The following is a 43,880-nucleotide window of genomic DNA, read 5'->3' on the forward strand; positions in this document are numbered from 1 at the left end:
GATCTCTCCTCCGGGGCGCGCGCCGGGCTCACCGCCTTCATGGCCGGCGTCGCCCGCACGGTCGCGGCCGACGGGGTGACCATCAATGCGCTCCTGCCCGGCATTTTCGAGACCGACCGGCTGAAGGCGATGATCGCGGCGACGGCCGAGCGGCGCGGCGTCGCCCCCGATTCGGTCGCGGCCGAGCGGCTCGCCACCGTGCCGGCGCGCCGGCTCGGCACGCCCGAAGAGTTCGGCGCGGCCTGCGCGTTCCTGTGCTCCACGCACGCCGGCTACATCACCGGCCAGAGCCTGCTGATCGACGGCGGCGCGTTTCCCGGCGCGTTCTGAATTCGACGCGCACAGCCCGCGCTCCGCCTCGTCCTGAGGAGCCCGCGCAGCGGGCGTCTCGAAGGACGCGACCTCGACTTCGGCGACGATCCCAGCTCGTCCGCTGACGCTGGCGGGCTCGTGGCCTCATGGTTCGAGACGCCCTCCTTCGGAGCGCTTCTCACCATGAGGATCCGCGGTGTCGGCCTGAGCGACCAAAAAAACGGGCGCCCGCAGGCGCCCGCTCTTTCTGGACGGTGTTTTTTGTCCGGAAGTGGCTTCCGGCACGCGGCCGGAGGGTCCTGCCGGCGGCGCGCCCGCCGGCGTTCCGGGAGACGGCGGCTCTCAGGCCGCCTTGCCGAGGACGCGCTTCGCGAGATCGCGGAACTCGCCCTTGGAGAGCAGCTTCTTGTTCTTGAGCGAATAGGCCTTCACGGCCTGCAGCACCGTCATGGCGTCGTCGTCCGACACCTGCATGCCGAGATCCTGCAGCCAGATGTTGACCGAATCGATGCCCGAGCCCTTGCCCATCACGATGTCGGCCGGCGGCTGGCCGACCGCGTCCCAGCGGATCGGGAACAGCTCGGTCGCCATCTGCTCGCCGCAGTTCTTGAACCAGCTCGTGATGATGCCGGACTCGATCTGATAGAGGCCGGAGCCGACGATCGCCTTGTTGCTCGGCACCTGCACGCCGGCCAGCCGCTGCACCAGGTTGGCGAGCGGGGTGAGCTTGGTCGTGTCGATTCCGATGTCCTGGCCGTACATGGTCTTGAGCGCCATCACGACCTCTTCCATCGGCGTGTTGCCGGAGCGCTCGCCGATGCCCAGCACGGTCGTGTGCATCACCTCGACGCCCTCGGCGAGCGCCATGATGGTGTTCGCGACGCCCATGCCGAAGTCCTGGTGGAAATGCGCCTCGAGCCGCACGTTCAGGCGCTTCTTCACCTCGCGGGCGAAGTAGCGGGCGGCGTGCGGCGACAGCACCCCGAAGGTGTCGACCAGCGCCACCGCGTCCATGTGGCCTTCCTTGCCGACGCGCTCGATCAGGTCGATCGCCCATTTCAGCTCGGCGCGCGAGAAGTCGATCGGGAAGAACACGACCTCGAGCCCGTTGTCGTGGGCGTAGCGGGTCGACTCGATCGAGGTCTCGATCGCCTTCTCCATCTTCCAGCGATAGGCGTTCTCGACCAGGTGCATGCTGGAGGGGATCTCCATCACGACGCCCTTGACGCCGGTGTCGATCGCCCGCTTCACGTCGTCGACCATGCAGCGCGCGAAGGCGAAGATCTCGGGGCCGAGATTGCGCTTCACGATCTCCTTGATCGCCTCGTTGTCGGACGCCGAGACCACCGGCATGCCGGCCTCGATGCGGTGCACGCCGGCCTCCGCCAGCGCCTCGGCGATCCTGATCTTCTCGTCCTTGGAGAAGATCACGCCGGTCTGCTGCTCGCCGTCGCGCAGCGTGACGTCGTGAACCTTGATCTGCTTGGCGAAGTTCAGGTCCTTGACGGCCTCGTCGGCATAGTTCCACGGGCTCACGAACCAGTCCTTGGCCTTCCACGGCTCAGTCGCCATCTGGCTGCTCCTCTCGCGCTGCATCTTGTTGGTCGGCGCCGTTGCTCGGCGCCTGTCGTCCGCCGCGACCACGCCTCGCGGCGCGGCCGTCGTTTCGCTCCTCGGGCCGGTACTCTACAGAGTTTGATTCCGCGCGCGCCGGAAAAGTCGGGCGATCTCGTTGCTCAATCCTCCGATCAGTCATGCAAAAGACGCCGGACATGGGGCCTCTGCAAAAGCCGCAGAGCGGCCGGAAAGCCGCGCCGCGCAGGCCGAAAAGGGCGCGCCGCGGCGCGGCGTCGCAGCACCGCTGCCGCAGTGCAGCAGACCCGCGCCCTCGCCGCTCCGGGCGATGACGATCGGGCGAGATCAGGCGATCGGATTGGTGAGGGATCCGACGCCCTCGATCGACACCGTGACGACGTCGCCCGGCACCAGATAGCGAGGCGGCCGGAACCCGATTCCCACACCGGCCGGCGTGCCGGTGGCGATCAGGTCGCCCGGCTCGAGGGTTACGTAGGCCGAAACGGTGGCGATGATGGTCGCGGTGTCGAAGATCATGTCGCGCAGCGGCGCCGATTGCCGCTGCTCCCCGTTCACCACGGTCGTGAGCATCTGGCCGTCGAGCGGCCCCATCTCGTCGGCCGTCACCAGCCACGGGCCGACCGGGCAGAAGCCGTCCAGGCTCTTGCCGAGGAACCACTGCTTGTGGCGCTGCTGCAGGGCGCGGGCCGTCACGTCGTTGACCACCGTGTAGCCGAACACGTAGTCGAGCGCCTCGGCCGCCGTCACCTTGCTGCAGCGGTGCCCGATCACCACGCCGAGCTCGCCCTCGTAGTCGACCGTGCCGGTCGGATCGGCCGAGGCCGGCACCGGCTGCAGCGGATCGGCGAGCGACGAGGTCGCCTTGGTGAAGACCACCGGAAACTCCGGGCTCTCCTGCCTGTCGCCCGACTGGTCGACGCCGCTCTGCGCGAACTCCTTGGCGTGCTCATGATAGTTCTTGCCGACGCAGATCACGTTCTTGGTCAGCGGCCCGACCGGGGCGGCGAGCGTCAGGCTCGCCAGCACCGTGGCGGGACCGTGCCGGAGCGCATCGGGCGCGCGATCGAGGAGCGTGATCACGTCGCGCAGGTCGACGGCGGGCGCGCCGTCGATCAGGATCGGGCGAAACTCGTCGTGCGTGACGGTGCCGAAGATCTTCCCCTCGGCGGCGTGAACGGCGGCGATACGCATGGTGTCCGGGCTGGGCCTTTCCTGCCGGCCGGGAGCGGCCGAGCGCGGCCGGATGGTATGACAAGTGATCCGGCCGGGAAAGGTGCGGGTGCGCGACAGCGATGGGCGGCGCGCCGGCCACGCTGCGGTGCAGCAGACTCAGGCCCCCCGCGCCTCCAGCACGGCGCGGATCGAGACGCGGGACCAGCCGGCGACGCGGTCGCGGAACGCCGTGTAGGAGTCGTGGACTTTTTTGGCGAGCGGGTTGCGAGCCGCGACCTCGGCGAGGATCTCGGCAGCGTGGCCGCGAGCGGCCGCGACGATCTCGTCCGGGAACGTCTCCAGCTTCACCTTGTGACGCTCGATCAGCGCGGCGAGCGCCTCGGCGTTGAGGCGCTCCATCTCGGAGAGCGCGAAGGTCGCCTCGGTGGCGCAGGCATGCGCGACGATCGCCTTGAGGTCGGGCGCGAGGCCGGTCCAGGCGGAAAGCGAGACGAGGCACTCGCCGGTGCCGTTCGGCTTGTTGAAGCCGGGACCATAGTAGTGCGGCGCCACCCGGTAGAGACCGAGCGCGATGTCGGTGCCGGGGCCGACGAACTCGGCGCCGTCGAGCACGCCGGACTGCAGGCTCGTCAGGATCTCGCCCGGCGCCGTCGTCTGCGGCGTCGCGCCGAGCCGGCGATAGACTTCGCCGCCGAGCCCGAGCGAGCGGATCTTGAGGCCTCTCAGATCGGCGAGCCCCGTCAGCGTGGAGCGGAACCAGCCGCCCATGCAGACGCCGGTGTTGCCGCCCATGAACGGCTTCACGCCGAACGGCGCATAGAGCTCGTCCCACAGCGCCTGGCCGCCGCCGGCCTCGACCCAGGCGACGTGCTCGGCCGGCGTCAGACCGAACGGCACCGTGGTGTAGAACGCCGCGGCGGGCTGCTTGCCCTGCCAGTAGAACGCCGCCGTGTGGCCCATCTCGACGACGCCGCCGCCGACCGCGTCCAGCACCTCGAAGGCCGGCACCACCTCGCCGGCGGCGTGGACCGTGATCTGCAGCCGACCGCCGGACATCGCGGAAATGCGCTCGGCGATGCGCTCGGCCGACATGCCGGGACCGGGCAGCCGCTTCGGCCACGACGTCACCATGCGCCAGCGTTTCGTCTGCGCGCGCGCGACCGCCGGCGCGGCGACGGCCGCAGCGGCGCCGAGCGCCCCGCCGGCGAGATGGCGTCGGGTGAAGCTTTTCATGTCAGGCTCCTGAACTCGTGACGGTACGCCGGCCGCACGCGCAGGGTCACGTTGAACATCGTCGCGCGGGTGAAGCGTCATGTACTTGCTCTGGTCGTCCCGGGGCGGCGCGAAGCGCCGAGCCCGGGACCCATAACCCCTGTCTATCGTGAACCACTGCCACAGGGCGTATGGATCCCGGGCTCGCGGACCTGCGGTCCGCGCCCCGGGATGACCAGCTCGGAGACCGTCGCCCCACCTCACCACCACCGGTGAAAATGATGCACCGGGCCGAAGCCGGTGCCGATGGTCAGGCGGTCGGCGGCCGCGATCGCGGCGGCGACGTAGTCCTTCGCGGCGCCGACCGCGGCGACGAGATCCCGTCCCTTGGCGAGGCCGGCCGCGACCGCCGAGGAGAGCGTGCAGCCGGTGCCGTGGGTGTTCTTCGTCGCGACACGCGGCGCCGCGAAGCGCGCCACGCCCTCGCGCGTCACCAGGAGGTCGGCGCTCTCGGCGCCCTCGGCGTGGCCGCCCTTGATCAGCACGGCGCGGGCGCCGCGCGCGAGCAGCGCCTCGCCCTGCCCGCGCATCTCGGCCTCGGTCGTCGCGACCGAGGTCTCGAGCAGCGCCGCCGCCTCCGGGAGATTCGGCGTGATCAGATCGGCGCGCGGCAGCAAGAGGCGGATCAACGTCTCGACCGCCTCGGGCGCCAAGAGCCGCGCCCCGCTGGTCGAGATCATCACCGGATCGAGAACGATGTTGCGGGCCCGGTGCTGATCGAGGCCGGCCGCCACCGCGACGATCGCGGCCGGCACCGACAGCATGCCGATCTTCACGGCTGTGACGGCGAGATCGGAGAACACCGCGTCGATCTGCGCCGCGATGAACTCGGGCGGCACGTCGTGGATCGCCGTCACGCCGCGAGTGTTCTGCGCGGTCAACGCGGCGATCACCGAGGCGCCGTAGACGCCGAGCGCCGAGAAGGTCTTCAGATCCGCCTGGATGCCGGCGCCGCCGCTCGAATCCGAGCCCGCCACGGTCACGGCGATGGGGGTCACGGCGAGCGGGGGCATCAGGCGGCGCGCTCCGCCAGGGCGCCGTCGACGATCGCCCGCAGCGTGCGGGCCGCGACCTCCGGATCGGGGGCGAGCGACAGCGCCGAGATGACGGCGACGCCGTCGGCGCCGGCCGCGACCACCGGCGCGGCGTTGCCGATCTCGATGCCGGCGATGCCGACCACAGGCATCAGCGGCGCCCGCCGGCGCAGCACGGCGCGGATCTTCGCGAGCCCCTCCGGCCCCATCGGCGGCGCCGGATTGTCCTTCGACAGCGTCGCATAGACGCCGCCGACGCCGGCGTAGTCGAGCAGATCGAGCGGCACGCGCTCGGCCTGGTCGAGCGTCTTGATCGAGTGACCGACGATGGCGCCCGGTCCAAGGATCGCGCGCGCGTCCTCGACCGCCATGTCGTCGGGGCCGACATGGACGCCGGCGGCGCCGGCCGCGAGCGCGACGTCGACGCGATCGTTGATCACCAGCGGCACGCCGAGCGGCGCCAGCACCTCGATCAGCGCCCGCGCCTCCTCGATCATGCGCCGGGTGCTGCCGTGCTTGTCGCGCAGCTGCAGGAGCGTCGCGCCCCCCGCCACCACGGCGCGGGCGAGATCGACGAGCGGGCGCCCGCCGGCGCGCTCCGGATCCAGGATGGCATTGAGACGCACGTCGACGGTCATTCAGCTCACCTTCGCCTGCTCCAGCAGGTCCTTGCGGTCGAGATCGAACAGCGTGTCGAGGAGCCGCACGGCGAGCGTACCGGGGCCGCTCGACACGACGGCGGCCCGCTCCGCCGCGACACCGAGCGCGACCAGCGCCGCGATCGTCGCGTGCCAGGGGTCGTCGTCGACGGCTGCGAAGGCGGCGACCAGCGCCGCCCCGGCGCAGCCCATGGCGGTGATGCGCGCCATCCAGCGATGGCCGTTGCCGATCGCCGCGCGCCGGGCCGCATCGGCGACCAGGTCGGTCTCCCCGGTGAGCGCCACGACCGCCTGATTTTCGCGCGCGAAGCCCGGGAGATGGTCGGCCTCCGCCGGCAGGCCGGACAGCACGGCGAACTCGGCCGGGTTCAGCCGCAGCACGGTCGGACGCATCGCCAGGAGGGCCTTGCCGAAGGTGGCGCGGCCGGGCGAGCGGTCGACGAAGACCGGATCGAGCACCCAGGGGATGCCGGCCTCCGTGGCGGCGTCGATGGCGATGCCGATGGCAGTGCGGCGGGTCTCGTCGAGCGTGCCGATGTTGACGACGAGCGCGTCGGCGCCGGCCACGAAGGCGGCGATCTCGTCCGGCGCGATGGTCATCGACGGGACCGCGCCGGCGGCGAGCAGCAGGTTCGCCGTGTAGGTCTGGGCGACCGTGTTGGTGATGCAATGGACCCGCGGCCGCTTCGCCCGCAGCGCGTCGAGCGCGTCGGCGGCGCGCGCGACGGTCTCACGAGAGATGGTCTCGCGAGAGATGGCCTCGCCTGCATCGGCGCGGCCGTGGATCGGGGCGTCGTCGCCCACTCGCGTCATCTCGAGGTCCCTCCGCCGGCATGACCCGGATCAGGTTCGACGGGTTGGCACACCGGCCGAAGGAGCCGGCTCCGCCTCTCAGCCCGGACGCGGATTCGGCCGGACACCCCGCTGAGATCAAAGGCGAAACTAGTCCCTCCCCCGGCCCTGCGCAAGGCTGCCGGGGCGCCCGTCTCGCTTGTCAAACCGGTCCGGTTTTGCTCGATTGCGGCGACCGCGCGACGGCGCGGCGCGAATGGCGGCGCAGTGCCGCGAGGCCCGAGGGAAAGCCGATGATTCCGTTCTTCGTGCAGATCAAGTGCAACCTCGGCAAGTCGTACCAGGTCGCCAACCAGCTCGCCGACGCCGAGATCGCCTCGGAGATCTACTCCACGGCCGGCGACTACGACCTGCTGGTGAAGTTCTATGTCGATCAGGGCACCGACATCGGCCATTTCGTCAACGAGAAGGTGCAGACGATCTCGGGCATCGTCGACACCAAGACGATCATCACGTTCAAGGCGTTCTGAGCCGCGCCGGGCTCACGCCGGGTCGGGCTTCGTCGGCTCGTCGGGCTTCGTCGCCTTGCGGCGCCGGGCGGCGAGGCGGCGCTCGCGCCAGATCACGAACAGGCCCGACAGCACCACGATGCCGGCGCCCGCATAGGCCCAGCCGGTCGGGATCTCGCCGAACACCACCCAGCCGATCAGGAAGGCGAAGAGCAGCGCCAGATAGTCGAACGGCGCCATCACCGAGGCGGGCGCGTAGCGGTAGCTCTCGGTGAGCAGGAGATGCGAGGCGCCGCCCAGAAGCCCGACGCCGATCAGCGCGACGAGCTGTGGCAGCGTCGGCGTGATCCAGACGAAGGGCAGCACGATGGCGCCCGCGATCGTGCAGATCAGCGAGAAGTAGAAGACGATCGACGAGGTCGTCTCGCTGTCGGTCAGGCGTCGCGTCTGGATCACGGCGAAGGCGTTGGAGAAGGCCGAGGCGAGCGCGCACATCGCCCCGACCGTCGCCGCCGTCGACGCCGCCGTGACGAGCCGCCCGAGCCCGAGATACGGCCACAGCATCACCATGACGCCGACGAAGCCCACACCGACCGCGGTCCAGCGATAGGCCCGCACCCGCTCGGAGAGCACGACCGCGGCGAGCGCCACCGTGATCAGCGGCGCCGCGAACGTGATCGCGGTCGCGTCGACCAGCGGCAGGCGCGCCAGCGCGGCGAAGTTGAGGAACATGCCGGCCACGCCGATGCTGCCGCGGCCGACATGGCCGAGCAGCCGGCTGGTGCGCACCGCCGCGGACAGCTCGTGCCGGGCCGCGTAGATGACGACGATCAGGAGGAGGGCGAACAGGCTGCGGAAGAACACCACCTGGCCGAGCGGAATCCCGGCCTCGCCGAGATAGCGGGCCAGCGCCGACATCACCGCGAACAGCAGGACCGAGACGATCTTGACCAGGATGGCGGCGTGCAGGCTCATGACGGGCGGGGGCAGGATGGCGACGCGACGCGGGCGCCCCTTGTCGCACGGTCCTCGGGTTCCGAAAACCACTCTTGGCGGGATGCGGCCGTGCGGGGCCGACGCGCGTCATTCCGGGGCGCGCCGAAGGCGCGAACCCGGAATCCAGCAGCGAACTCGACATTCTTGGCTGGATTCCGGGTTCGGCGCTGCGCGCCGCCCCGGAATGACTATCGCGTCGCGCGAAACCTACTTCCGCTCCGGCCGCGGCGGGCCGTCGACGGGCGGCAGCGACTTCAGGTACTCGGCCATGGCGGCGCGGTCCGCGGCCGAGAGCTTCGCGGTGTTGCGCACCACCGCGGCCATCGTTCCGCCGACCGAATCGCCGTCCGGCAGGTCGCCGGTCTCCAGCATGTAGGCGATGTCGCCGGCCGACCAGCTCGCCAGCCCCTTGCCAGTGATGTTGGGAACCCACCCCCGCCCTTCCGGGTCGGGGCCGCCGGCGAAGCGCTGCGCCGCGACGATGCCGCCGAGCGCATCGCGGGGCGAGTGGCACTCGGCGCAGTGGCCGGGGCCGTTCACCAGATAGGCGCCGCGGTTCCACGCCGCCGACCGCGACGCATCGGGCCGGAACGGCCGGCCGTCGAGATAGAGCATCTTCCAAAGGCCGACGGCGCGCCGGACCGAGAACGGAAACGGCAGCTCGTGCGCGGGCGCCTTTCCCTGCACGGCCGGCAGCGTCTTCAGATAGGCGAAGAGATCGCGCAGATCGCCCGTCTCCATGCGCTGATACGACGTGTAGGGGAACGCCGGATAGTAGTGGCGCTCGTCGGGAGAGGTGCCGTCCTGCATGGCGGAGACGAAGGCCACCTCGCTCCAGCGGCCGATGCCGTCGACCGGATCGGGCGAGATGTTGGGCGCGTAGAAGGTACCGAACGGCGAATGCAGCGGCGCGCCGCCGCCGAGCCGCGTCGGATCGTCCTTCGACGACGCATGGCACGAGGCGCAGCCGCCGGCGAAGAACATCGTGCGGCCGTTGTCGAGATTCGGCGTGTGCGGCCCGAGCGAGGCGGCGGCGACCCGGGTCGGCTCGGTGAGGACGAAGAACACCGCGACGCCGGTCCCCAGGACCAGCGCCGCGGCGATCAAGAGGATGCGCAGGCGGCGCACCGGTCAGCTCTTCTTGATGCGGTAGCTCTCGTGGCAGCCGCCGCAGTTCTTCTGCACCTCCGAGAAGGTCGCCTTGAAGCTCGCCTCGTCCTTCACCTTGTCCTTGGCGGCGGCGGCGTCCTGTCCGAACTTGGCGAGCTTCGCCTGGAAGTCGCTCATGCTCTGCCAGATCTTCGGGTCGGCCGCGGTGTCGCCGCCGGTCTTGGCCGATTCGGGATAGAGATCCTTGCTCTTGGTCGCGCTCTCCGCATAGGTCGCGAAGATCGCCTGCGCCTTGGCGAGATCGAACGGCATCTCGCCGCGCGCCATCAGGGCGCCGGTCCGCGCCTGGTCGCCGTTGGCCTTCATGATGGCCTTGCGCTGCGCGATCACGTCCTGCGCGGCGACGACGGTCATGCCGGCGGCGGTCAAACCCGAGACGAGCATGGCGGCGGCGAGCATCGTACGGATCGTCATGAGGTCTCCTGCTTTGGTGAGATCGAGGTCTCAGGGGCGCCGGCGGGGAGCCGGCCCAGGCGCTGCGACGTCGGTATGGCCGCGGCCCGACCAGAGGTCTACAGACAAATACGTACCGTGACACGACGGGTCGTTGCAGCCCAGATCACGACTTCGCGACGGTGTCTTGATGACGCAGGGTCCGGGCCGTGGCGGCGCGGTTGCAGGCCGCATCGGCGCGATCGGCCCGACCGTCACAGCGCCCGACAGTCACAGCGTGTGCATGCGCGCGTGCTCGCGCAACGCCGCCCAGATCGCCTGCGGGCTAACCGGCATGTCGATCTCGCGGATGCGATGAGCGCGCCACAGGGCGTCGACCACGGCGTTGATCACGGCCGGCGCCGCCCCGATTGTGCCGGCCTCGCCGGCCCCCTTCACGCCGAGCGGATTGGCGGTGCAGCGCACGTTGCGGGTCTCGAACGTGAAGGCGGGGAGGTCGCCGGCGCGCGGCAGCGCGTAGTCCTGCAATGTCGCGGTGACGAGCTGGCCGGAGTCGGGGTCGTAGACCGTGTTCTCGAGCAGCGCCTGGCCGATGCCCTGCGCCGCACCGCCGTGAATCTGCCCCTCCAGCAGCAGCGGATTGAGGGTCATGCCGACGTCGTCGACGATCACGTAGCGGACGATCTCGACCGCGCCGGTCTCCGGATCGATCTCGACCTCGGCGACGTGAGTGCCGTTCGGAAAGGTCGCCGCGGTCGGCCGGAACGTGTCGGCGACGATGAGGCGCGCCGGCGTCGCGGCGGGCGCCGTCGCGACCCCGGCGAAGCTGATCGTGCGGTCGGTGCCGGCGATGCGCACCACGCCATCGGCGAGCTCGATGTCGGCCGGCGCGGCCTCCAGCGTGTCGGCCGCGATCGCCTTCACGACCTCGGCGAGCTTTTTGGCCGCGCCCTCGACGGCGACGCCGCCGCACGGGATCGAGCTCGATCCGCCCGTGCCGGCGCCGGTCGCGATCACGTCGGTGTCGCCCTGGACGACCCGCACCCGCGACGGCGGCAGGCCGAGATGCTCGGCGACGATCTGGGCATAGGCGGTCGCGTGGCCCTGCCCGGTCGACTGCGAGCCGATCAGCACCGTGACGACGCCGTCGCGGTCGAGCCGCAGCGTCGCGGTCTCGGGACCCACGGTGCCGCAGGCCTCCACATAGGTGGCGAGCGCGATGCCGCGCAGCTTGCCGTGCCGGCGCGCCGTCGCGGCGCGATGCGCGAAGCCATTCCAGTCGGCGATCTCCTGGGCGCGCGCCATGTGGGCGGCGAAGTCGCCGGAGTCGTAGACCTTGCCGGTCGCGGTCGTGTAAGGCATCGCGCCCGGCGCGATGAAGTTCTTCCGCCGCAGCGCATCGGGGGCGACGCCGAGGTCGCGCGCCGCGGTGTCGACCAGCCGCTCGATCACGTAGGCCGCCTCCGGCCGCCCCGCTCCCCGATAGGCGTCGACCGGCACCGTGTTGGTGTGGACGCCGCGGATCCGCACATGGCACGCCGGCAGCGCGTAGACGCCCGGCAGCAGGCCGGCGCCGGCGAACGGGATGTAGGGCGCGAAGCACGAGAGATACGCCCCCATGTCGCAGATCATGTCGACGTCGAGCGCCAGGAACCGGTGCTCGCGATCGAGCGCGAGGCGCGCCGTCGTCACGTTGGCGCGGCCGTGGCTGTCGCCGACGAAATGATCGGCGCGGTCGGCCACCCAGCTCACCGTGCGGCCGAGCCGCTCCGCCGCGACGGCGGCGAGCGCGTATTCGCGATACGGAAACAGCTTCGTGCCGAAGCCGCCGCCGACATCCGGCGTGATCACCCGCAGCCGCTCGGGCGGGATGCGCAGCACCTGGCCGGCCAGGATGTCGCGCACCGTGTGCGAGCCCTGGCTGCCGAGCGTCAGCGTGATGCGGCCGTCGGCGCGGTCGATCGACGCCGTGACGGCGCGGGTGTCCATGTAGTTGGCGACGAGTCGCTGGTTGACGACCTTCAGCTCGACCACGTGTGCGGCCTTCGCGAAGGCCTTCTTGGTCGCCTTGGCGTCGCCGAGCGTCTGGGTGTAGGCGAGGTTGCCGGCGCGGCCCGGCCAGACCGGGGGCGCGTCCGCGGCGACGGCCGCGGCGGGATCGACGACATGCGGCAGCGGATCGTAATCGACGACGATCGCCTCGGCGGCGTCGCGGGCACGATCGAGCGTGTCGGCGACCACGAAGGCGACGGCGTCGCCGACGTGACGGACGACATCGCCGACCAGCACCGGGCACAGCGACGGCGCGACCGAAACGCCGCGCGGAATCCCCAGACACGGCAGCGGGCCGAGATCCGCGATGTCGGCCGCCGTCAGGATCAGCCGCACGCCCCGCATCGGCTTGGCCGCGGTCGTGTCGATCGCCCGGATGCGAGCGTGAGCATGCGGGGCGCGCAGCACGACGGCGCGCAGCGCGTCACCGGGCACGAGGTCGGCGACGTAACGGCCGGCACCGCGCAGAAACGCCGCGTCCTCGCTTCGGGTGACGGCCTGCGACAGTCCGAACTTCATGATGGGCTCCCCCTCCGGATCTGCGACGCCGGATTGTATCCGATACGGGCCGAGTCAGGGGGTGGATCAATGCCGGACGCCAGCTACCCTTCGACGCGGACACGCTTTATCGGAGTATTCCAGGCGGGGAAGCGGTCGGATCGCGCGCGGCAGCGCGAACTCCGGGCGAGGGTGCCGCGCTCGCCGACTGGCGCCCTGACCCGTCACCGGACGCGCGAGTGCGCGTCGCCCCTCTCCCTCTGGGAGAGGGTCACGGCGCCGAAGCCGGACCCCGGCGGATCACTCCGCCGGCTGGCCGGTGGGCGTGCTGTCCGGCGCGGCTTCACGGCGGCCGCCGGTGAGGCCGGACAGCCAGCTTCCCACCACGTAGAAGGCCGGCGTGAAGATCAGGCCGAACATGGTGACGCCGATCATGCCCGAGAACACCGCGGTGCCGAGCGCCTGGCGCAGCTCGGAGCCGGCGCCGGTCGCCCACACCAGCGGCACCACGCCGAGGATGAAGGCGAGCGACGTCATCAGGATCGGCCGCAGTCGCAGCCGCGCCGCCTCGACGGCGGCGGCCCGACGGTCGCGCCCCTCGTCCTCGAGCTGGCGCGCGAACTCGACGATCAGGATAGCGTTCTTGGCCGCCAGTCCTATCAGCACGACGAAGCCGACCTGGGTGAGGATGTTGTTGTCCATCCCGCGCAGGATCACGCCCGTGATCGCGGCGACCAGGCACATCGGCACGATCATGATCACGGCGAGCGGCAGCGTCAGGCTCTCGTACTGGGCGGCCAGCACCAGGAACACGAAGACGACGCCGAGCCCGAAGGCGAACAGCGCGGTGTCGCCGGCCCTGAGCTGCTGATAGGCGAGGCCCGTCCACTCGTAGCCGATGCCGGGCGGCAGCGTCTCGGCGGCGAGCTTCTCCATGATGGCGATCGCCTGCCCCTGCGAGTAGCCGGGCGCCGAATCGCCGTCGAGCTCGGCGGCCGGATAGAGGTTGTAGCGCGGCACCCGGTAGGGTCCGGAGATGTCGCGCACCGTGGTGAACGAGCCGATCGGCACGGTCTCGCCGCGCGAGTTCTTCACCCGCAGGGCCAGCACGTCCTTGGCCTCCAGGCGATGCTCGGCATCGGCCTGCGCCTGCACCCGGAAGGTGCGGCCGAACAGGTTGAAGTCGTTGACGTAGGACGACCCGATATAGACCTGCAGGGTGCTGAACACGTCGGCCATGTTGATGCCGAGGAGCTGCGCCTTGGTGCGGTCGATGTCGAGATAGAGCTGCGGCGTCGAGGTCTCGAACAGCGAGTAGACCTGCTTGAGGCCGGGTGTCTGGGCGGCGCGGCCCATCATGGCGTAGACGGAGCCGAGCAACGCCTGCGAGCCGAGGCCGTTGCGGTCCTGCACCATCATGCGGTAGCCGCCGGCATTGCCGATGCCCTGCACGGGCGGCGGCAGCACCACGACCATGAAGGCGTCCTGGATCGCGGCGAGCTTGCGGAACAGCGCCGTCTGGATGCCGGCGGCCGTCTTGGCCGGATCGCCGACCCGCTTCTCGAACGGCTCGAGGATCAGGAACATGGCGCCGGCATTGGGGGCGTTGGTGAAGGTCGCGCCCGAGAAGCCGACGATGTTGATGGCGTGACCGACGCCGGGCGTCTCCAGCGCCATGTCGGCGGCGCGCTTCATCACCGCGTCGGTCCGCTGCAGCGAGGCGCCCGGCGGCAGCTGCGCGGCGACGATCAGGTAGCCACGGTCCTGCTGCGGGATGAAGCCCTGCGGCGTTTGACGGAACTCGTTGAGGCCGAAGGCGAGCACGCCGACATAGGCGAGCAGCATCAGCACCACGAGGCGCACGACCCGGCCGGCGATCCAGGCATAGCCGCTCGCCACCGCGTCGAAGCCGCGGTTGAACAGGCGGAAGAAGCCGTGCACGGGCTTCTCGAACCAGCGCTCGCGGTGATGCGGATCGTGCGCCTTGAGGAGCAGCGCGCACAGGGCCGGCGACAGCGTCAGCGAGACGAGCAGCGAGATCAGCGTCGAGCCCGCGATGGTGAGCGCGAACTGCTGGTAGAACTGCCCCGAGATGCCGGTGATGAAGGCGGTCGGCACGAACACGGCGGACAGCACGAGCGAGATGGCGACGAGCGCCCCGCCGACCTCGTCCATGGTCTTGTGGGCGGCGTCGCGCGGGCTCATCCCGGCCGAGATGTTGCGCTCGACGTTCTCCACCACGACGATCGCGTCGTCGACCACGATGCCGATGGCGAGCACCAGGCCGAACAGCGACAGGTTGTTGAGCGAGAACCCGAACAGGCTCATCACGAAGAACGTGCCGACGAGCGAGATCGGAATCGCCAGGATCGGGATGACGGCGGCTCGCCAGGTCTGGAGGAACAGGATGACCACGAGCACGACCAGGATGGCCGCCTCGAAGATCGTCTCGACCACGGCGCGCACCGACTCGGCGATGAACGTGGTCGGATTGTAGATGATCGCGTGCTTGACGCCCTGCGGGAACCCCGGGGCGAGGCGCTCCATGGTCGCGACGACACCCTGGCCCGTCGTCAGCGCGTTCGAGCCCGGACGCTGGAACACGCCGAGCGCCACCGAGGGCTGGCGGTCGAGATAGGAGGTCGAGGAGTAGTCCTGCGCGGTCAGCTCGACGCGGCCGATGTCCTTGATGCGCACCACCGCCGTCTCGGTCTGCTTGACGACGACATTGGCGAACTCCGCCGGGTCGGACAGGCGCCCGAGCGTGCGCACCGCGACCTGGAAGGCGAGCTGCTCGGGCACCGGCGGCTGGTTGAGCACGCCGGAGGCGACCTGGATGTTCTGCCCCTGCAGGGCCGCCGTCACGTCCTGGGCGGTGAGGTTGAGCGACTGCAGCCGGTCTGGATCGAGCCAGATCTGCATCGCGTAGTCGCGACTGCCGAACACCGTGATGGAGCCGACGCCGTCGACGCGCGACAGCACGTCCTTGACCTGGATGTTGGCGAAGTTGGAGATGAACAGCGTGTCGCGCGAGCTGTCCGGCGAGTAGAGGTTCACCACCATCAGGATGTCGGGCGAGGCCTTGTTGACCGTCACGCCGATCTGCTGGACCTGGATGGGCAGGCGCGGCTGCGCCACCGCGACGCGGTTCTGCACCTGCACCTGGGCGATGTCGAGATTGACGCCGAGGTTGAACGTCACGGCGATCGAGAAGCGCCCGTCCGCGGTGGAGTTGGAGGAGATGTACATCATCCCCTCGACGCCGTTGATCTGCTGCTCGATCGGCGCCACGACGGTCTCGGCGACCGTCTCGGCGCTGGCGCCCGGATACTGGCCCGTCACGTTGATGACGGGCGGCGCGATCTCCGGATACTGGGCGACCGGCAGCCGCAGATAGGCGACCGCGCCCAGGATCACGATGACGATCGAGACGACCGACGCGAAGATCGGCCGCTCGATGAAGAAGTGGGAGAGCTTCATCGCGCGCTGCTCACTCGGCCTTCGTGGCCGGCCGGCTGGAGGGCTCGGCCGCGGCCTGTGGACCGGCCGGAGCCGCGCGGGTGATCGGCTCCTCCTTCGGCGTCACCTTGATGCCGGGGCGGGTGCGCGCCATGCCGTTGACGATCACCAGGTCGTTCGGGCCGAGCCCGTCCTTGATCACCCGCAGCTTGCCGTCGAGCTGGCCCAGCGTGACGAACTTCTGGCGCGCCGTGCTCTCGGCGTCGACCACGAACACGTACTTGCGCACCTGCTCGGAGCCGATCGCGACGTCCGGCACCATCAGGGCGGTCTGCGGCTGCGAGGCCGGCACACGCACCCGGGCGAACATGCCGGGCGTGAACAGCCCGTCCGGATTGGGCAGCACGGCGCGGCCGCGGATCGTGCCGGTGGTGCGCTCGATCACGTTGTCGACGAAGTCCATGCGGCCCTTGTGGCCGAACTCCTTCTCGTCGATCAGCTTCAGCGCGACCTCGAGGCCGCCGGCGCGGTTCGCCGGGCCGTCGGTCGTCATCCGCTGGTAGCGCAGATAGGCGGCCTCGTCGTAGGTGAACTCGAAGCGGATCGGATCGTAGGTCACGATGGTGGCGAGCAACGTGGTGGTGCCGCCGGTGCCGCCGGTGACGAGATTGCCGACCGACACGCGACGGTCGCCGATGCGACCGGCGATCGGCGCCTTCAGCTCGGTGAACTCGAGATCGAGCGTCGCCTGGCGGACCGCCGCCTCCTGGGCCGCGACCGAGGCCTCGGCGACGCGCTTCGCCTGGGTGCGCTGGTCGAAGGTCTGCTCCGTGATGGTGCGGTCGCGCACCAGCTGCTGGGCGCGCGACAGATCCGCCTCGGTGAAGGCGAGGTTCGCCTTGGCCTGGGCGAGGTTCGCCTTGGCCTGGTCGAGCGCGGTCTGGAACGGCCGCTTGTCGATGGTGAACAGCAGATCGCCCTGCTTCACCATCTGGCCGTCCTTGAAATGGATCTGGTCCAGATAGCCCGACACGCGCGCGCGGACTTCCACCGAGTCGATCGGCACGAACCGGCCGACATACTCGTCATAGTCGACCACGGTGCCTTCGACCGGCTTCGCCACGGTCACCTGCGGCGGCGGCGGGCCACCGGCCTGCGGCTGCTTGGTCTCGCCGCCGCATCCCGCCAGAACGACAGCCGCACCGACGGCGACGAGACGCGCCCACTTCGAACTCATGACAGCTCCGGAATTTCTAACGACCATCGACATCGCGCATCCTGTCGGCCTTTGTATGGCCCGCCTGATATGGACCGCCTGGAGAAGGAAGCCCGGCGCTGGCGCGACGTCCCGATGGTCTTCCATAACCGCGTGGCATCCCCATATCCGCCCGTGCCATGCAAGTAAATCGACGAAATAATCGAACTCGGAGTTCGCTGTCCGATCGAACCCGGAGTTTTCCTTCATCACGACGGTATCGCGGCCCCGGCGACAAAAACCGGACCAGAGTCTAGAGATTCCAAACGTCGTCGACATCGCGGATACGAGCAATATCCCGCCACCGGTCGGCCTCGCCCCGAACGATAATTCCGGTCCGGGCTCCGAAAGCTCGGACGATACTGCGCTGCTGGACGCGTATTCGAACGCCGTCACGTCGGTCGTCGATCGCATCGGACCGGCCGTGGTGCGGCTCGATGTCGTCGGCCCGCAGGGCCGCCGCGGCTCCGGCTCCGGCGTGATCGTGTCGCCGGACGGCCTGATCGTCACCAACCACCACGTCGTCGCGGCCGCGGCGGCGCGCGCGCCGGGCGTGCGGCTCGCCGTCACGACGGCGGACGGCCTGCGGCTCGGTGCCCGCGTCGTCGGGGCCGATCCCGACACCGATCTCGCCCTGGTGCGCGTCGACGAGAACGTGCTGCTGCCCTCCGCCGCGCTGGGGGACTCGCGAAGGCTCCGCCGCGGCCAGCTCGTCGTCGCGATCGGCAATCCGCTCGGCTTCGAGTCGACCGTCACGGCCGGCGTCGTGTCGGCGCTCGGGCGGTCGCTGCGCGCCTCGAACGGCCGGCTGGTCGACGACCTGATCCAGACCGACGCCGCGCTCAACCCCGGCAATTCGGGCGGACCGCTCGTCGCCTCGCACGGCGAGGTGGTGGGGATCGCCACGGCGATCATCCAGGGCGCGCAGGGCATCTGCTTCGCCATCGCGGCCAACACCGTGAAGCATGTGCTCGGCGAGCTGGTGCGGCACGGCCGGGTGCGCCGCGCCTTCATCGGCATCGCGGCCGCCCAGACCGCCCTGCCGGCGCGGTTGCGGCATCTCGCCGGCGTCGCCCAGGAGAGCGCCGTGATGATCGCCGGCGTCGATCCGGGCAGCCCCGCGGCGGAGGCCGGGATCGTCGCCGGTGACGTCGTGCTGGCGATCGACGGCGTGCCGGTCACCGGTGCCGACGAGCTCGTGCGCGTCCTCACCGGCGAGCGGATCGGCCGCGCGCTCGCCATCGAACTCTTGCGCGGCGGCGAGCGGCGTACGGTCCCGGTGGTGCCGCTGGAGCGGCCCGGGCGCACGGCGGCGTAGCCGGCAGAGAGCTTCGCCGAGACCCGCCAACGACCGCGCTGCGATTGCGCACGCGAATTTGTACCACTTTCGGTTTACTTTTGGACGATCGCCCGCTTAGGTTGTAGTCGCAACCCGCGGGCGTCCGGCCGCCGGGCCGCGCCGCACCCACGGCGCGGCCCGACGGCGACCCGCGCCCGCCATCGGAGGCCGGCGATGCTGTTCTATGTCCAGATGCGGTGGAACTATCAGGGGCGGATCAACCAGGATCAGCTCTGGGCGCTGGAGGAGCGCGAGGGCGAGCACGGCGTCGCCGGCATCCGGGCCGGCTTCGTCCAGCTCTACAAGGTGGTGTCGCAGCATCGCATCATCGCGATCGTGAAGGCCGACTCGCTCGAGGATTTGGACCGCAACTCGATGGGCTGGCTGCCCATGCGCGAGTATCTCGACTTCGAGGTGGTGTGGGCGCTGCGCGACTACGAGGGCTTCCTCGGCGACGTGAAGGCGCGCTTCCCGCGGCCGGGCGCTCCCCTGCCCGCCCCGGGCTCGGTCGATCCGGCGGCGACCCGCGAGATCGCCGCGGCGTGGTTCGAGAACCTGAGCGCCGGCCGCTCCGAGGAGGCGCTGAAGCTGGTCCATCCCGACGTCATCTGGGACAACGTGCCGCCGGTGCCGGGCGTCACCGATCTCGCGCCCTGGCTCGGCTCCTATCGGGGCCTGCCGGCCGTGCTCAAGAGCTTCGAGGTGTGGGCGGCGCATTCCCGCATGCTCAGCTTCGCGCTGCTCGGCGACATCATGGTCGACGGCGCGCGGGCGGTCGGCATCGTCCACGAGCACGCCCAGTGCATCGCCAACGGCAACGAGTACGACCTCCAGGTCGCGACCTTCCTGACGGTGCGCGACCGCCGCATCGTCGAGTGGCGGGTGAACTGGGACGTGTCGCCGCTCGTGCGCGCGTATCGAAACCTGTGAGGCTCGCCATGGATGTGCCAAGCCGTGACGCTCCGTCGGACGTCGCGGCCCGCGATCTCGTCGCGGCCGTGCGGTCCGGCACGCTCGCCGCGGTCGTCGTCGCGCTCGGCGCCGGGGCCGATCCGAACGGGATCGATCCGACGAGCGGGCTGACGCCGCTGATGCTCGCCGCCGGGCTCGGCGATGCCGACAAGGCAGCGGCGCTGCTCGCCGCCGGCGCGCTTACCGACGCGCTCGACCGCAAGGCCGGCACGGCGGCGCTCCACAAGGCCTGCCAGGGCGCCCACACGGCGGTCGCCCGCATGCTGATCGAGGCCGGCGCCTCGGTCGACCTGCAGGCGACATCGACGGGCCACACGCCGCTGTTCGAGGCGATCTGGTTCAAGGCGGACGAGATCGTCGCCCTGCTGCTGGGCCGCGACTGCCGGCTGACGCCGACGAGCTATTACGGCTTCACGCTGACCGACCATCTCGCCTACGCCAAGACTGTCAGTCAGGGCGCCGGCGACGCCGAGGCGCTCGCCCGCATCGAGGCGCTGATCGCGCAGCGGCAAGCTCGGGACCGAGCCGCGATGGGCGAGGCGGTGCTGATCCGCGCCGTCCAGGCGAGAGACCTGCCCGCGCTGCGGGTGGCGCTCGCCGACGGCGCCGCGGTCGACCGGCGCTGGCCCGTGGTCGGCGGCTTCGACGACGGCCACACGGCGCTGCTCGTCGCGGCGCGCGACGGCTTGACCGAGATGGTCGGCCTGCTGATCGACGCCGGCGCCGACGTCAACGCGGTGGAGCCGGTGTTCGGCGCCGTGCCGCTGCACAAGGCGACCTACAACGGCCATGTCGAGATCACGCGGCGGCTCGCGCGGGCACCCGGCGTGAACCTCGACTATCAGGGTCCGTCGAACGGCTACACGCCGCTGCACGACGCGCTGTGGCACGGCTTCTCGGACTGCGCCGCCGTGCTGCTCGACGCCGGCGCCCGGACCGACATCGTCGCCTGGGACGGCAAGCGCCCGCTCGACCTCGCCCGCGAGAAGCTCGGCGAGGACGATGCGGTGACGAAGCGGCTGGCAGGCGCGTGATCAGCTCGGATCGGCGGCCGCGCTGAAGCCTCGTGTCCCGGGCGCGGTGCCATGCACCGCGACCCGGGACCCAGAGCGATGGAACGAAACGCATCCACCCGGCGCCCCTGGGCCCCGGCTCTGCGGCACATCGCGCCTACGGCCCGATGTGCCTTGTCCGGGGCACACGGAGCAAATCACGCCGGATCGACGGGCGGCGCCGGCGGGGTTGCCGTCTTCCGCCGCCGCGCGAGGCCGCGCAGCCATTGGCGGCCGAACAGCGCCGCGATGGCGAGGCCGTAGGCGGCGGCGCCGATCAGCGCGAGGGCGGCGAGCGACGTCTCGTGGCGGAGCATCTGGCCGGGCTCGATCAGCGCGGCGACGAAACGCTGGCCGGCGACGAGCGCCACGGCCAGCACCACGGCGGCGATCGCGAGGCGGGCGACCGAGCGAATCAGCCGCGCATCCCAGCCGAGCAGGCCGGCGCGGCGGGCGAACCAGACGACGAGCAGGAAGTTCACCCAGGCCCCGACCGCGGTGGCGAGCGCGAGGCCGACCTGCGACAGCGGCCCCATCAGGGCGATCTTGAGCGCCACGTTGACGACCACCGAAACGAGCAGCGCCTTCACCGGCGTCTTGGTGTCGCCGCGGGCCAGAAAGGTCGCCGTGACGCTGCGGATCAGCACGAAGGGCAACAGGCCGACCGTGTAGGCGGCGAGCGTCGCGCCGGCCGCCGCCGCGTCGGCGGCCGTGAAGGCACCGCGTGAGAACAGCGCCAGCATGATCAGATCGGGCAGCAGCAGGAAGGCGACCAGGCACGGCACCGAGAGGAGGAGCGCGAGCTCGACGGCGCGGCTTTGCGCCTCGCGCGCGCCCGCCTCGTCGCCGCCGGCGATGCGGCTCGCCATCTCGGGCAGGACGACGGTGCCGACCGCGATGCCGATGACGCCGACCGGGAGCTGATAGAGCCGATCGGCGTAGTAGAGCGCCGAGAGCGCGCCGGCCGGCAGGAAGCTCGCGATGATGGTGTCGGCGAACATCGCGATCTGCAGGCCGGCGGAGCCGACCGTCGCCGGGCCGAGCGCCTTGAAGAACCTCTTCACGTCGTCGTCGAGCGCGAGGCCGGAGAAGCGTGGCAGGCCAGTGCGGCGCGCCACGTCGGCGCCGACCAGCAGCACCTCGAGCACGCCGGCGATCAGCACGCCCCAGGCGGCGGCGTGGCCGGCGGTCGGGAAGAACGCCGCGAGCGACAGCGTCGCCATCATGCTGAGATTGAGCAGCACCGGCGCCGCGGCCGGCGAGGCGAAGCGCTGCACGGCGTTGAGCATGCCGCCGTAGAGCGTGACGAGGCTGACCAGCACCAGATACGGGAAGGTGATGCGGGTCAGCTCGACGGCGAGATCGAATCGCCCGCTGCCGGCCGCGAAGCCCGGCGCCAGGAGGCCGATGACGGCCGGCGTGAAGGCGAGCGCGAGTGCGAGCAGCACGGCTTCGGCCGCCATCAGCATGGTGAAGACGCGATCGGCGAACAGCCGCGCCGGATCCGCCCCGCCTTGCTTCACGATGCGGGCATAGGCGGGCACGAAGGCGGCGTTGAAAGCCCCCTCGGCGAAGATGGCGCGGAAGTGATTGGGAAGCCGGAGCGCCACGAAGAAGGCGTCGGCGACCGGGCCGGCGCCGAGCACCGCGGCCAGCATGATGTCGCGCAGGAAGCCGGTGACGCGCGAGACGAGCGTCAGCCCCCCGACAGTCGCGATGCGTCCGAGCATGGCCCGTTGTCCGTCATTCCGGGGCGCACCGCAGGTGCGAACCCGGAATCCAGCCACGTTTTCCGAGGTCTCGGCTGGATTCCGGGTTCGGCGCTGCGCGCCGCCCCGGAATGACCGAGACGCGACTATTCGGTCGTGATCACCCCTTCACGGCCCGCCGCACCGCGTCGATCACCCGGTCCTGCGACGCCGCGTCCAGATAGGCGTGCATCGGCAGCGCGATCACCTCGGCCGCGACCTTGTCGGACACGGGAAGGCCGTCGCCGGCGGTCGGATAGTGCTTGTAGGCGAGCTGACGGTGCAGCGGGATCGGATAGTAGATCGCGGTCGGCACGCCGTCGGCCCGCAGCGCCGCCGCGAATTTTTCGCGCGTCCCGGCGGGTATCCGGATCGTGTACTGGGCCCACACCGAGGCGTAGCCCTCGGGCACCACCGGCACGCCGACGACGTCGCCGAGGCCCTCGGCATAGCGGCGCGCGACGGCATCGCGGGCGAGAATCTCGTCGGAAAAGATCTTCAGCTTCTCGATCAGCACGGCGGCCTGCACGGTGTCGAGCCGCGAGGTGAGGCCGATGCGGATGTTGTCGTACTTGTCGGAGCCGTGCCCGTGCACGCGCAGGCTCTTCAACGTCGCGACCAGATCCGGATCGTCGGTGAGGATCGCGCCGCCGTCGCCGTAGCAGCCGAGCGGCTTCGCGGGAAAGAAGCTCGTCGCGGTCGCGGTCGCCATACCGTCGACGCCGAGCCGACGGCCCTTGTAGGTCGCACCAAAGGACTGTGCGGCGTCGTCGAGCACGAACAGGCCCTCGGCCTTCGCCAGCGCCGCGATGGCGTCGTGGTCGGCCGGCAGGCCGAACAGGTCGACCGGGATGATGCCGCGCGGCTCGAGGCCGAGCGACCTCGCCTTCGCGATCGCGGCGGCGGCGCTCTCGACCGAGATGTTGTAGGTCGCCTCGTCGATGTCGGCGAACACCGGCGTCGCGCGATGCAGCGCCACCACCTCGGCCGTGGCGCAGAACGTGAAGGACGGGCAGATCACCGCGTCGCCGGGGCCGATGCCCTTGGCCATCAGCACGAGCGAGAGCGCGTCGGTGCCGCTCGCGCAGGTGACGGCGTGGCTGGCGCCGCAGAAGGCGGCGAGATCGGCCTCGAGCTGCTGAACCTCGGGGCCGAGGATGAACTGACAATGCGCCAGCACGCGGGCGACGGCGTCGTCGACCTTGGTGCCGAGGGCGCGGCGTTGCGCCGCCACGTCGATGAAGGGAATCGGCTGCGGCTGCAGGCGGGCGTGCTGGGTCATGCGATGTCCTGCATGCGATGGCGTGTGGGTCTGTCTCGTGGACGTCCGGCCGCCGGGTCGGGCGCGCGCCTCAGCGCGCCACCACGCGCGGCTTGCGGAGCGGCAGGCCGATCGCCTCGCCGCCCACCTCGAGGCAGCGGATGGCGATCTCGAGGCTGGCGACGCCCTCCTCGCCGGTGACGGCGGGGCGCGTGCCGGTGCGCACCGCCTTGATGAAGGCGCCGAGCTCGGCACGCAACGGCTCGTCGTGGCCGACCGAGAGGTGGCGCATCGAGTAGCTGCCGTCCGGCTGGAAGCCGAAATACTCGGTCACCTGCCGGGTGAGCAGATCGCCGGTGATGTACTTGCGCTTGGTGGCGATCTGGACGGTGCGCGCCTTGAACGGCGTCAGCCAGTTGGTGTTGATGTGGGCGAGCACGCCGGAGGCGGTGCGGAACTGCAGGAGCGCGATGTCCTCGCGCTCGGCCTTGGCGCTGGAGAGTTGCGGCTGCACCTCGGTGATCTCGGAGTCGGTGAACCAGCGCACCAGATCGATGTCGTGCACGGCGAGGTCGATGACGATGCCGACGTTCGACATGCGCGGCGGGAACGGCCCGACTCGCGTGATGGCGATCGACAGGATGTCCTCGTTGCGGATCGCCTCCTTCAGCGACTGCGCGGCCGGGTTGAAGCGCTCGACATGACCGACCATCAGGGTCACGCCGGCGCGCTTCGCCGCCTCGATGATCTCGTGGCCCTGCTCCACCGTGGAGGCGATCGGCTTCTCCACCAGCACGTGGACGCCGCGCCGGATGCAGGTGAGCGCGACCTCGCGATGCAGATGCGTCGGCGCCGCGATGGTCACGGCGTCGACGCCGAAGTCGAGCAGCTTGCCGACGTCCGGGAACGTGCCGCAGCCGAGCGTGCGGCCGACGAACTCGGTCTGGCCGACGCTCGGATCCGCGACACCGACCAGTTGCACGCCCGGCAGGCCGGCGAACACGCGCGCGTGGTTGCATCCCATCACGCCGACGCCGACCACGCCGACGCGCAACGGCTTCTGGGCGCTGCCCTTGGCGCTGTCGACCATGACCACCTTCCCCGAAATCTGTCCTCGCGCCTCCCTAGCACGCCGGCCGGGGGCGTGCGACGTGAAAAGAAGGTCAGGTAAACACGTTTTGATTCAAATATTTACAATCTGGATTTCAGGCCCTGCTACGGGCTCTTCCGGATTCCTTTCCGCGACGTCTCGCGTCAACGCGCCTGCGGCGAAGGCATCTCGAATCGTGCGCAAGCCGCAGGCACGCCGGTCTCAGCGCACCAATCCGTAGCCGTCGAGATCGATCTCCGGGGTGCGTCCGGACACGATGTCGGCGAGGATTTTCCCGGTGCCGCAGGCCTGCGTCCAACCGTTCGAGCCGTGGCCGATGTCGAGATAGAGGCCCTCGATCGGCGTCGCGCCCAGATAAGGCGGCCCGTCGGGCGTCATCGGCCGCAGGCCGGCCCACGGCTTGATGTCGCCGTCCAGCGACACATCCGGATACATGGCCCGCACGGTGCGGCGCACCGCCTCGATGCCGTCGCGGCGAACGCCGAGACCGTATCCGGCGACCTCCGCCATGCCGGCGGCGCGCAGCCGCGTGCCGAGCCGCGTGATCATCACCTTGGTGTGCTCGTCCATCACGGCGGAGCGCGGCCCCACCTGATCAGACGGCAGATCCACCGTGATGGAGTAGCCCTTCACCGGATAGATCGGCAGGTTGATGCCGTGCGGGCGCAGCAGGAACGGCGCCTCGACGCCGAGCGCGACGACGACGGCATCCGCCTCGAGCGGCCCCTTGTCGGTCTCGACGGCGCGCAGCCGCTGCCCCTCGACCCGCAGGCGCGTGATCTTGGTGCCGAACAGGAAACGGACGCCTTGGCTCTGCAGGCGCGCCGCGAGCCGCGCCGCGAACAGCGCCGAGTCGCCGGTCTCGTCGCCCGGCAGGTTCAGGCCGCCGACGAACCTGATCTTGGAGCGCGCCAGCGCCGGCTCGGCGGCCAGCACGCCGTCGGCATCGAGCAGCTGATGGGTGACGCCGAACGTCTCCAGCACGGCGCTGGCGCGGCGGCCGCCCGCCACCTCGTCCGCCGTGCGGAAGAGCTGCAGCACGCCGCCCTCGCCGTGATCGTATTTGATCCCGATCTCGCGGCGCAGATCCTTCAGGCACGCCTTGCTGTAGTGCGCGATGCGCTGCATGCGCGCCTTGTTACGGGCGAAGCGCTCGGGCGTGCAGTTCTGCACGAAGTCCAGGAGCCAGGCGTACTGATAAGGATCGAACGTCGGCCGCATGGCGAGCGGCGCGTAGCGCTTCAGCATCCAGCGCAGGCCCTTCATCGGCATGCCGGGCGCGGCCCACGGGCCGGCGAAGCCCGGGCACACGCCGCCGGCATTGCCGAAGCTCGTCTCGAGGCCGGCGCCACTGCGCCGCTCGACGACCGTGACGGTGTGGCCGGCACGGTGGAGATAATGAGCGCAGGCGGTTCCGACCACCCCTGCCCCGAGCACGAGAACGTTCATGGGTCCGTCCTGTCGCCGTTCCGGCGAAAGCTGTCGCCGATCCGACGAAACGTGTCGCCGGACCAGCCATCCTTGCCGCCGCGAGCGCGGCGACCGTTGACATGAGCACCGGCCGCGAGCACGCCGCGGCCGGTGCGTTCGTGAAAGCTCTGTCGAAGGCGCGATCGACCGGCGCAGCCGCCGGCCGACCGGCCGGAAACGTCACTGCGACTTGATCATCGCGTCCTTGATGATCTTCTCGGTGCGCGCCGTCTCGTCGGCGATGAAGGTCTTGAACGCCTCGGTGGAGGAGCCGATCGGCTCGAAGCCGAGCACGGCGAAGCGCCGCTTGGTGTCCTCGTCGGCCAGCACCTTGGCGGACACCTCCTGCAGCTTGGCGGTGATCTCGGGCGGCAGGTTCTTCGGCGCCCACAGCCCGTACCACGAGCCGAAGTCGAGCGGCTCCATGCCGGACTCGGCGACCGTCGGGATGTCCGGCGCGGCCTTGCTGCGCTCCAGGCTGGTGATGGCGAGCGCCTTGATCTTGCCGGCCTGCACCAGCGGCAGCGAGGCGACCATCGGATCGGCGACGAGCTGGATCTGGCCGCTCATCAGATCGGCGAGCATCGGCGTCGCGCCCCGATAGGCGATGACCAAAGCATCGACATTCGCCTCGTGCTTGAGCAGCTCGACGGCGAGATGGCCGGCGGCGCCGAAGCCCGAGGTCGCGAACGTGTACTTGCTCGGATCCTTGCGGACGAGATCGAAGAGCTCCTTCAGCGTGTTCGCCGGCACGTTCGGTGCCGTGCTGACGATCAGCGGACCGGAGGCGACGAGCGTGATCGGGGTGAAGTCCTTCGTCACGTCGTAGGGCACGTTCTTGAACAGGAACGGTGCACCGACATGCAGCGAGGCGTGCAGCAGCAGCGTGTAGCCGTCCGGTGCGGACTTCGCCACCGAGCCCGCCCCGACCGTGCCGCCGGCGCCACCGGCCCGGTTCTCGACGATCACGCTGACGCCGAGCGACTCCTGCAGCTTGTGCGCCAGGATGCGGGCGACGCCGTCGACCGAGCCGCCGGCCGGCACCGGCACCACGACCGTGATGGTGCGTGCCGGGTAGGCGTCGCCGTTCGGACCCGCCATCGCCGGGCCCGTCGTCGCCGGCCCGGACACGGCGAGCGCCGTGAGAACCGCGCAAGCCGCCATTGCATTTCTGAACATGTCGTCCTCGTCCTTCGCCCGCCCCGCGACCGGCCATCGAACGCGGGTCGCTTCTCGGCATCTGCGTACCTTTCACGAGGCAAGACCTGCGCCAGTTTCGCGGAGGCGTTCGGGTGCAGCAGCGGATCACGACGGACGGTGCGACATGATCAGATCGGCGCGGCGGCGCCGGCGGCGGCAGCGTTCCGAACGAACTCGGGCGCGCGGAGCCGATCCGCGCGCCCGGACGAAGACGTCGTCGAGGAACTCAGTCCGTCTTGATGTTGGCGTCCTTGATGATCTTCTCGGCCCGCGCCATCTCGTCGCCGATGTACTTGGCGAACTCCGCGCTCGTCGAGCCGATCGGATCGAAACCGAGCGTGGCGAAGCGCTTCTTGGCGTCGGCCTCGCCCAGCACCTTCACCGAGACCTCCTGCAGCTTGGCGGTGATCTCGGGCGGCAGCCCCTTCGGGCCCCACAGGCCGTACCACGACACGAAATCGAGCGGCTTCATGCCGGATTCGGCGACGGTCGGGATCTCGGGCGCCGAGGCGGTCCGCTTCAGGCTCGTCACCGCGAGCGCCTTGATCTTGCCGGACTGGGCGAGCGGCACCGAGGAGAGCGCCGGATCGGCGATCAGCTGGATCTGGCCGCTCATCAGGTCGGTCAGCATCGGGCCGGCGCCCTTGTAGGCGATGACCAGCGCGTCGACACCGGCCTCGCGCTTGAGCAGCTCGACGGCGAGATGGCCGGCCGAGCCGAAGCTCGAGGTCGCGAAGGTGTATTTCGACGGGTCCTTGCGGACCAGATCGAAGAACTCCTTCAGATCCTTCGCCGGAACGTTCGGCGAGGTGCTGACGATCAGCGGCCCGGCCGCGACCAGGGTGATCGGGGTGAAGTCCTTCACCACGTCGTAGGGCACGTTCTTGAACAGGAAGGGCGAGACGACGTGGATCGACGCCTGCAGGAGCAGCGTGTAGCCGTCCGGCTGTGCCTTCGCCACCGTGTTGGCGCCGATCAGGCCGCCGGCGCCGCCGGCCCGGTTCTCGACGATGACGCTGACGCCGAGCGCCTCCTGGAGCTTCTGGGCGAGCACGCGGGCGACGCCGTCGACCGAGCCGCCGGCCGGATACGGCACCACCATCGTGATGTTGCGGTTGGGATAGGCCTGCGGCTGGGCCTGCGCCGACGGCACCGCGCCGTCGAACGTCACGCCGGCGAGGGTCGAGAGAGCGACAGCACACGCTGCCAGAGCTTTTCGTATCATGTTGTCCTCGTGTCTGTCGGAGCGACAGGGAACCTGAACTCAGTACGTCCCGGGATAACTTCCACCGTCGATCAGCAAGTTCTGACCGGTTATGAACCCGGCCTTCGACGAGCACAAAAAAGCAAAATACGCGCCGAGCTCTTCCGGATCGCCGTAACGACGCGCCGGGTTCGCTGCCGCACGCGCATGCCAGACCTGCTCGAAGCGGTCGCCGACGTCGTCGATCATGCCACGGATGTGACGACGCTGCGCGTCGCTGTCGAAGATTCCGGGCAGAAGATTGTTGATGGTGACGTTGTGGACCACGGTCTGACGCGAGATGCCGGCGACGAAGCCGACGAGGCCGGAGCGCGCGCCGTTCGACAGGCCGAGCTCCGGCTGCGCGATCTTCACGCTGCGCGACACGATGTTGACGATACGGCCGAACCTCCGCTCCATCATGCCGTCGACCGTGCGCCTGATCATCTCGATCGGGCCGAGCATCATGGCGTCGAGCGCGGCGATCCAGTCGTCGCGCCGCCAGTCGCGGAAGTCGCCGGGCAGCGGACCGTCGGCGTTGTTGAGCAGGATGTCGGGCTCGGGACACGCGGCGAGAATCGCGTCGCGTCCCGCCTCGGTCGTGATGTCGGCGGCGACCCACGTCACGCTGCCGCCGGCACGATCAGCAATATGATCACGAATCTGGTCACGAATGTCTTGCGCCGCCTGCTCCAGCGTCGCCGGCGTGCGCGCCGCGATCGTCACCGCGACGCCCTCGCGGGCGAGCGCCATGGCGCACGCCTTGCCGAGCCCGCGGCTCGCGCCGCACAGCAGCGCCTTGCGGCCCGCAATTCCGAGATCCATGCGCCGCCTCCGCTGCCGTTCCGAGACGCCTCGGCCTCAGGCCGCGACGGCGGCGACGGACTTCACGTCGAAGCCGTAGGCCTTGTCGAGGCCGAGCTCGGAGACGATGCGCAGGCCGCGGGCGAGATGATCGGCGGCGAGCCCGGTGAGCGGCTTGCGCAGATCGCCGGCCGGCAGGCCGACCGCCTTCATCAGCGACTTCACGGCGACCGGGTTGATGGCCGAGTAGGTGAAGTGCAGCAGCGGCAGCATGCGCAGATAGGTCTCGCGGAAGTTCGTAGCGTCCGTGTAGTCGGTCCACGGCGTCGAGATCGTCGCGATCTCGCGCGGCGCGAGGTTGCCGGTCATGTTCGCGGTGCCGTGGCCGCCGAGGCTCATGGTCGGCACCACGAGGCCGAGATTGGGGCTGTCGCAGCACATCACCGAGACGTCGGGGCGGCCGGCCAGCACCTGCGCGACCTGGCCGACGCGACCGGTCGACTCCTTGTGCACCACGTAGTTCGGGTGCTTGAAGATGCGCAGCAGGTGATCCCAGTGCAGGTCGCTCTTCACCCGCGGCGGGTTGTTGTAGATGCCGAGCGGCAGGTCGGTGGCGTCGGCGACCTCGAGGAAGAAGCGCTCGATGTCGTCCTCGGGCGCGCAGATATAGGCGGGCGCGGCCAGGATCGCGCCGTCGGCGCCGCTGTCCTTGGCGAACTTCACCATCGCGATCGTCGACTCGGTGTTGTTGCCCGTGCAGCCGAAGAAGATCGGCATCTTCGCCGTCTTCATCTTCGCCGTCTCGACGATGATGGCCTTTCTCTCCTCCGGCGACAGCATCGAGACCTCGCCGGTGGAGCCCATGATCAGGATCGCGGCCGTGCCGTTGTCCTCGTGGAACTTCAGGAGCGTGCGGAACGCCGCGAAGTCGACGGTGCCGTCCTTGTTGAACGGGGTGATCAGCGCCACGAAGGAGCCGGCGAGCTTGGTCTTGGCCATTTGGGTCTCCGCGAAGAAGCGAGTTGGCGGTGGTTTCACACCGGCGCGGGGTCGCGCGCAAGGGAGGGCGGGTCGAAAGCCCGGATCGGCGGCAATGCGCCGACGAATTTCTCCACCTCGACGAGCGTGGACTGGGCACTCGACCCCTGCGTGAGGCGGGACGTGCCGATGTCCGGGGTCAACACGTTGGGGTTGCCGTGGACGTCGAGGCCGTTGCCGGCGGGCGACGGATCGAACCAGGCGCCGGTCGGCATCACGGCGACGTGCGCGGCGAGGCCGGCATCGATCACCACGCCGGCGAGACAGGCGCCGCGCGCATTGAAGACGCGCACGATGTCGCCGTCGCGCAGGCCGCGGGCGGCCGCGTCGTCGGGCGCCAGCCGGATCGCCTCGCGGCCGAGGATTTTTCCGGCGACCGAGACCGGCCCCGGGTCGGTCTGGCTGTGCAGGCGGCGCACCGGCTGGTTGGTGAGCAGATGCAACGGGAAGCGCTGCGCCTCGGCGGCGCCGAGCCATTCGGCCGGCGGCAGCCAGGCCGGATGCGACGGCGCGTCGTCGTAACCGAACGTCTACACCACGGCGGACGAGATCTCGATCTTGCCGGAGGGCGTTCCGAGGCGATGCGCGACCGGGTCGGCGCGGAACTCCTCCATCAGCACGTAATCACGTTCGGGCGCCGGAAGCTCGATCACGCCCTCGGCCCAGAACTGCTGGAACGAGGGCAGATCGATGCCCTTTTTCGCGGCGCCGTCGCGGATGCCCTGATAGACGAGCCGGCACCATTCCATCTCGTCACGGCCTTGCGTGAACGCCTCGGCGTAGCCGAGCCTTTCGGCCAGCGCCGCGAAGATGTCGATGTCGTTTCGCGCCTCGCCCACCGGTGCGATCGCCTGGTGCATGGCGAACACGAACGGGTCGCGCGAGGTGCCGCCGACGTCGTTGCGCTCGAGCGTCGTCGTCGCCGGCAGCACGATGTCGGCGTGGCGCGCCGTCGGCGTCCACCAGCTCTCGTGCACGATCACGGTCTCGGGCTTCTGGAAGGCGCGCTGCAGCCGGTTCAGATCCTGATGATGATGGAACGGATTGCCGCCCGCCCAATAAACGAGCCGGATGTCCGGATAGGTGAGTCGCTGGCCGTCGAACTCGTAGGTGCCGCCGGGATCGAGCAGCATGTCGGCGATGCGGGCGACCGGGATCGCGCACCTCGCCGGGTTCGGCGGCGGCGGCACCTCGGGTCCCGGCAGCGACAGGCGCGGCAGGCCGGGCCCGTGGATCGAGCCGTGGCCGAAGCCGAATCCCTGCCCCGGCAGGCCGATGCCGCCCAGCATGGCGGCGAGCGTGATCAGCCCCCAATAGGGCTGCTCGCCGTGGTGGGCGCGCTGCAGCGACCAGGTCGCCGTCATGTAGGTCGGAACGCTCGCGGCGCGTCGCGCCAGCTCGCGGATTGTCTGCGCCGGCACGCCGCAGATCGCCTCGGCCCATTCGGGCGTTTTCGCCGTGCCGTCGGTTTTGCCCGTCAGATAGTCGGCGAAGCGATCGAAGCCGGCGCAGTAGCGCTCCAGGAACGCCGTGTCGTGGCGGCCTTCGGACAAGAGCACATGCGCCATGCCGAGCATCAGCACGACGTCGGTGTTGGGCCGGATCGGAATCCACTCGGCGTCGAGGAACTCCGGCGCGTCGGCCTTCACGGGGCTGACATTGACGAAGGCGAGGCCGGCCGCGCGGGCGCGGCGCAGCCAGGTCTCGGTGTCGTGCGCGCCGACGCCGCCCGAGCCGACCTGGCTGTTCTTCAGCGCGAGGCCGCCGAAGGCGATCATCAGCTTCGCGTTGGCGATGACGCTCGGCCAGTCGGTGGCGCGGCCCGTCACCGGCTGGAAGGTGCCGAGGATGTGCGGCAGCAGCGTCTGGGCGGCGCCGAACGAGTAGTTGGCGATCTGATCGACGAAGCCGCCGCCGAGCGCGAGAAACCGCCGCACCAGCGTGCGGGCGTGATGCACGCGCCCCGCCGACGACCAGCCGTAGGAGCCGCCGAACACGGCGGTCGGCCCGTGCGCGGCGCGCACCCGGGTCAGCTCGCCGGCGACGAGATCGAGCGCCTCGTCCCAGGAGACTTCGCGGAACGCGTCGTGGCCGGTGCGCGGCTTTCCCTCGCGCCATCCGTCGCGCACCGCCGGCCGCGCGATGCGCAGCGGCGAGTGCACCATGGCAGGCAGCGCCGCCAGCATGGGCGACGGCGCCGGATCGCGTGGAAAGGGCGTGCAGCCGACGAGACGGCCGTTCTCGACCGTCGCCGTGAAGGCGCCCCAGTGGCAGAGCGAAGGAAAGCGTCGGGAGGCGGGTGCGGGGGTCATGTCTCGACTGTGAACCGGGCCCCGGCGCTAGGCAACCAGGGCTGCGCTCTTCGCGAGTGCGAAGTCGACGGCCGCGTCGGCGTGCAGGAAGGTCGAATCGAACACCGGCAGGTCGGTGTCGTCCTGGCCGATCAGGAGGCCGATCTCGGTGCAGCCGAGGATCACGGCGTCGGCGCCGCGCGCCTTGCCGCGCGCGATCACGGCCCGATAGGCCTCGCGGGACGAGTCCTTCACGACGCCGCAGCACAGCTCGCCGAAGATAACGTCGTGCACCATGCCGCGCTCGTCCGAGGTCTCCGGCACCATCGCCTCGATGCCGAAGCGGTGGCGCAGGCGGGCGCGATAGAACTCCTCCTCCATGGTGAAGCGGGTGGCGAGGAGCAGCGGCTTGCTGATCCGCTTCTCCTTCAGGGGCGCCGCGGTGGCGTCGACGATGTGGAGGAGCGGCACCGAGACGGCGCGCTGCACCTCGTCGGCGAGCTTGTGCATGGTGTTGGTGCAGATCAGCAGACAGCCGGCGCCCGCCTTCTCGAGGTCACGGCCGATTCCGGCCAGAACGGCGGCGGCCTGCGTCCAGTCACCGGCACGCTGCAGGGCGACGATGCCGTCGAAGTCGACCGAGCGCATCAGCACGTCGGCCGAGTGCAGCCCGCCGAGGCGCTCGCGCACCTGCTCGTTGATCCGCCGGTAGTACACCGCGGTGCTCTCCCAGCTCATGCCTCCGATCAGCCCGATGGTGTGCACGACCGCCTCCTCGCATTGCGTATGACCCGAGGAGTGTAGGCGCGACCGGGCGCATTCGGTTCGCAAAGTGATGCGCTGCGGCGGACAGAAATGGCAACGGCATATTGCATCTTGCGTGGTAAAAGAAATCAGATTCCAAGTTTAGGTCTGCACGCGAAATAGGCATTCCATGGATCGAATCGACCAGAAAATACTCGATCTCCTGCAGGGCGACGCGACGCTGCCGATCGCCGAGGTCGCCGAGCAGGTCGGCCTGTCCACGGCGCCGTGCTGGCGACGCATCAAGAAGCTGGAGGACGACGGGGTCATTCAACGCCGGGTCGCGCTGGTCGATCGCCGCAAGGTCAACGTGCCGATGACGCTGTTCGTCTCGGTGCGGACCACCCGCCACGCGCTGGAATGGGTCGACGACTTCCGGCGGATGATCGCCGACATCCCGGAGATCGTCGAGGTGTGGCGGCTCACCGGCGACGTCGACTATCTGCTGCGGATCGTGGTTCCCGACATCGACGCCTACGACGCCGTCTACAAGCGGATGATCGACCGCGTCGAGCTCGCCGACGTCTCCTCCGCCATCGCCATGGAGGAGCTGAAATACACGACTGCCGTGCCGACCGGCTACATCGCCAGGACGCGCGGGTGAGACGTCTCGCCTCGTGCCCCGGACAAGGCGCATCAGGCTGAAGGCCTGATGCGCCGCAGAGCCGGGGCCCAGGGCCACACCACGATCGGCACGGCAAGCGCCTCGCCGGATCGCCCCTGGGTCCCGGGGTCACGGCGCGTCGCGCCGCGCCCGGGACACGAGGCTGTTCGTGTCGCGGCGCGCCGCGCCCTTGGCAGCGGCGCGGCCGCGCCGCTATATTCGCTGCGCTACAGCATGACAGGCGTGTCGCGGTCGCGGCACGCGCGACGGACGAGCGTGATGACCACGATATCGAGCAGCGCGGCCCTCCGGGCGAGCGACCACGGGGCGCTCCCCCGGCCATGATGGACCTGACGCCCGAGGAGCTCACCGCCGTCCACCTGTCGCTGCGGATCGCCGTCGTCGCGACGCTCGCCAGCCTGCCGCTCGGCATCTTCGTCGCCTATGGGCTGGCGCGCTGGCGGTTTCCCGGCAAGGTGCTGCTCGACGGCTTCGTGCATCTTCCGCTGGTGCTGCCGCCGGTGGTCACCGGCTACGTGCTGCTCCTGCTGTTCGGTCGGCGCGGACCGATCGGCGCGTTCCTGGCGGAGAATTTCGGCATCGTCTTCTCGTTCCGCTGGACCGGCGCGGCGCTCGCCTGCGCCGTGATGGGCTTCCCGCTGATGGTGCGGGCGATCCGTCTGTCGATCGAGGCGATCGACCAGCGCCTCGAGAATGCCGCCGGCACGCTCGGCGCCAGCCGGGCCTGGACCTTCGTGCTGGTGACGCTGCCGCTCGCCTTGCCGGGCGTGATCGTCGGCTCGATCCTGTGCTTCGCCAAGGCGCTCGGCGAGTTCGGCGCGACCATCACGTTCGTCTCCAACATTCCAGGCGAGACGCAGACCATCTCGGCGGCGATCTACAGCCTGACCCAGACGCCGAGCGGCGACGCCGCGGCGCTCCGTCTCACCGTCGTGTCGATCGTCATCGCGCTCGCCGCCCTGACCCTCTCCGAGGTCGTGCAGCGCCTCGCTCACCGCAAGCTGGCGCAGTTCTGATGATCCGGGTCGCTCGCCTCCACCGTCGTCATGGCCGGGCTCGTCCCGGCCATCCACGAAACAGCTCCCGACATGTCGCAAAGACGTGGATGCCCGGCACAAGGCCGGGCATGACGAAGTCGAGCGCGTGGGGCGGCCCATGATCCGGGTCGAGCTGACAAAGAAACTCGGCGCGTTCGATCTCGACATCGCCTTCGAGAGCGACGGTGGCGTCGTGGCGCTGTTCGGGCCGTCGGGCTCGGGCAAGAGCGCGACCATCGGGCTGATCGCCGGCCTGACCCGGCCCGACCACGGCACGATCGCGCTCGACGGTCGCGCACTGGTCGACACCGCGAGCCGCACCTTCGTGCCGGCGCATCGGCGCCGCATCGGCCTGGTGTTCCAGGACGCGCAGCTCTTCCCGCATCTCAGCGTGAAGCACAATCTCCTGTTCGGCCGCTGGTTCGCGCCGCAGGCCGAGCGCCGCGTCGCCCTCGATCCGGTGGTCGAGACGCTCGGCATCGGCCATCTGCTCGACCGCCGGCCCGGCCGCCTGTCGGGCGGCGAGAAGCAGCGCGTCGCCATCGGCCGGGCGCTGGTCTCCTCGCCGCGCCTCCTCTTGATGGACGAGCCGCTCGCCGCGCTCGACGCCGAGCGCAAGCAGGAGATCCTGCCGCTGATCGAGCGGCTGCGCGACGAGTTCGGCATCCCGATCGTCTACGTGTCGCACGCGGTCGAGGAGGTGGCGCGGCTCGCCGCCCGGGTCGTCGTGCTGGCGCAGGGGCGCGTCGCCGCGGCCGGCAGCGTCGAGGACGTGTTCGGCGACGGCGCCGCGCAGGCCGGCGAGAGCCGTTTCCGCCGCGCCTCCTTCGTCACCGCCCGGGTCAGCGGCTTCGACGAGACCTGGGGCCTCGCCGAGATCGCCCATCCGGCCGGCACCATCTGGCTGGCCGGCCGGGCCGGCCCGCCGGGTCGGGATTGCCGGGTCGTGATCAGGGCGACCGACGTGACGCTCGCGACCGCGCGACCGACGGGCTCGAGCGTGCGCACCGTGCTGCACGGCCTCGTGGCGCGCATCGACACCGACACGGGTCCGCTCGCCACCGTCACGGTCGATCTCGACGGCCACGGCCATGTGCTCGCCTCGGCCACCCGCAAGGCGCTGGCCGAGCTCGGGCTCGCGCCGGGCCGGCCGGTGTTCGCGCTGATCAAGACCGTAGCGCTCGACGAACAGTCGGTCGCGCTCGGCCCCCTCTCCGCCCCGGCCTGATCCGAGCCTCGCGACACATCCTGCGCACGCGCTTGTGATCTCGCGCACGAACCGGACGTCCCGCTCGCGCGACCAATCGAGGCGCAGCGGCCGATCCCCCGGCGGTCGCGCGCGACGTGTCGGCCGGAACGCGGACCGACGATCTGCATTGATCCGGTATCGCACGGGCAGGCAGGCGAGCACCGCCGGCCCCGTGGGGCAACGCGCAGGAGCTGATCATGCACCTCTCGACCACGAAGACGGCCGCGGCCCTCGCTCTGGCGGGCGCCCTCGCCTTGACGTCGACCGCCGCCGAGGCCCGCAAGGGGCGCTTCCTCGCCGCCGCCGGTGTCGGGCTGGCCGCCGGCGCCATCATCGGAGCCGCCGCGGCGAGCGCGAATCGCGGCTATTACCGCAGCGGCTATTACGGCGGCTACTATGGCGGGCCCGGCTACGCCTATGCGCCGGGATACGCCTACGGCCCGACCTACACGTATTCGTCGTGGGGTTACGCGCCGAGTTACGGCTACGCGCCGGCCTATTCCGGATACGCCTACGCCCCCGGCTACAACGGCTACGCCTATGCGCCGGGCTACCGCTCGGTCGGTTGGGGCGGCGGTTGGGGCAACAGCTGGGGCTGGGGCCGCAGCAACTGCCCGGTGCGCGGCGCCTATCGGCTCGACTACAGCCAGTGCTGATCAGGACCGCGTCCTGATCACGCGAGGGGCGGGCGAAAGCCCGCCCTTTTTGCGTCGTCGTATCAGAACGAGTTTTGGTGGCCCTGAATCGGACTCGACCTTCGTTCGTCCACGCGAAGGCGGGGACGAACGAAGGTCAACACGTTTGGCCCCTGGATTCCCGCTTTCGCGGGAATGTGCGGAGTGTGAGGCGACGTCCGTCGGACCACGTCACGAGAGCGCACAGCACCGTCACCGATCTGATCACGTCGGCCGCCTCTCCGCAGCCACCACCCGCAGCTGAGTGTCACATCGCCGCCGCACGCGCGCCGGCGCTGTCGCCGGCGATGCGGCCGAACACCGAGCCGGCCATCAGGCCGGTGCCGCCCGGGTAGTTGAAATAGAACAGGCCGCCGACCAGCTCGCCGGCGGCGCACAGCCCCGGAATGACGCGGCCGTCGGTGTCGATCACCTGCGCGGACGTGTCGACCTTCAGGCCGCCGAACGTGAAGGTGATGCCGCAGGTCACCGCGAAGGCCTCGAAGGGCGGCGTGTCGATCGTGTTGGCCCAGTTGGTCTTGTCGACGGCGAGGCCGCGCGTGCCGCGGCCGTCCTTGACGTTCGGATCGAACGGCACGTCGGTCATCACGGCGGCGTTGTAGGCTTTTATGGTCGCCAGCGCCTTGTCTGCGTTCACGTCATCGAGCTTCTGCACCAGCTCCTCGAGCGTGTCGGCCCGCACCTTCGTCACCTGCTTGATGCGGTACTCGTCGCGCAGCATCGGGATGATCTTGGCGTCGAACACCTGCCAGGCGAACTGACCCGGCTGCATCAGGATCACGCGGCCGTACTTCGCGTAGGTGTAGTTGCGGAAGTCGGCGCCCTCGTCGACGAAGCGCTCGCCGTTCGCGTTGAGCATGATGCCCCACGGATAAGAGTGCTTCTGGAAATTGTCGCCGACCGCGAGGTCGCCGAACTCCGGCGCGTTGCGGTCCCAGCCGACCGCGTGAGAGCCCGACCAGTTGCCGGTCGCCATGGCGCCGACCTTCAGGGCCATCTCGATGCCGTCGCCGGTGTTGAAGCGGGTGCCGCGGATTTTCGCGAGCTCCCAGGTCGGGCCGAGATAGCGGGTGCGCCATTCGGTGTTGGCCTGAAAACCGCCGGCGGCGAGCACCACGGCCTTGGCGGCGACCTCGCGGGTCCTGCCCTGGTGACGGACGCGCACGCCCTTGACGCCGTCGTCGTCGGCGATCAGCGCCATCGCGCGCGCCTCGTAGACGACCTGAATGCCGGCCTTGCGGGCCGCCGTGGTCAGCGCCTCGACCAGCCCCGGTCCGCCGCCCCAGGCCTCGACCGCCAGGCCGCCCCAGAACTTGAAGCGGCCGTCGACCTTGTAGGCCTGGCGACCGTAGATCGGCGCGAACCGCACGCCCTTGCCGCGCATCCACAGCATCGTCTCACGGCTCCGCGTCACCAGGAGCTCGCAGAGGTCCGGGTCGGTCCGGTACTCGGTGACGCGGCCCATGTCATCGAAGAACGTGTCGGCCGTGTAGGTGCCGAAGTCGGTGACCGCGACCTCCTGGTCGGTGAGGTCGGGCATCAGCGCCCGCAGGTCCTCGACGCCGTCGTAGACGCAGCGGAACGCGCCCGCCGTGAAGCGCGAGTTGCCCCCGGCCTCGTCCTCCGGGGCGCGCTCCAGCACCAGCACCGAGACGCCCTTCTCGGCCGCCGCCAGCGCCGCGCAGAACGCCGCGTTGCCGCCGCCCACCACCACCACGTCCACGCTCGACGGCAACTCGCTCATCGCTCCGCTCCTCGTCCGGACCCGCCCTTCACGGGGCTCGACGCTTTCGAATCCGATCGTATACAATAAAATACGATAGCACGCCGTCGTCAACCACGATGCGCGATGCTGGAATGGCGGCGGCGAGTCGCGAGGGGCGATGCGCGTGGAGGTGGACGTGGCGCGATCCAAGTCGGCAGAAGTGAAGTCGGCAGCGGCGCGAGACAGGCGGCCGGAGGGCCAGGCGGCGGGAAGCGCGACCGGTCCGGCGCGTCCGGCGCTGGACCGCACCGCTCTCGACCGCGGTTCCGCGCCGCTCGGCGAAGCCGTGTTCCGGGCGCTGTGCGCGGCGCTGCGCGACGGCGTCTATCGACCCGGCGACCGCATCGTCGAGGACGAGGTGGCGGAAAAGCTCGCGGTCAGCCGAACCCCGGTGCGCGAGGCGCTCGGCCGGCTGCTCGCCAAGGGGCTCGTCCAGCACGCCGGCGGCCGCGGCCTCGTCGTGCGCCGGCCCGACGCCGGCGAGGTGCTGGAGCTCTACGCCATGCGGGAGATTCTCGAAGGCGCCGGCGCCCGCCTCGCTGCCGGCCAGGCGACCGCGCCGGAGATCGACATGCTGCGGGATCTGGCCGAGAGCTTCGCCGCGGCGACCGACGACCCGGGCAAGATGGCGCGGCTCAACCGCGCGCTGCACGAGGCCATCGTGCGGGCGGCGCGCAACCGCTTCCTCGACGGGGCCTTGCGCGAGATGCAGGATGCCATCGCGGTGCTGGGGCCGACGACGTTCAGCGTCGGCGGACGGCCGGAGGTCGCGATCGCCGAGCACGCCGCGATCGTCGCCGCCATCGCGGCGCGCGATCCCGACGCCGCCGAGCAGGCCGCCCGCGCCCACATCCGGGAGGCGCTGCGCGCCCGTCTCAAGCTGATGCAGGCGGCCGGCTAGACGCGCGCGCCGCGTCTGCGGACGACGCGGTGCGCCTCACGGTCAGCGCTCGCGAAGCTTGGCGAGTCGGCGGATCAGGGCACGGGTCTGCGCGATGGTGTCCCGGCTCTTGGAGATTTGCTCCCGGTGCGTCTCGCAGGCGCGGTCGGAGCTCGACACGCGCTCGGCCGCACCGTCGATCAGCACGCGCGATTCGGTGCAGGCGGCTGCCGACGTGGTGCGCATCGCGACCTGACGCGCCTGCCGCGTGCCGGGCTTGAAGCGCGACAAGACCTTGGCGACGGCTGCTCGCGAGGTGACGGGCGACGGCGCTGTGGCTTTCGGGATCGAATGGTCGGGCACCGAAACGTCCGGAACCGAATCGTTCGGGACGGAGGCCGATCGGTCGCAGGTCGGACCGACGGGTAGAAGCGCGGCACCCGAGGCTCCATCGCCGTCGAGGCCGCGGCACCCACCGCGGGTCTGCTCGTCCATGGCCGTGCTCCGTTCCACCGAACGGGCGGGAGCACAAGCCTCTCTCAGCCATCGGCGCCCAGGAAGGTCGTGGCCGATGATCGTATTCAACGGTCGAGGGGCGCTATGGTTCCATCCGCGCGCGAAATAAAGCGGCCGCGCGTCCGAGCCCGCTGCTTTCCCGGCTCTCTCCCTCGCGACGCCGAGGCGGCCGCCCGGGAACGTATTCTGGATCTCTCGCTTCTCCGAAGGTCGGCGGATGGCCGACCGGTCGGGAGACGGGTGGATGACGGTCGCGCTTGTAACAGGCTCGGGCGGCTTGGTCGGCAGCGAATCGGTTCTCCACTTCGGCAGCCTCTTCGACCGGATCGTCGGCATCGACAACGACATGCGCGCCAAGCTGTTCGGCGCCGAGGCGTCGACCCGCTGGCTGTCGGCGCAACTGTCGGAGCGCCTGAAAAACTACCGTCACCACGACGTCGACATTCGCGACGAGAGCGCCGTGGATCGGATCGTCTCGGCCTACGGTCGCGCCCTGACCCTGATCGTCCACACCGCCGCACAGCCCTCGCATGACTGGGCGGCCCGCGATCCGCGCGCCGACTTCACCATCAACGCCAACGGGACCCTGGTTCTGCTCGAGGCGATGCGAAAGCACGCGCCGGACGCCGTGCTCGTCTTCACCTCGACCAACAAGGTCTATGGCGACACGCCCAACCGGCTGCCGCTGATCGAGACCGAGACGCGCTTCGAGCTCGACCCCTCGCATCCCTTCGCGGCCCACGGCATCGACGAGAGCATGACGCTCGACCAGTCGACCCACAGCCTGTTCGGCGCCTCCAAGGTCGCGGCCGACGTGCTCGTGCAGGAGTACGGCCGGTACTTCGGGCTGAAGACCGCCGTGTTCCGCGGCGGCTGCCTGACCGGGCCGAACCATTCCGGCACCCAGCTCCACGGCTTTCTCGCCTATCTGATGAAATGCACGCTGAGCGGTCGGCCCTACACGGTGTTCGGCCACAAGGCCAAGCAGGTGCGCGACAACATCCACTCGGCCGACCTGATCGCGGCGTTCGACGCGGTGTGGCGCGATCCGCCCCGCGGCGAGGTGTTCAACATCGGGGGCGGCCGCGCCGCGAACTGCTCGATGCTGGAGGCGATCGCCCTGTGCGAGGAGATTGCCGGACGCCGCCTCGCTTGGCGCTACGAGCCGGAGGCCCGGATCGGCGACCACGTCTGGTACGTCAGCGACCTGCGGCGATTCCAGGCGCGCTATCCCGGCTGGTCCATCAGGCACGACATCCGCCGGACCCTGCAGGACATTCATGACGGCCTGCTGGCCCGCGAGGCGCCGGCGCGGCTCGCGGTCTGACCGCGGGCGGCCACGGGCGGCCGGCTCTACGCGCCCTTAACGGGATCGTGCTATGCGGGCCATGCCGGGCGACACCCGGACCGATCGCCGGACGCCGCCATGCCTGCACCTCCCGCCGACCGCCTCGCCATCGACGGCCTCGCCATCGACGGCCTCGCGGCCGACATCGCCGTTCCGCTGGTCGTCGATCTCGACGGCACGCTGCTGCTCGGCGACACGCTGCTCGAATGCTTCAGCGTGGTGCTGTTTCGGAGCCCGAGCGCCGCCGCGAAGGCGCTGCTCGGCCTGCACGATCGCGCCGCCTTCAAGCGGCGGCTCGCCGGCCAGGCGCTGCTCGAGCTCGCTGACATGCCGTGGCGGGCCGAGCTCGTCGCACTCCTGCGCACCGAGCGGGCGCGCGGCCGCGCCGTGCATCTCGTCACGGCGGCCGACCAGGCCGTCGCCGACGGCGTCGCCACGGCGCTCGGCCTGTTCGACAGCGCCACCGGCAGCGACGGCGTGCGCAACCTGAAAGGCCCGGCGAAGCTCGTCCATCTGCGCGAGCGCTTTCCCGACGGCTTCCTCTATGCCGGCGACAGCCCGGCCGACCTGCCGCTGTTCGCGTCCGCGGCCGGCGCGGTGCTGTGCGACGTGCCCCGCCGCGTCGCGGCCGAGGTCGAGCGCTGCGGCACGCCCGTGCTCGCCACGCTGTCGCGGCCGCGGCCGGGCCTCCGCATCTGGCTCGAGGCGATGCGGGTCCACCAGTGGTCCAAGAACATCCTGCTGTTCGTGCCGCTGTTCGTCGGCCACGTGTTCGACGACCCGCACAAGGTCCTGACCGCGATCGCCGGATTCCTGGTGTTGTCGCTCCTGGTGTCCGGCACCTATCTGCTCAACGACATCTCCGACCTCGGGGCCGACCGCAAGCACCCGACCAAGCGGCGCCGGCCGTTCGCGAGCGGCGCGCTGCCGCTGTCGCTCGGCCTCGTGGCGGCACCCGTGATGATCGCGGCCGCGCTGGTCGCCGCCGCGCTCCTGTCGCTCCCCTTCGCGCTGCTGCTGCTGCTCTATCTCGCGCTGACCACGGCCTACACGATGGCGCTGAAGCGCGAGCCGCTCACCGACGTGTTCGTCATCGGCAGCCTGTTCACGCTGCGCGTCGCGATGGGCGCCGCCGTGCTCGGCATCGCGCAGTCGCCCTGGCTCCTCTCCTTCGCACTCGCCTTCTTCGTGTCGCTGGCGCTCGCCAAGCGCCACGGCGAGGTGATCCGCGCCTTCCGGGCCGACACGCGCGAGATCGCCGGGCGGGGCTATCGCGGCGACGACTGGCCGCTGACGCTCACCTTCGGGGTCGGCGCCGGCCTGTTCTCGCTGGTCATCATGCTGCTCTACCTCGCCAACGACGCGGCGCCGTCCGGCTTCTACCGGCACTCCGCCTGGCTCTACGCCGTGCCGGTGCTGATGGCCCTGTGGCTGCAGCGGGTCTGGCTTCTCGCCCAGCGCGGCGAGCTCGCCGACGACCCGGTCGTGTTCGCCCTGAAGGATCCGCGCAGCCTGGTGCTCGGCGCGATCGTCGGCGCCGCCTTCTTCGGGGCGATCTGAAAACGTCGCGCCAGAACCTCGACCCGTCATCCCGAGGTGCCCGGCGAAGCCGAGCCTCGAAGGATGCGGTCCGGGCCGTCGCCCACCCGATCTCGGGCTTGCCCGAGATCGGAATGTAAAGTCGGCAAGTCGGACAAGACTTGCCGCGGCTCGACCTGCGGTCGAGCGACACAGGGTGACGGGCAGAGGGGACGTACCGCTCTCATTCGCGCCGATAGACGTCCTCGAGCCGGACGATGTCGTCCTCGCCCAGATAGCTGCCGGTCTGCACCTCGATCAGCTCGAGCGGGATCTTGCCCGGATTGGCGAGGCGGTGGACCGTGCCGATCGGGATGTAGATCGACTCGTTCTCGTGCACCATCTTGCACATTTCGCCGGTCGTCACCTCGGCGGTGCCGCGCACCACCACCCAGTGCTCGGCCCGGTGATAGTGCCGCTGCAGCGAGAGCTGGGCGCCCGGCGACACGACGATGCGCTTCACCTGATAACGTTCGCCGCGGTCGAGCGAGTCGTAATGGCCCCACGGGCGATGGCACAGCCGGTGCGCCGTCGCCTCGCCGCGCCCCTGCTGCTTGAGCGCCGCGACCGCGCCCTTGACGTCCTCGGCGCGCGCGCGCGGCAGCACCAGCACGGCGTCGGGCGTCGTGACGATAACGAGATCCTTGACGCCGAGCGCCACGGTCAGCCGGTCCTCGGCATGGA

Annotated in this window: 38 protein-coding genes and 1 riboswitch (1 of these 39 cut by a window edge); of the genes, 12 read left to right on the forward strand and 26 right to left on the reverse strand. The window is 70.3% G+C overall.

The features are described from left to right. Nucleotides 1–330, forward strand: the final stretch of a protein-coding gene (locus tag ABTU92_RS01725; protein WP_408087057.1) for an SDR family oxidoreductase. It extends 450 nt beyond the left edge of the window; only the last 330 of its 780 coding nucleotides appear in the window; its start codon lies off the left edge, out of view; its stop codon occupies nucleotides 328–330. 324 nt (nucleotides 331–654) lie between these two features. On the opposite strand, the gene ABTU92_RS01730 is transcribed toward ABTU92_RS01725, so the two are convergent. The 6 genes from ABTU92_RS01730 to thiM all read right to left on the reverse strand — a co-directional run bounded on the left by ABTU92_RS01730 (nucleotide 655) and on the right by thiM (nucleotide 6,859). After that, complete coding sequence (locus ABTU92_RS01730) at nucleotides 655–1,884, reverse strand: LeuA family protein (protein WP_408087059.1); 1,230 nt, start codon at nucleotides 1,882–1,884, stop codon at nucleotides 655–657. A 348-nt stretch (nucleotides 1,885–2,232) separates the two neighbouring features. Further along, nucleotides 2,233–3,099 (reverse strand): fumarylacetoacetate hydrolase family protein, encoded by an 867-nt coding sequence (locus ABTU92_RS01735; RefSeq protein WP_408087061.1) that lies wholly within the window; start codon nucleotides 3,097–3,099, stop codon nucleotides 2,233–2,235. Between the two features lie 138 nt (nucleotides 3,100–3,237). Then, entirely contained in the window at nucleotides 3,238–4,314 is a 1,077-nt protein-coding gene (locus tag ABTU92_RS01740) for a TRAP transporter substrate-binding protein (RefSeq protein ID WP_408087063.1), read from the reverse strand. Nucleotides 4,315–4,553: 239 nt separating this feature from the next. Beyond that, on the reverse strand, nucleotides 4,554–5,366 hold the full coding sequence (gene thiD, locus ABTU92_RS01745; RefSeq protein ID WP_408087065.1) for a bifunctional hydroxymethylpyrimidine kinase/phosphomethylpyrimidine kinase: 813 nt from the start codon (nucleotides 5,364–5,366) through the stop codon (nucleotides 4,554–4,556). Continuing rightward, a complete protein-coding gene (gene thiE / locus ABTU92_RS01750) occupies nucleotides 5,366–6,025 on the reverse strand; it encodes a thiamine phosphate synthase (RefSeq protein WP_408087067.1) in 660 nt (219 codons plus the stop codon). Before thiE ends, thiD begins: the two co-directional genes overlap by 1 nt. Next, nucleotides 6,026–6,859, reverse strand: coding sequence for a hydroxyethylthiazole kinase (gene thiM, locus ABTU92_RS01755; RefSeq protein ID WP_408087069.1), 834 nt, complete (start codon nucleotides 6,857–6,859; stop codon nucleotides 6,026–6,028). Beyond that, nucleotides 6,848–6,980: riboswitch (TPP riboswitch) on the reverse strand. (Overlaps the previous gene by 12 nt.) Before the next feature lie 151 nt (nucleotides 6,981–7,131). Here thiM and ABTU92_RS01760 point away from each other — a divergent pair. Then, nucleotides 7,132–7,368 carry an Lrp/AsnC ligand binding domain-containing protein gene (locus ABTU92_RS01760; RefSeq protein WP_408087071.1) on the forward strand — a complete coding sequence of 79 codons (237 nt, stop codon included), beginning with the start codon at nucleotides 7,132–7,134 and terminating at the stop codon, nucleotides 7,366–7,368. A gap of 12 nt (nucleotides 7,369–7,380) precedes the next feature. Here ABTU92_RS01760 and ABTU92_RS01765 read toward each other — a convergent pair whose 3' ends face one another. The 6 genes from ABTU92_RS01765 to ABTU92_RS01790 form a co-directional block, all read right to left on the reverse strand. Next, entirely contained in the window at nucleotides 7,381–8,322 is a 942-nt protein-coding gene (locus tag ABTU92_RS01765; protein WP_408087073.1) for a DMT family transporter, read from the reverse strand. Nucleotides 8,323–8,550: 228 nt separating this feature from the next. Then, on the reverse strand, nucleotides 8,551–9,471 hold the full coding sequence (locus ABTU92_RS01770; protein WP_408087075.1) for a c-type cytochrome: 921 nt from the start codon (nucleotides 9,469–9,471) through the stop codon (nucleotides 8,551–8,553). Between the two features lie 3 nt (nucleotides 9,472–9,474). Beyond that, a complete protein-coding gene (locus tag ABTU92_RS01775) occupies nucleotides 9,475–9,927 on the reverse strand; it encodes a cytochrome c (RefSeq protein ID WP_170145662.1) in 453 nt (150 codons plus the stop codon). 249 nt (nucleotides 9,928–10,176) lie between these two features. Next, the gene (locus tag ABTU92_RS01780) at nucleotides 10,177–12,477 is read right to left on the reverse strand and encodes a xanthine dehydrogenase family protein molybdopterin-binding subunit (RefSeq protein WP_408087077.1); all 2,301 of its coding nucleotides are present in this window, start codon (nucleotides 12,475–12,477) and stop codon (nucleotides 10,177–10,179) included. A gap of 279 nt (nucleotides 12,478–12,756) precedes the next feature. Then, nucleotides 12,757–15,936, reverse strand: a complete 3,180-nt coding sequence (locus ABTU92_RS01785; protein ID WP_408087079.1) for an efflux RND transporter permease subunit — start codon at nucleotides 15,934–15,936, stop codon at nucleotides 12,757–12,759. 10 nt (nucleotides 15,937–15,946) lie between these two features. Continuing rightward, nucleotides 15,947–17,152, reverse strand: a complete 1,206-nt coding sequence (locus ABTU92_RS01790; RefSeq protein ID WP_408087081.1) for an efflux RND transporter periplasmic adaptor subunit — start codon at nucleotides 17,150–17,152, stop codon at nucleotides 15,947–15,949. Between the two features lie 442 nt (nucleotides 17,153–17,594). Between ABTU92_RS01790 and ABTU92_RS01795 the strand changes: the two genes are divergently transcribed. The 3 genes from ABTU92_RS01795 (at nucleotide 17,595) to ABTU92_RS01805 (ending at nucleotide 20,515) form a co-directional block, all read left to right on the forward strand. After that, nucleotides 17,595–18,488, forward strand: coding sequence for a S1C family serine protease (locus ABTU92_RS01795; RefSeq protein WP_408087083.1), 894 nt, complete (start codon nucleotides 17,595–17,597; stop codon nucleotides 18,486–18,488). A gap of 195 nt (nucleotides 18,489–18,683) precedes the next feature. Continuing rightward, nucleotides 18,684–19,439 (forward strand): nuclear transport factor 2 family protein, encoded by a 756-nt coding sequence (locus ABTU92_RS01800; RefSeq protein ID WP_111355334.1) that lies wholly within the window; start codon nucleotides 18,684–18,686, stop codon nucleotides 19,437–19,439. 8 nt (nucleotides 19,440–19,447) lie between these two features. Continuing rightward, entirely contained in the window at nucleotides 19,448–20,515 is a 1,068-nt protein-coding gene (locus tag ABTU92_RS01805) for an ankyrin repeat domain-containing protein (RefSeq protein WP_408087085.1), read from the forward strand. A gap of 176 nt (nucleotides 20,516–20,691) precedes the next feature. Here the strand turns inward: ABTU92_RS01805 and murJ are convergent, their stop codons facing one another. From murJ to ABTU92_RS01860, 11 genes are all read right to left on the reverse strand, one after another. Continuing rightward, nucleotides 20,692–22,263 (reverse strand): murein biosynthesis integral membrane protein MurJ, encoded by a 1,572-nt coding sequence (gene murJ, locus ABTU92_RS01810; protein ID WP_408087087.1) that lies wholly within the window; start codon nucleotides 22,261–22,263, stop codon nucleotides 20,692–20,694. Between the two features lie 139 nt (nucleotides 22,264–22,402). Next, nucleotides 22,403–23,563, reverse strand: a complete 1,161-nt coding sequence (locus ABTU92_RS01815; protein WP_408087089.1) for a DegT/DnrJ/EryC1/StrS family aminotransferase — start codon at nucleotides 23,561–23,563, stop codon at nucleotides 22,403–22,405. Between the two features lie 70 nt (nucleotides 23,564–23,633). Beyond that, entirely contained in the window at nucleotides 23,634–24,632 is a 999-nt protein-coding gene (locus tag ABTU92_RS01820) for a Gfo/Idh/MocA family oxidoreductase (protein ID WP_408087091.1), read from the reverse strand. Between the two features lie 222 nt (nucleotides 24,633–24,854). Next, nucleotides 24,855–26,102 (reverse strand): D-amino acid dehydrogenase, encoded by a 1,248-nt coding sequence (locus ABTU92_RS01825; protein WP_408087093.1) that lies wholly within the window; start codon nucleotides 26,100–26,102, stop codon nucleotides 24,855–24,857. Nucleotides 26,103–26,303: 201 nt separating this feature from the next. Beyond that, on the reverse strand, nucleotides 26,304–27,302 hold the full coding sequence (locus ABTU92_RS01830) for a Bug family tripartite tricarboxylate transporter substrate binding protein (RefSeq protein ID WP_408087095.1): 999 nt from the start codon (nucleotides 27,300–27,302) through the stop codon (nucleotides 26,304–26,306). A gap of 247 nt (nucleotides 27,303–27,549) precedes the next feature. After that, the gene (locus tag ABTU92_RS01835) at nucleotides 27,550–28,548 is read right to left on the reverse strand and encodes a Bug family tripartite tricarboxylate transporter substrate binding protein (protein WP_408087097.1); all 999 of its coding nucleotides are present in this window, start codon (nucleotides 28,546–28,548) and stop codon (nucleotides 27,550–27,552) included. A gap of 39 nt (nucleotides 28,549–28,587) precedes the next feature. Then, nucleotides 28,588–29,391 carry an SDR family oxidoreductase gene (locus ABTU92_RS01840; RefSeq protein WP_408087099.1) on the reverse strand — a complete coding sequence of 268 codons (804 nt, stop codon included), beginning with the start codon at nucleotides 29,389–29,391 and terminating at the stop codon, nucleotides 28,588–28,590. A gap of 36 nt (nucleotides 29,392–29,427) precedes the next feature. After that, entirely contained in the window at nucleotides 29,428–30,369 is a 942-nt protein-coding gene (locus ABTU92_RS01845) for a 4-hydroxy-tetrahydrodipicolinate synthase family protein (RefSeq protein WP_408087101.1), read from the reverse strand. A 35-nt stretch (nucleotides 30,370–30,404) separates the two neighbouring features. Then, the gene (locus ABTU92_RS01850) at nucleotides 30,405–30,851 is read right to left on the reverse strand and encodes a molybdopterin dinucleotide binding domain-containing protein (RefSeq protein ID WP_408087103.1); all 447 of its coding nucleotides are present in this window, start codon (nucleotides 30,849–30,851) and stop codon (nucleotides 30,405–30,407) included. A gap of 87 nt (nucleotides 30,852–30,938) precedes the next feature. Next, nucleotides 30,939–32,720, reverse strand: coding sequence for a molybdopterin-dependent oxidoreductase (locus ABTU92_RS01855; protein WP_408087105.1), 1,782 nt, complete (start codon nucleotides 32,718–32,720; stop codon nucleotides 30,939–30,941). Between the two features lie 27 nt (nucleotides 32,721–32,747). Beyond that, entirely contained in the window at nucleotides 32,748–33,464 is a 717-nt protein-coding gene (locus ABTU92_RS01860; RefSeq protein ID WP_408087107.1) for an aspartate/glutamate racemase family protein, read from the reverse strand. 169 nt (nucleotides 33,465–33,633) lie between these two features. Between ABTU92_RS01860 and ABTU92_RS01865 the strand changes: the two genes are divergently transcribed. From ABTU92_RS01865 to ABTU92_RS01880, 4 genes are all read left to right on the forward strand, one after another. Next, nucleotides 33,634–34,107, forward strand: coding sequence for an Lrp/AsnC family transcriptional regulator (locus ABTU92_RS01865; RefSeq protein ID WP_408087109.1), 474 nt, complete (start codon nucleotides 33,634–33,636; stop codon nucleotides 34,105–34,107). A 344-nt stretch (nucleotides 34,108–34,451) separates the two neighbouring features. Beyond that, on the forward strand, nucleotides 34,452–35,144 hold the full coding sequence (gene modB / locus ABTU92_RS01870; protein WP_408087126.1) for a molybdate ABC transporter permease subunit: 693 nt from the start codon (nucleotides 34,452–34,454) through the stop codon (nucleotides 35,142–35,144). 139 nt (nucleotides 35,145–35,283) lie between these two features. Beyond that, nucleotides 35,284–36,393 carry a molybdenum ABC transporter ATP-binding protein gene (modC, locus tag ABTU92_RS01875; protein WP_408087111.1) on the forward strand — a complete coding sequence of 370 codons (1,110 nt, stop codon included), beginning with the start codon at nucleotides 35,284–35,286 and terminating at the stop codon, nucleotides 36,391–36,393. 218 nt (nucleotides 36,394–36,611) lie between these two features. Beyond that, nucleotides 36,612–37,070 (forward strand): hypothetical protein, encoded by a 459-nt coding sequence (locus ABTU92_RS01880; RefSeq protein WP_408087113.1) that lies wholly within the window; start codon nucleotides 36,612–36,614, stop codon nucleotides 37,068–37,070. 286 nt (nucleotides 37,071–37,356) lie between these two features. On the opposite strand, the gene tcuA is transcribed toward ABTU92_RS01880, so the two are convergent. After that, a complete protein-coding gene (tcuA, locus tag ABTU92_RS01885; RefSeq protein WP_408087114.1) occupies nucleotides 37,357–38,853 on the reverse strand; it encodes an FAD-dependent tricarballylate dehydrogenase TcuA in 1,497 nt (498 codons plus the stop codon). 259 nt (nucleotides 38,854–39,112) lie between these two features. On the opposite strand from tcuA, the gene ABTU92_RS01890 reads away from it, so the two are divergent. Next, entirely contained in the window at nucleotides 39,113–39,775 is a 663-nt protein-coding gene (locus ABTU92_RS01890) for a GntR family transcriptional regulator (protein WP_408087128.1), read from the forward strand. Between the two features lie 42 nt (nucleotides 39,776–39,817). On the opposite strand, the gene ABTU92_RS01895 is transcribed toward ABTU92_RS01890, so the two are convergent. Further along, nucleotides 39,818–40,117, reverse strand: a complete 300-nt coding sequence (locus ABTU92_RS01895) for a hypothetical protein (protein ID WP_408087116.1) — start codon at nucleotides 40,115–40,117, stop codon at nucleotides 39,818–39,820. A 397-nt stretch (nucleotides 40,118–40,514) separates the two neighbouring features. Here ABTU92_RS01895 and ABTU92_RS01900 point away from each other — a divergent pair, with 397 nt between their 5' ends. Further along, nucleotides 40,515–41,597, forward strand: a complete 1,083-nt coding sequence (locus ABTU92_RS01900) for an NAD-dependent epimerase/dehydratase family protein (protein WP_408087118.1) — start codon at nucleotides 40,515–40,517, stop codon at nucleotides 41,595–41,597. A gap of 99 nt (nucleotides 41,598–41,696) precedes the next feature. Next, the gene (locus ABTU92_RS01905) at nucleotides 41,697–43,178 is read left to right on the forward strand and encodes a UbiA family prenyltransferase (RefSeq protein ID WP_408087120.1); all 1,482 of its coding nucleotides are present in this window, start codon (nucleotides 41,697–41,699) and stop codon (nucleotides 43,176–43,178) included. Nucleotides 43,179–43,380: 202 nt separating this feature from the next. Here ABTU92_RS01905 and ABTU92_RS01910 read toward each other — a convergent pair. Continuing rightward, nucleotides 43,381–43,880, reverse strand: a 500-nt coding sequence (locus ABTU92_RS01910) for a cupin domain-containing protein (RefSeq protein WP_408087122.1), incomplete at its 5' end; no start/stop codon positions are given.

It is taken from the genome of Rhodoplanes sp. SY1, from assembly GCF_046000175.1.
Taxonomy (GTDB): domain Bacteria; phylum Pseudomonadota; class Alphaproteobacteria; order Rhizobiales; family Xanthobacteraceae; genus Rhodoplanes.

What these genes read in the sequence shown, in the direction of transcription:
- ABTU92_RS01730 (WP_408087059.1), bottom strand. Translation starts at nt 1,884, where the DNA reads ATGGCGACTGAGCCGTGGAAGGCCAAGGACTGGTTCGTGAGCCCGTGG.
- ABTU92_RS01735 (WP_408087061.1), bottom strand. Translation starts at nt 3,099, where the DNA reads ATGCGTATCGCCGCCGTTCACGCCGCCGAGGGGAAGATCTTCGGCACC.
- ABTU92_RS01740 (WP_408087063.1), bottom strand. Translation starts at nt 4,314, where the DNA reads ATGAAAAGCTTCACCCGACGCCATCTCGCCGGCGGGGCGCTCGGCGCC.
- thiD (WP_408087065.1), bottom strand. Translation starts at nt 5,366, where the DNA reads ATGCCCCCGCTCGCCGTGACCCCCATCGCCGTGACCGTGGCGGGCTCG.
- thiE (WP_408087067.1), bottom strand. Translation starts at nt 6,025, where the DNA reads ATGACCGTCGACGTGCGTCTCAATGCCATCCTGGATCCGGAGCGCGCC.
- thiM (WP_408087069.1), bottom strand. Translation starts at nt 6,859, where the DNA reads ATGACGCGAGTGGGCGACGACGCCCCGATCCACGGCCGCGCCGATGCA.
- ABTU92_RS01760 (WP_408087071.1), top strand. Translation starts at nt 7,132, where the DNA reads ATGATTCCGTTCTTCGTGCAGATCAAGTGCAACCTCGGCAAGTCGTAC.
- ABTU92_RS01765 (WP_408087073.1), bottom strand. Translation starts at nt 8,322, where the DNA reads ATGAGCCTGCACGCCGCCATCCTGGTCAAGATCGTCTCGGTCCTGCTG.
- ABTU92_RS01775 (WP_170145662.1), bottom strand. Translation starts at nt 9,927, where the DNA reads ATGACGATCCGTACGATGCTCGCCGCCGCCATGCTCGTCTCGGGTTTG.
- ABTU92_RS01780 (WP_408087077.1), bottom strand. Translation starts at nt 12,477, where the DNA reads ATGAAGTTCGGACTGTCGCAGGCCGTCACCCGAAGCGAGGACGCGGCG.
- ABTU92_RS01785 (WP_408087079.1), bottom strand. Translation starts at nt 15,936, where the DNA reads ATGAAGCTCTCCCACTTCTTCATCGAGCGGCCGATCTTCGCGTCGGTC.
- ABTU92_RS01790 (WP_408087081.1), bottom strand. Translation starts at nt 17,152, where the DNA reads ATGAGTTCGAAGTGGGCGCGTCTCGTCGCCGTCGGTGCGGCTGTCGTT.
- ABTU92_RS01800 (WP_111355334.1), top strand. Translation starts at nt 18,684, where the DNA reads ATGCTGTTCTATGTCCAGATGCGGTGGAACTATCAGGGGCGGATCAAC.
- ABTU92_RS01805 (WP_408087085.1), top strand. Translation starts at nt 19,448, where the DNA reads ATGGATGTGCCAAGCCGTGACGCTCCGTCGGACGTCGCGGCCCGCGAT.
- murJ (WP_408087087.1), bottom strand. Translation starts at nt 22,263, where the DNA reads ATGCTCGGACGCATCGCGACTGTCGGGGGGCTGACGCTCGTCTCGCGC.
- ABTU92_RS01815 (WP_408087089.1), bottom strand. Translation starts at nt 23,563, where the DNA reads ATGACCCAGCACGCCCGCCTGCAGCCGCAGCCGATTCCCTTCATCGAC.
- ABTU92_RS01820 (WP_408087091.1), bottom strand. Translation starts at nt 24,632, where the DNA reads ATGGTCGACAGCGCCAAGGGCAGCGCCCAGAAGCCGTTGCGCGTCGGC.
- ABTU92_RS01825 (WP_408087093.1), bottom strand. Translation starts at nt 26,102, where the DNA reads ATGAACGTTCTCGTGCTCGGGGCAGGGGTGGTCGGAACCGCCTGCGCT.
- ABTU92_RS01830 (WP_408087095.1), bottom strand. Translation starts at nt 27,302, where the DNA reads ATGTTCAGAAATGCAATGGCGGCTTGCGCGGTTCTCACGGCGCTCGCC.
- ABTU92_RS01835 (WP_408087097.1), bottom strand. Translation starts at nt 28,548, where the DNA reads ATGATACGAAAAGCTCTGGCAGCGTGTGCTGTCGCTCTCTCGACCCTC.
- ABTU92_RS01840 (WP_408087099.1), bottom strand. Translation starts at nt 29,391, where the DNA reads ATGGATCTCGGAATTGCGGGCCGCAAGGCGCTGCTGTGCGGCGCGAGC.
- ABTU92_RS01845 (WP_408087101.1), bottom strand. Translation starts at nt 30,369, where the DNA reads ATGGCCAAGACCAAGCTCGCCGGCTCCTTCGTGGCGCTGATCACCCCG.
- ABTU92_RS01855 (WP_408087105.1), bottom strand. Translation starts at nt 32,720, where the DNA reads ATGACCCCCGCACCCGCCTCCCGACGCTTTCCTTCGCTCTGCCACTGG.
- ABTU92_RS01865 (WP_408087109.1), top strand. Translation starts at nt 33,634, where the DNA reads ATGGATCGAATCGACCAGAAAATACTCGATCTCCTGCAGGGCGACGCG.
- modB (WP_408087126.1), top strand. Translation starts at nt 34,452, where the DNA reads ATGGACCTGACGCCCGAGGAGCTCACCGCCGTCCACCTGTCGCTGCGG.
- modC (WP_408087111.1), top strand. Translation starts at nt 35,284, where the DNA reads ATGATCCGGGTCGAGCTGACAAAGAAACTCGGCGCGTTCGATCTCGAC.
- ABTU92_RS01880 (WP_408087113.1), top strand. Translation starts at nt 36,612, where the DNA reads ATGCACCTCTCGACCACGAAGACGGCCGCGGCCCTCGCTCTGGCGGGC.
- tcuA (WP_408087114.1), bottom strand. Translation starts at nt 38,853, where the DNA reads ATGAGCGAGTTGCCGTCGAGCGTGGACGTGGTGGTGGTGGGCGGCGGC.
- ABTU92_RS01900 (WP_408087118.1), top strand. Translation starts at nt 40,515, where the DNA reads ATGACGGTCGCGCTTGTAACAGGCTCGGGCGGCTTGGTCGGCAGCGAA.
- ABTU92_RS01905 (WP_408087120.1), top strand. Translation starts at nt 41,697, where the DNA reads ATGCCTGCACCTCCCGCCGACCGCCTCGCCATCGACGGCCTCGCCATC.